Origin of the sequence: Streptomyces sp. NBC_00442 (assembly GCF_036014195.1) — a bacterium.
GTDB lineage: Bacteria > Actinomycetota > Actinomycetes > Streptomycetales > Streptomycetaceae > Streptomyces.
Map to the genome: position 1 here is coordinate 4,277,714 of NZ_CP107918.1, position 54,055 is coordinate 4,331,768.

Annotated in this window: 58 protein-coding genes (1 of these 58 only partly in view); 30 read left to right on the top strand and 28 right to left on the bottom strand. The window is 73.2% G+C overall.

Going from position 1 to position 54,055, the window contains the following annotated elements; translation table 11 throughout:
- The 3 genes in view from OG432_RS19195 to OG432_RS19205 are tightly spaced (each overlapping or abutting the next) and all read left to right on the top strand, a layout consistent with a single transcriptional unit that may run on beyond the window.
- A protein-coding gene (locus tag OG432_RS19195) for an AMP-binding protein (RefSeq protein WP_328312180.1) crosses the window boundary here: on the top strand, positions 1-129 show its 3' portion. It extends 1,653 nt beyond the left edge of the window; only the last 129 of its 1,782 coding nucleotides appear in the window; its start codon lies beyond the left edge, outside the window; its stop codon occupies positions 127-129.
- Complete coding sequence (locus OG432_RS19200) at positions 126-869, top strand: enoyl-CoA hydratase family protein (RefSeq protein ID WP_328312181.1); 744 nt, start codon at positions 126-128, stop codon at positions 867-869. The genes OG432_RS19195 and OG432_RS19200 overlap by 4 nt, the downstream gene beginning before the upstream one ends.
- Positions 857-1,456 (top strand): TetR/AcrR family transcriptional regulator, encoded by a 600-nt coding sequence (locus tag OG432_RS19205; protein WP_328312182.1) that lies wholly within the window; start codon positions 857-859, stop codon positions 1,454-1,456. The genes OG432_RS19200 and OG432_RS19205 overlap by 13 nt, the downstream gene beginning before the upstream one ends.
- Before the next feature lie 9 nt (positions 1,457-1,465).
- Here the strand turns inward: OG432_RS19205 and OG432_RS19210 are convergent, their stop codons facing one another.
- The gene (locus OG432_RS19210; protein WP_328312183.1) at positions 1,466-2,098 is read right to left on the bottom strand and encodes a TetR/AcrR family transcriptional regulator; all 633 of its coding nucleotides are present in this window, start codon (positions 2,096-2,098) and stop codon (positions 1,466-1,468) included.
- Between the two features lie 92 nt (positions 2,099-2,190).
- Between OG432_RS19210 and OG432_RS19215 the strand changes: the two genes are divergently transcribed.
- Positions 2,191-3,414: an alpha/beta hydrolase family protein gene (locus tag OG432_RS19215; protein WP_328312184.1), complete on the top strand. Its 1,224-nt coding sequence runs from the start codon at positions 2,191-2,193 to the stop codon at positions 3,412-3,414.
- Positions 3,415-3,487: 73 nt separating this feature from the next.
- On the opposite strand, the gene OG432_RS19220 is transcribed toward OG432_RS19215, so the two are convergent.
- Positions 3,488-3,898, bottom strand: a complete 411-nt coding sequence (locus OG432_RS19220) for a rodlin (protein WP_328312185.1) — start codon at positions 3,896-3,898, stop codon at positions 3,488-3,490.
- Positions 3,899-4,057: 159 nt separating this feature from the next.
- On the opposite strand from OG432_RS19220, the gene OG432_RS19225 reads away from it, so the two are divergent.
- Positions 4,058-4,252 (top strand): hypothetical protein, encoded by a 195-nt coding sequence (locus OG432_RS19225; protein ID WP_328312186.1) that lies wholly within the window; start codon positions 4,058-4,060, stop codon positions 4,250-4,252.
- A 206-nt stretch (positions 4,253-4,458) separates the two neighbouring features.
- Here OG432_RS19225 and OG432_RS19230 read toward each other — a convergent pair whose 3' ends face one another.
- Positions 4,459-4,872 carry a rodlin gene (locus tag OG432_RS19230; protein ID WP_328312187.1) on the bottom strand — a complete coding sequence of 138 codons (414 nt, stop codon included), beginning with the start codon at positions 4,870-4,872 and terminating at the stop codon, positions 4,459-4,461.
- Between the two features lie 323 nt (positions 4,873-5,195).
- Between OG432_RS19230 and OG432_RS19235 the strand changes: the two genes are divergently transcribed.
- The 4 genes from OG432_RS19235 to OG432_RS19250 all read left to right on the top strand — a co-directional run bounded on the left by OG432_RS19235 (position 5,196) and on the right by OG432_RS19250 (position 9,426).
- Positions 5,196-5,609: a rodlin gene (locus OG432_RS19235; protein ID WP_328312188.1), complete on the top strand. Its 414-nt coding sequence runs from the start codon at positions 5,196-5,198 to the stop codon at positions 5,607-5,609.
- Positions 5,610-5,899: 290 nt separating this feature from the next.
- Positions 5,900-6,124, top strand: coding sequence for a chaplin (locus OG432_RS19240; protein WP_328315156.1), 225 nt, complete (start codon positions 5,900-5,902; stop codon positions 6,122-6,124).
- Between the two features lie 158 nt (positions 6,125-6,282).
- Entirely contained in the window at positions 6,283-7,758 is a 1,476-nt protein-coding gene (locus OG432_RS19245) for a chaplin family protein (protein WP_328312189.1), read from the top strand.
- A 357-nt stretch (positions 7,759-8,115) separates the two neighbouring features.
- A complete protein-coding gene (locus tag OG432_RS19250) occupies positions 8,116-9,426 on the top strand; it encodes a glycoside hydrolase family 26 protein (RefSeq protein WP_328312190.1) in 1,311 nt (436 codons plus the stop codon).
- Here the strand turns inward: OG432_RS19250 and OG432_RS19255 are convergent.
- The 8 genes from OG432_RS19255 to OG432_RS19290 form a co-directional block, all read right to left on the bottom strand.
- Positions 9,412-10,542 (bottom strand): GNAT family N-acetyltransferase, encoded by a 1,131-nt coding sequence (locus OG432_RS19255; RefSeq protein WP_443058412.1) that lies wholly within the window; start codon positions 10,540-10,542, stop codon positions 9,412-9,414. The two genes, OG432_RS19250 and OG432_RS19255, sit on opposite strands and share 15 nt — an antisense overlap.
- Positions 10,542-11,246, bottom strand: a complete 705-nt coding sequence (locus tag OG432_RS19260; protein WP_328312191.1) for a lipopolysaccharide biosynthesis protein — start codon at positions 11,244-11,246, stop codon at positions 10,542-10,544. Before OG432_RS19260 ends, OG432_RS19255 begins: the two co-directional genes overlap by 1 nt.
- Complete coding sequence (locus tag OG432_RS19265; protein ID WP_328312192.1) at positions 11,243-12,529, bottom strand: glycosyltransferase; 1,287 nt, start codon at positions 12,527-12,529, stop codon at positions 11,243-11,245. The genes OG432_RS19260 and OG432_RS19265 overlap by 4 nt, the downstream gene beginning before the upstream one ends.
- Positions 12,526-13,227 carry a polysaccharide deacetylase family protein gene (locus OG432_RS19270; protein WP_328312193.1) on the bottom strand — a complete coding sequence of 234 codons (702 nt, stop codon included), beginning with the start codon at positions 13,225-13,227 and terminating at the stop codon, positions 12,526-12,528. Before OG432_RS19270 ends, OG432_RS19265 begins: the two co-directional genes overlap by 4 nt.
- Positions 13,228-13,300: 73 nt before the next feature.
- Positions 13,301-14,917, bottom strand: a complete 1,617-nt coding sequence (locus OG432_RS19275) for a lipid II flippase MurJ (RefSeq protein WP_328312194.1) — start codon at positions 14,915-14,917, stop codon at positions 13,301-13,303.
- Positions 14,914-16,209, bottom strand: coding sequence for an O-antigen ligase family protein (locus OG432_RS19280; protein ID WP_328315158.1), 1,296 nt, complete (start codon positions 16,207-16,209; stop codon positions 14,914-14,916). The genes OG432_RS19275 and OG432_RS19280 overlap by 4 nt, the downstream gene beginning before the upstream one ends.
- A gap of 29 nt (positions 16,210-16,238) precedes the next feature.
- Positions 16,239-17,672, bottom strand: a complete 1,434-nt coding sequence (locus OG432_RS19285; protein WP_328312195.1) for an exopolysaccharide biosynthesis polyprenyl glycosylphosphotransferase — start codon at positions 17,670-17,672, stop codon at positions 16,239-16,241.
- 50 nt (positions 17,673-17,722) lie between these two features.
- Complete coding sequence (locus tag OG432_RS19290; protein ID WP_328312196.1) at positions 17,723-18,889, bottom strand: glycosyltransferase; 1,167 nt, start codon at positions 18,887-18,889, stop codon at positions 17,723-17,725.
- Positions 18,890-19,466: 577 nt separating this feature from the next.
- Between OG432_RS19290 and OG432_RS19295 the strand changes: the two genes are divergently transcribed.
- The 8 genes from OG432_RS19295 to OG432_RS19330 all read left to right on the top strand — a co-directional run bounded on the left by OG432_RS19295 (position 19,467) and on the right by OG432_RS19330 (position 24,866).
- A complete protein-coding gene (locus tag OG432_RS19295; RefSeq protein WP_267052611.1) occupies positions 19,467-19,706 on the top strand; it encodes a chaplin in 240 nt (79 codons plus the stop codon).
- Positions 19,707-19,930: 224 nt separating this feature from the next.
- Positions 19,931-20,572 (top strand): hypothetical protein, encoded by a 642-nt coding sequence (locus OG432_RS19300; protein WP_328312197.1) that lies wholly within the window; start codon positions 19,931-19,933, stop codon positions 20,570-20,572.
- A gap of 334 nt (positions 20,573-20,906) precedes the next feature.
- Positions 20,907-21,251 carry a hypothetical protein gene (locus OG432_RS19305; protein WP_328312198.1) on the top strand — a complete coding sequence of 115 codons (345 nt, stop codon included), beginning with the start codon at positions 20,907-20,909 and terminating at the stop codon, positions 21,249-21,251.
- 213 nt (positions 21,252-21,464) lie between these two features.
- Positions 21,465-21,707: a chaplin gene (locus OG432_RS19310; protein ID WP_328312199.1), complete on the top strand. Its 243-nt coding sequence runs from the start codon at positions 21,465-21,467 to the stop codon at positions 21,705-21,707.
- Between the two features lie 226 nt (positions 21,708-21,933).
- Positions 21,934-22,434: a DUF5949 family protein gene (locus OG432_RS19315; RefSeq protein ID WP_328312200.1), complete on the top strand. Its 501-nt coding sequence runs from the start codon at positions 21,934-21,936 to the stop codon at positions 22,432-22,434.
- 36 nt (positions 22,435-22,470) lie between these two features.
- Positions 22,471-23,121, top strand: coding sequence for a vitamin K epoxide reductase family protein (locus tag OG432_RS19320; RefSeq protein WP_328312201.1), 651 nt, complete (start codon positions 22,471-22,473; stop codon positions 23,119-23,121).
- 340 nt (positions 23,122-23,461) lie between these two features.
- A complete protein-coding gene (locus tag OG432_RS19325; protein WP_328312202.1) occupies positions 23,462-24,013 on the top strand; it encodes a tyrosinase family oxidase copper chaperone in 552 nt (183 codons plus the stop codon).
- Positions 23,997-24,866 carry a tyrosinase family protein gene (locus OG432_RS19330; protein WP_328312203.1) on the top strand — a complete coding sequence of 290 codons (870 nt, stop codon included), beginning with the start codon at positions 23,997-23,999 and terminating at the stop codon, positions 24,864-24,866. Before OG432_RS19325 ends, OG432_RS19330 begins: the two co-directional genes overlap by 17 nt.
- A gap of 101 nt (positions 24,867-24,967) precedes the next feature.
- Here the strand turns inward: OG432_RS19330 and OG432_RS19335 are convergent, their stop codons facing one another.
- The 6 genes from OG432_RS19335 to OG432_RS19360 form a co-directional block, all read right to left on the bottom strand.
- Positions 24,968-25,240 (bottom strand): chaplin, encoded by a 273-nt coding sequence (locus tag OG432_RS19335; protein WP_328312204.1) that lies wholly within the window; start codon positions 25,238-25,240, stop codon positions 24,968-24,970.
- 140 nt (positions 25,241-25,380) lie between these two features.
- Entirely contained in the window at positions 25,381-25,680 is a 300-nt protein-coding gene (locus OG432_RS19340) for a hypothetical protein (protein ID WP_328312205.1), read from the bottom strand.
- A gap of 154 nt (positions 25,681-25,834) precedes the next feature.
- Complete coding sequence (locus OG432_RS19345; RefSeq protein ID WP_443058414.1) at positions 25,835-26,701, bottom strand: glycoside hydrolase family 26 protein; 867 nt, start codon at positions 26,699-26,701, stop codon at positions 25,835-25,837.
- Between the two features lie 158 nt (positions 26,702-26,859).
- Positions 26,860-27,102 carry a hypothetical protein gene (locus tag OG432_RS19350; RefSeq protein ID WP_328312206.1) on the bottom strand — a complete coding sequence of 81 codons (243 nt, stop codon included), beginning with the start codon at positions 27,100-27,102 and terminating at the stop codon, positions 26,860-26,862.
- Positions 27,103-27,160: 58 nt separating this feature from the next.
- Positions 27,161-28,441 carry a cytochrome P450 gene (locus tag OG432_RS19355; protein WP_328312207.1) on the bottom strand — a complete coding sequence of 427 codons (1,281 nt, stop codon included), beginning with the start codon at positions 28,439-28,441 and terminating at the stop codon, positions 27,161-27,163.
- A 104-nt stretch (positions 28,442-28,545) separates the two neighbouring features.
- Positions 28,546-28,824, bottom strand: coding sequence for a hypothetical protein (locus tag OG432_RS19360; RefSeq protein ID WP_267052623.1), 279 nt, complete (start codon positions 28,822-28,824; stop codon positions 28,546-28,548).
- Between the two features lie 166 nt (positions 28,825-28,990).
- Between OG432_RS19360 and OG432_RS19365 the strand changes: the two genes are divergently transcribed.
- The 3 genes from OG432_RS19365 to OG432_RS19375 all read left to right on the top strand — a co-directional run bounded on the left by OG432_RS19365 (position 28,991) and on the right by OG432_RS19375 (position 30,658).
- Complete coding sequence (locus OG432_RS19365; RefSeq protein ID WP_328312208.1) at positions 28,991-29,491, top strand: hypothetical protein; 501 nt, start codon at positions 28,991-28,993, stop codon at positions 29,489-29,491.
- Between the two features lie 66 nt (positions 29,492-29,557).
- Positions 29,558-30,244 carry a hypothetical protein gene (locus tag OG432_RS19370; protein ID WP_328312209.1) on the top strand — a complete coding sequence of 229 codons (687 nt, stop codon included), beginning with the start codon at positions 29,558-29,560 and terminating at the stop codon, positions 30,242-30,244.
- A gap of 120 nt (positions 30,245-30,364) precedes the next feature.
- Positions 30,365-30,658, top strand: coding sequence for a hypothetical protein (locus OG432_RS19375; RefSeq protein ID WP_328312210.1), 294 nt, complete (start codon positions 30,365-30,367; stop codon positions 30,656-30,658).
- A gap of 89 nt (positions 30,659-30,747) precedes the next feature.
- On the opposite strand, the gene OG432_RS19380 is transcribed toward OG432_RS19375, so the two are convergent.
- Together OG432_RS19380 and OG432_RS19385 are read right to left on the bottom strand one after the other, a co-directional pair.
- Positions 30,748-30,954: a hypothetical protein gene (locus tag OG432_RS19380; RefSeq protein WP_328312211.1), complete on the bottom strand. Its 207-nt coding sequence runs from the start codon at positions 30,952-30,954 to the stop codon at positions 30,748-30,750.
- Positions 30,955-31,144: 190 nt separating this feature from the next.
- A complete protein-coding gene (locus tag OG432_RS19385) occupies positions 31,145-32,272 on the bottom strand; it encodes a citrate synthase 2 (RefSeq protein ID WP_328312212.1) in 1,128 nt (375 codons plus the stop codon).
- 272 nt (positions 32,273-32,544) lie between these two features.
- Here OG432_RS19385 and pdxH point away from each other — a divergent pair, with 272 nt between their 5' ends.
- Positions 32,545-33,201 carry a pyridoxamine 5'-phosphate oxidase gene (pdxH, locus tag OG432_RS19390; RefSeq protein WP_328312213.1) on the top strand — a complete coding sequence of 219 codons (657 nt, stop codon included), beginning with the start codon at positions 32,545-32,547 and terminating at the stop codon, positions 33,199-33,201.
- A 580-nt stretch (positions 33,202-33,781) separates the two neighbouring features.
- Complete coding sequence (locus OG432_RS19395; RefSeq protein WP_328312214.1) at positions 33,782-35,155, top strand: PAS domain-containing protein; 1,374 nt, start codon at positions 33,782-33,784, stop codon at positions 35,153-35,155.
- 328 nt (positions 35,156-35,483) lie between these two features.
- Here OG432_RS19395 and OG432_RS19400 read toward each other — a convergent pair whose 3' ends face one another.
- A complete protein-coding gene (locus OG432_RS19400; RefSeq protein WP_328312215.1) occupies positions 35,484-36,239 on the bottom strand; it encodes an SIS domain-containing protein in 756 nt (251 codons plus the stop codon).
- A 202-nt stretch (positions 36,240-36,441) separates the two neighbouring features.
- Between OG432_RS19400 and OG432_RS19405 the strand changes: the two genes are divergently transcribed.
- Both OG432_RS19405 and OG432_RS19410 read left to right on the top strand, forming a co-directional pair.
- Entirely contained in the window at positions 36,442-37,134 is a 693-nt protein-coding gene (locus tag OG432_RS19405; RefSeq protein ID WP_328312216.1) for a metal-dependent transcriptional regulator, read from the top strand.
- Between the two features lie 701 nt (positions 37,135-37,835).
- The gene (locus OG432_RS19410; protein ID WP_328312217.1) at positions 37,836-38,699 is read left to right on the top strand and encodes an alpha/beta fold hydrolase; all 864 of its coding nucleotides are present in this window, start codon (positions 37,836-37,838) and stop codon (positions 38,697-38,699) included.
- Between the two features lie 64 nt (positions 38,700-38,763).
- On the opposite strand, the gene OG432_RS19415 is transcribed toward OG432_RS19410, so the two are convergent.
- The 3 genes from OG432_RS19415 to OG432_RS19425 form a co-directional block, all read right to left on the bottom strand.
- A complete protein-coding gene (locus tag OG432_RS19415; RefSeq protein ID WP_328312218.1) occupies positions 38,764-40,407 on the bottom strand; it encodes a transporter in 1,644 nt (547 codons plus the stop codon).
- Positions 40,404-41,228, bottom strand: coding sequence for an ABC transporter ATP-binding protein (locus tag OG432_RS19420; protein WP_328315160.1), 825 nt, complete (start codon positions 41,226-41,228; stop codon positions 40,404-40,406). Before OG432_RS19420 ends, OG432_RS19415 begins: the two co-directional genes overlap by 4 nt.
- 66 nt (positions 41,229-41,294) lie before the next feature.
- Entirely contained in the window at positions 41,295-41,984 is a 690-nt protein-coding gene (locus tag OG432_RS19425; protein WP_328312219.1) for a bifunctional DNA primase/polymerase, read from the bottom strand.
- Between the two features lie 259 nt (positions 41,985-42,243).
- Here OG432_RS19425 and OG432_RS19430 point away from each other — a divergent pair, with 259 nt between their 5' ends.
- Both OG432_RS19430 and OG432_RS19435 read left to right on the top strand, forming a co-directional pair.
- Entirely contained in the window at positions 42,244-43,626 is a 1,383-nt protein-coding gene (locus OG432_RS19430) for a transcriptional regulator (protein WP_328312220.1), read from the top strand.
- 112 nt (positions 43,627-43,738) lie between these two features.
- Positions 43,739-45,370, top strand: coding sequence for a hypothetical protein (locus OG432_RS19435; protein WP_328312221.1), 1,632 nt, complete (start codon positions 43,739-43,741; stop codon positions 45,368-45,370).
- A 35-nt stretch (positions 45,371-45,405) separates the two neighbouring features.
- On the opposite strand, the gene OG432_RS19440 is transcribed toward OG432_RS19435, so the two are convergent.
- Positions 45,406-46,752, bottom strand: a complete 1,347-nt coding sequence (locus tag OG432_RS19440) for an ABC transporter substrate-binding protein (protein WP_328312222.1) — start codon at positions 46,750-46,752, stop codon at positions 45,406-45,408.
- A 173-nt stretch (positions 46,753-46,925) separates the two neighbouring features.
- Here OG432_RS19440 and OG432_RS19445 point away from each other — a divergent pair, with 173 nt between their 5' ends.
- Complete coding sequence (locus tag OG432_RS19445) at positions 46,926-47,372, top strand: SCO4402 family protein (RefSeq protein ID WP_443058588.1); 447 nt, start codon at positions 46,926-46,928, stop codon at positions 47,370-47,372.
- A gap of 79 nt (positions 47,373-47,451) precedes the next feature.
- Positions 47,452-48,303 (top strand): formyltetrahydrofolate deformylase, encoded by an 852-nt coding sequence (purU, locus tag OG432_RS19450; protein ID WP_328312224.1) that lies wholly within the window; start codon positions 47,452-47,454, stop codon positions 48,301-48,303.
- A 17-nt stretch (positions 48,304-48,320) separates the two neighbouring features.
- Here purU and OG432_RS19455 read toward each other — a convergent pair whose 3' ends face one another.
- On the bottom strand, positions 48,321-49,649 hold the full coding sequence (locus tag OG432_RS19455) for a zf-HC2 domain-containing protein (protein WP_328312225.1): 1,329 nt from the start codon (positions 49,647-49,649) through the stop codon (positions 48,321-48,323).
- A gap of 26 nt (positions 49,650-49,675) precedes the next feature.
- Positions 49,676-50,260, bottom strand: coding sequence for a sigma-70 family RNA polymerase sigma factor (locus OG432_RS19460; protein WP_328312226.1), 585 nt, complete (start codon positions 50,258-50,260; stop codon positions 49,676-49,678).
- A 210-nt stretch (positions 50,261-50,470) separates the two neighbouring features.
- On the opposite strand from OG432_RS19460, the gene OG432_RS19465 reads away from it, so the two are divergent.
- Together OG432_RS19465 and OG432_RS19470 are read left to right on the top strand one after the other, a co-directional pair.
- On the top strand, positions 50,471-50,845 hold the full coding sequence (locus OG432_RS19465; protein ID WP_328312227.1) for an STAS domain-containing protein: 375 nt from the start codon (positions 50,471-50,473) through the stop codon (positions 50,843-50,845).
- Between the two features lie 79 nt (positions 50,846-50,924).
- Positions 50,925-51,473, top strand: coding sequence for an EF-hand domain-containing protein (locus OG432_RS19470; RefSeq protein WP_328312228.1), 549 nt, complete (start codon positions 50,925-50,927; stop codon positions 51,471-51,473).
- A gap of 34 nt (positions 51,474-51,507) precedes the next feature.
- Here the strand turns inward: OG432_RS19470 and OG432_RS19475 are convergent, their stop codons facing one another.
- Both OG432_RS19475 and OG432_RS19480 read right to left on the bottom strand, forming a co-directional pair.
- Positions 51,508-52,452: a phosphatidylinositol-specific phospholipase C gene (locus OG432_RS19475; RefSeq protein ID WP_328312229.1), complete on the bottom strand. Its 945-nt coding sequence runs from the start codon at positions 52,450-52,452 to the stop codon at positions 51,508-51,510.
- A gap of 38 nt (positions 52,453-52,490) precedes the next feature.
- The gene (locus OG432_RS19480) at positions 52,491-54,026 is read right to left on the bottom strand and encodes a class I adenylate-forming enzyme family protein (RefSeq protein ID WP_328312230.1); all 1,536 of its coding nucleotides are present in this window, start codon (positions 54,024-54,026) and stop codon (positions 52,491-52,493) included.
- Positions 54,027-54,055: the final 29 nt, after the last annotated feature.

The following is a 54,055-nucleotide window of genomic DNA, read 5'->3' on the forward strand; positions in this document are numbered from 1 at the left end:
TACGTCGCCGAACGCGTCGCCCCGTACAAGAAGGTCCGCCGGGTCACGTTCGTGGAGGCCGTGCCCCGGGCCGCGTCGGGCAAGATCCTGCGGCGTGAACTGCGGCAACGAGAGAAGGACGAGACGTGACACTCATCAGGGCCGCCCACGAGCGGGGCATCACCACCCTCGCCCTCGATTCGCCGGCCAACCGCAACGCGCTGTCCGCGGCGCTGGTCACCGAGCTGTCCGCGGCGCTCGCGCGGTGTGCGGGGGACCCGGACGTACGGGCCGTGCTGCTCACCCACACCGGCACGACGTTCTGCGCGGGCGCCGACCTGAAGGCGCCGCCCGATCCCGAGGCCTTCGTCGCCCTGATGCGTGCCGTGGTCGCCCTGCGCAAGCCGGTCGTGGCGCGGGTGACCGGCCACGTCCGCGCGGGCGGCCTCGGGCTGCTCGCGGCCTGCGACATCGCCGTCGCGGGGCCCGATTCGTCGTACGCGTTCACCGAGGCGCGGCTCGGTCTCGCGCCGGCGGTGATCTCCATGCCGGTGCTGCCCCGCATGGACCCGCGCGCCGCGAGCCGCTACTACCTGACGGGGGAGCGGTTCGGCGCGGCGGAGGCGGCCCGCACGGGCCTGGTCACGATCGCCGTCGCCGCCGGTGACGACATCGACGAAGCCCTCGAACCGGTCCTCGACGGGCTGCGCAGGTCCTCGCCCGAGGGCCTGGCCGCGTCGAAGGCTCTGGTCACGGCTACCGTGTCGGAGACCTTCGACCGCTGGTCGAAGGAGCTGACCGCCCGCTCGGCGTCCCTCTTCGCCTCCGCCGAGGCGCGGGAGGGAGTGACGGCCTTCCTCGAACGACGGGACCCCGCATGGGTGTTGTGACCCCACCGAAGACCCCACCGAAGACCCCCAAGCAGGATCGCAGCCGGGCCACCCGGCAGCGCCTCCTGGAGGCGGCCGTGGCGTGCCTGGCCGAGCACGGCTGGGCGGGGTCCACGGTGTCGGTGGTCGCCGAGCGCGCCGGGGTCTCGCGGGGCGCGGCCCAGCACCACTTCCCCACCCGCGAGGACCTCTTCACGGCGGCGGTCGAGTACGTCGCCGAGCAGCGCTCCCACGCACTGCGCGCCCTGGACCGCAGCGACCGCGGCGAGGTCGTGGCGGCCCTCGTCGGGCTCTACACGGGCCCGCTGTTCCGGGCCGCGCTCCACCTGTGGGTCGCCGCGGCCAACGAGCCCCAGCTGCACGCGCGGGTGACGGAGCTGGAGGCGAGGGTGGGCCGCGAGTCGCACCGCATCGCGGTGGAACTGCTCGCCGCCGACGAGTCCGTACCGGGGGTGCGGGAGACGGTGCAGGGCTTCCTCGACATGGCGCGTGGCCTGGGCCTGGCCAATGTGCTCACCGACGACGCGGCGCGCCGGGAGCGGGTCGTGGCGCAGTGGGCGGTGCTCCTGGACGAGGCACTGCGGTAGGGGCGCCCTTCAGGGGGTCCCGGTTGTGTCGGTGGCACCGGTTGTATCGGTTGCACCGGTTGTGCCGCCGGGGCTGCCGAGGAGGCGTTCGACGAGGAGCTCCGGGTAGCCGGCGGCCGGCGGTTCGACGCCGAAGATCGCGCGCAGGTAGAGCGGCGCGATGAGCTGGTCGAGGATCCGGTCGAGCGGCGGCGGGTCCTCGCCGCGGGCCGCGGCCCGCTCCCGGATGGCCTCGATGGCGTCGGTGCGGCGCCGGAAGTGCCGGCCGCGCTCGCCCTGCGCCTCGGCGCTGCCCGGCATGGACAGGGCGACGGCGCGGATGAGGAGCCGGCCCTCGGGCTTGCGGATGCTGGCGACCCCGGCGGCGGCCCACGCGGTGAGGTCGCCGCGCAGGGTGCCGGTGTCGGGCAGCGGCCAGTCCCGTTCGAGGCGGGTGACGACGACGTCGGCGAGGAGCGCCTCCTGGCTGCCCCAACGGCGGTAGAGGCTCGTGTGGTTGACGCCGGCGCGCTGGGCGATCGCGGGGATGGTGAGGTCGCCGCCGCCCGGGTCGGACAGCAGGTCGACGACGGCCTGGTGGACGGCGGCGCGGACTTGTTCGGGGCTCTTACGGATGCGGGGTGTCGGCTGGTTCGGGCTCACCCCACCATCGTAAGCACATTTATTTGCTTCTCGGCGCCGGAGGGGTCTACAGTCGGCGACGTACGCACAGATCTGTGCTTAAGGAGAGAGCCATGCAGCAGCTTCTGTTCCCCGGCAACATCCAGTTCTGGTACGAGACCCTGCGGTCGATGAGCCACATCGCGTACGGCGGCGCCGACTTCGGCGAGGTCGTCTCCACCGCCGAGCGCATCACCGAGGGCGACTACGACAGCTGGTACACCGAGTGGCTCGCCACCGCCGACCGGGTGGACGCCGAGGCCCGGAAGGCGCTCGACGCCGGTCACCGGATCAGCGCGCGGGACGGCTTCCTGCGGGCGTCCAACTACTACCGGTCGGCGGAGTTCTTCCTCCACGGCAACCCGTGCGACGCCCGCCACGACCACGCCTACGACCGCAGCGTGGCCTGCTTCCGCGCGGCGGCGCAGCTCTTCACCCCGCGCATCGAGCCGGTCGCCATCCCGTACGAGGGCACCACGCTGCCGGGCTACCTCTACCGGGCCGGCGCCCCCGGCGAGCCGCGCCCGACCCTGATCATGCACAGCGGGTTCGACGGCACCGCCGAGGAGCTCCACTTCAGCGGCGCGCTCGCGGCCGTCGAGCGCGGCTACACCGTGCTCACCTTCGACGGGCCCGGGATGCCGGGGCCGCGCCACCACCAGGGCCTGGTCTTCCGGCCGGACTGGGAGAACGTCATCACCCCCGTGATCGACTTCGCCGAGGGGCTGCCCGAGGTCGACAACAGCCGTATAGCGCTGTTCGGTTCGAGCATGGGCGGCCTGCTCGCGCCGCGGGCCGCCGCCTTCGAGCACCGCCTGGCCGCGGTGATCGCCGTCGACGGCGTCTTCGACCTGGGCGAGGTGTCCGTACGGCACATCCCCGGCGGCCGGGAGGAGGCCGAGCGGCTGCTGCGCGCGGACAGCGCCCCCGAACTCGACGTCGCGCTGGAGGAGTTGATGGAGCGGGACCCCATCTCGCGCTGGGCGATGAACCACGGCATGTACGTGATGGGCGTGGACACCCCGCGCGCCTTCAACGCCGCCTACCTCGACTACACCCTGCGGGACGGCACGGCCGAGCTGATCCAGTGCCCGACCCTGGTGTGCGACGCCGCGGAGGACGAGTTCTTCCGGGGCCAGCCCGAGGAGCTGTACGCCCGTCTGACCTGCCCCAAGGAGCTGATGGTCTTCACCGCCGAGGAAGGGGCCGGCGCCCACTGCCACCCCGGCGCCATGCGGCTCGTTCTGGCCCGCGTCCACGACTGGCTGGACGGCGTCCTCGCGCGGCCCGCCGCCTGACGCCGTGGGTACGGTGTCCGGACATGCGAAGGCCGGCCCCGGGTGACCCGGGGCCGGCCGTCGTTCAGGCTGGTCAGCCGTTGCTGACGCCGTTGCCCGAGAGGACCGGGATCTGGTCCAGGATGTGCGACAGCGGCTCGTCGCCCTTGGCCTGGGTGGAGTTCTCGGTGCACTGCTGGTTCTGCGGCGCGGAGAGGATCGGCACGTCCTGGAGGACGGTGACCGGGACGAGACCGACGAGGGACGCCAGGTTGGCCTTGACCGGAACGCCGGCGCAGACCTTGTTCAGCGAGCCCTGGACCAGGGTCATCTGGGGGCTCATGTCGCCGTCGGTCTTCGAGTTGCCGAAGGCCTGCTCGGCACCGTTGCCGCTGAGCGACGTCGTACCGCCGTCGTTGCCGATCGCCATCGCCTGCGGCGCGGCCATCATCGCGACACCGGAAACGGCTGCGGCGACGGCTGCGGCCGACCACAACTTCTGCATGTCTACTCCTGTTGGTCTGATTCCACTGACGGGGATCTGTGAAGAGAAACGGTAAGAATCTCTTTTGGTTGCGCCCTGTCCCCCGGACAGAGCATTGCGGAATCGACTCCGCCCGATTCGTGGTAATAGGCAGTGACCACGAACCGATGGTGAGGAAACATGACTGAGACGCAGGGTGCATGGCGCCGGCAGACTTTCATCCCGATCACCCGTCGACGATTCGAGAGCGAGGCCGCGGCCGAGCCCGTCTATGCGGACCTGGTGCGTTCCTGGGCCGCCGAGGGGCGTACCGTCCCGGGCCTGCCGGACTGGGAATGGAACCAGCTCGTCAACGGTTCCTGCTGGCCCTCATGAAAACGTCCCTCGTGAAGACGTCCCTCGTGAAAGCGGCCTGAAGGAGGCCGGCCCGCGTGAAACCGGCCTCGCGATGTCGGCCGCCCGGCCCCGAACATCGCGAAGGACCGGGCCGCCCCTGTGCACCGGCGGCCCGGCCGTGAACATCAGGGTGCCGGACCGCCGAAGGGATTGACAGCGGTCCGGCCGTCCTGCGGAACCCCGGCTCAGTGGTTGGCGGCACCGTTGCCGGAGAGGACCGGGATCTGGTCCAGGATGTGCGACAGCGGCTCGTCGCCCTTGGCCTGGGTGGAGTTCTCGGTGCACTGCTGGGTCTGCGGCGCGGAGAGGATCGGCACGTCCTGCAGCACGGTGACCGGCACGAGACCCACGAGGGACGCCAGGTTCGCCTTGGCCGGCAGGGCGATGCAGGGCTTGTTGAACGAACCCTGGATCAGGCCGATCTGCGGGCTCATGTTGCCGTACGTGGAGGAGTTCCCGTACGCCTGCATCGCGTTGTTGCCGCTGACCGAGGTGGTGCCGTGGTCGTTGCCGATCGCCATCGCCTGCGGCGCCATCGCCGCGGACGCGCCGACGACGGACACGCCGACGGCTGCTGCCGCCATAGCCTTCTTGATCACGTCTGGTCCCTTTCTGGTGGATGCCCCGTACGGAGCCATCTGACCAACTGGCCGATCGGTGGATTGGTTTCTGCCCTTCACTCTTTCGGCCGTACGAAAATGGGGCCGAACGGGTTCTGTCCGGCTTTGCGGGCTGGGATTATATGGAGATCCGATACGACGGGTCCCGGGCGTTGTGTTCGGTATCCCTCGCGCCTCTTGCGGAACCGTTCGGGTGAAGCGCCGGAACCAAACCAGGGCGGCGAAGTTGACCAGGCAGTAGTACGGCGCAGTGGATATGAGCGCGGTACTGCACGTGCTCTCCACCAAGAAAAGGGAAGACCATGCTCAAGAAGGTTATGGCCGCGTCCGCTGCCACCGTTTCGCTCGTCGGCGCGTCCGCCATGCTGGCCCCCCAGGCCATGGCCATCGGTGACAACCACGGCACGACCTCGCTCAGCGGCAACGGTGCGAAGAGCGCCTTCGGCAACTCGAAGACCGACGGTGACATGAGCCCCCAGCTGTCGCTGGTCCAGGGCACGCTGAACAAGCCCTGCCTCGGCGTTCCGGTCAAGGCCAACCTGGCGTCCCTCGTCGGTCTCGTCCCGGTCACCGTCCTCCAGGACGTGCCGATCCTCTCCGCGCCGCAGAACCAGCAGTGCACCGAGAACTCCACCCAGGCCAAGGGCGACGAGCCGCTGTCGCACATCCTGGACCAGATCCCGGTCCTCTCGGGCAACGGCGCCGGCAACAACTAAGTCGTCTGCACGGCCGCTCGGGCTGCCGCGGCCCCCTTCGGGGCCGCGGCAGCCCGAGTTCTTTATCCATCCCAATTGCCGTGCGGTTAAAGGGCAGAGGCGCGGTGGGCTGCCGCCTCCTGCCATTTGGGTGAGGAAATCGGTGGCGCAGTTCTCCTCGGTTTCCTTTGCCTGGATCGATCGTTATCAGGTCGTCAACGGCACCTTGGGCGAAAGCTCTGGCAACGCGCCGTGAGCAACGACTGGTTGCGCGACTTTTTGACTGAGGGAAGGAAATCCACGTGAAGTACATGAAGGCTGCGACGGTTCTGACCGGTCTCGTCCTCGCCGCGGGCGGTGCCGCTCCGGCGTTCGCCGACGCGGGTGCCGAGGGTGCCGCTGTCGGCAGCCCCGGTGTCCTGTCGGGCAACCTGCTCCAGGTTCCGGTTCACATCCCGGTCAACATCTGCGGCAACACCGTCAACGTCATCGGTCTCCTGAACCCGGCGTTCGGCAACACCTGCATCAACAAGTGATGTAGCGCCAGGACTCTCCACTCCGATTTTGGGGCGTGCTCACCGCACGCCCCAAAGTCGGTTTCCCCCAACTTTTCCCCGCGACGGAAGACAGCCCATTGCGCCAGGTCATCAGTAAGACCCTGTTCACTGCCGTGGCAGCCACGAGCGTCCTTTCGATGAGCGCGAATTACGCTCAGGCCGCCGGCACCGATGCCGAGAACGCGGGCTCGCCGGGCCTGTTGTCGGGGAACACGATCTCTGCGCCGGTGGACGTGCCGATCCAGGCGTGCGGAAACTCCGTGAACCCGGTCGGAGGTCTCAACCCGTCCTTCGGAAACAACTGCGCTACGGGCTCCTCGTCCGCGGAGGAAGCGGCCGACGACGCGGCCGACCGCGCGGGCGCGGAGGGCGACGGGGACGCCGGCGCGGGCGATGGCGCGGGCCGCGACGGGGCGCCGTCGCCGGACGAGTACGGCGCTTCGTACGAGCGGGAGTACGCCGCCGCGTACGGCCTCGATCACTACGAGGCGGCCAGTCGGGCCAGCAGCGTCACCAGTGGGTCCCCGGGTGTTCTGGCGGGCAACTCCGTGGCGGCGCCGGCCGATGTGCCGGTGCAGGCGTGCGGGAACACGGTGAGCGCGGTGGGTCTGCTCAACCCGGCGATGGGCAGCCACTGCACGACGGGCCCGACGACGCCCCCGCACCCCTCGCGCCCCCACCACACCCAGCACCCCCACCACACCCAGCACTACGCGCACGAGGCTCCGCCGGTTCACCACGTGCCGCCGGTGCACGAGGCTCCGCCCGCTCACCACGCTCCGCCCGCTCACCACGCCCCGCCGGTTCACCAGGCTCCGCCGGTGCACCACGCGCCGCCGATGCATGAGGCTCCTCCGGTGCACCACGCGCCGCCCGTTCACCAGGCCCCTCCGGTGCACGAGGCTCCGCCCGTCCACCACGCCCCGCCGGTGCACCACGCACCTCCCGCGCACGAGGTCCCGCCCGCTCACCACGTGCCTCCGCACCACTGCCCGCCCGGCCACGAGGTGCACCACGCCCCGCCCGCGCACCACGCGCCTCCGGTGCACGAGGTCCCGCCCGTCCACCACGCGCCGCCGGTGCACCAGGCTCCGCCCGCGCACCACGCGCCTCCCGTGCACGAGGCCCCGCCCGTCCACCACGCCCCGCCCGCCCATCAGGCACCCCCGGTGCACCACGCACCCCCGGTGCACCACGCACCCCCGGTGCACCACGCACCTCCCGCGCACGAGGTCCCGCCCGCTCACCACGTGCCTCCGCACCACTGCCCGCCCGGCCACGAGGCGCACCACGCCCCGCCGGAGCGGCACGTACCTCCGGTGCACCACGCCCCGCCCGTCCACCACGCCCCGCCCGTGCACCACGCACCCCCCGTGCACCACGCCCCGCCCGTGCACCACGCACCCCCCGTGCACCACGCCCCGCACGGGCGGCATGCCGCGCCCGTGCTTGCGTACCCGGGTGCTCGAGTCGTCGCGCCCGTGGCCGCCGCGCACCTGGCCGACACCGGGGCCGACCCGGCGCTCCTGGCTGCTGCGGCCGCCGGGGCTGCCGGGCTCGTGCTCGGTGGGGGTGTTCTCTACCGGCGCGGCAGGGCGATGGCCAAGGTCTGATCCGGGGTGCCCGCCGGCCCCCACCCGCGGCAAGTGACGGCCGAGGGTTCGGAGTGGGGGACGGGCGGCACACGTAACACCCGGACGCGGCAGGTCAGTTGACGAGCGCCCAGGCGCTCACGGTTCGGGATGTGCTCGCTGCGGCGAAGGGTCCGGCTCCTGAAAGGGAGCCGGACCCTTCGGCGTTTTCCGTGGCCGGGCGGCGCGGCTCTGAGGGCCCATCAGGCGGCCGTCCCGCGGCGTGCGTCCGTTCGGGGGGCTTCCGGCGTGGGCTGCTTAGGTTCCCTATCGGCGCAATAAGAATATTTTCAACCGGGAACCCGGGAGGTCCTCCGAACCAAGGGCAAGGGAGCGCACATGCGTCTACGACGTCATCGAGCGGCCACCTTCACGACGAGCGCACTGGTGGCGGGTGCTCTCTTCAGCCTCGCTCTGGCCCCCGGTGCCGAGGTCACGCCGCCGGGGAGCGGCGCCGATCCGCCGCCCGCCGGGCACCCCGCCGTCGCGAACTTCGGTGCCTTCCTGGACTCCGGGCTCCTCGGCGTCAAACGGATCCCGGCCCTGGAGAAGTGGCTCGGCGGCGCGGACATCCGGGTCGGGCACACCTATCTGGCCGGGAACACCTGGTCCGACATCGAGGGCAGGGCCGGGTTCCTCGACGACTGGGCCTCCTGGCGCACGGCGCGCGCCGACCGCACCCTCGTCCTGAACGTGCCGATGCAGGCGCTCAACGAGGCCGAGATCCCCGACGGTCGGGTGCGCCAGCTGCTCGCCAAGGGCGCCGCGGGGGAGTTCGACGAGCACTTCACACGGCTCGCCGAGCGGCTGGTCGACCTCAAGATCCCGGACACGGTGATCGTGCTCGGCTGGGAGATGAACGGCACCACGTACACCCATCGCTGCGGCCCGGACCCGGCGGCGTGGAAGACGTACTGGAAGCGGGTCGTGACCGCCATGCGGGCGGTCCCGGGGCAGAAGTTCCGCTTCGACTTCACGCCGAGCCGCGGCCGGGACGCGGTGCCGTGGACCGAGTGCTATCCCGGTGACGACGTGGTCGACATCGTCGGCATGGACTCCTACGACCAGCCGCGCGGCCAGGACTTCGACAAGCAGGTCAAGGAGCCGTACGGGCTCCAGCAGCACGTGGACTTCGCGGCCGCGCACCACAAGCCCGTCTCCTACCCGGAGTGGGGGCTCTTCCGCAACGGCGACAACCCCGAGTACATGCGCCGCATGCTGGCGTGGATGGACGCGCACAAGCCCGTCTACAACACCATCACCGACTACTGCCCGCACGGGGTGTGGGGATGCGCGGACAACCCCCGCTCCTCCGAGGTCTACCGCACGCTCCTGTACGGCCGCACCGAACCGACCCCCAAGCCGTCGGCCCCGGTGAGCCCCCTGCCGTCGGCGCCCGTGAGCCCGCAGCCGTCGGCCCCGGTGAGCCCCCTGCCGTCGGCGCCCGTCAGCCCCCTGCCGTCGGCCCCGGTGGGCCCGCTCCCCTCGGTCCCGGCGAATCCCGCCCCGCAGCCGGCGGCGCCCGCCGCCGTCACCCCGGCGCCGAAGCCGCCGGAGAAGTGCGCGCCGGTCGAGCTCGGCCCGTGGGTGGAGTACTGGATCGGGGGCAAGCTCTGCCTCCGCTTCGACTGGTACTCACGCCGGTCCTGACGGCTGCGCGGCGGGGCGGCTGCGGTCGTCCCGCCGCCGGCGCAGTTCGCGCAGCGCGGCGCCCGCGCCGCGGCGCAGCCGGGCGTGCAGGGCGCCGGCCCACAACAGCGGCAGGGTCCGCCGCCGGGCCAGCAGGAAGCGCTGGTTGACCCGGACCTCGGGACGCCAGTGCTGTTTGTACGGTTCGTTGCCGCGCAGCATGCTCAGGGCGGCGCGGCCGCTGCCGTCGATCCGCTGGGCGCAGGCCCGCAGCAGCATCGTGGCCACATCCACCTTGCGCCCGCGCAGGCCGGGGTGGGCCCCGTACAGGTAGCCGCCGGCGAGGGCGGGCGAGAGCAGGGTCAGATCGGCCGCCACGACCTCCCCGTCGAGACGGAACTCGGTGACCACCGCGTCGCCGTGCCGGGTCATCTCGCCCACCGCGCGCGCGAGATGCTCCTCGAAGCGCGGGCGCGTGTGCTCGCGGGTCACGCCGCGGCCCTGCCACTGGAGGCCGTGCAGTTCGAGCAGCGTGCGCATGGCCCGGGGCACTTCGTCGGGCGGTACGTCACGCTGCTCGATGCCCAGTGCGTCGATCTTCCGGAGTTTGGCGCGGGCCCGCTGGGCACGGTTGGCCGGCAGGCGCCCGAGGAGGGTGTCCATCCCGGCGGCGGGCAGTTCCAGACAGCCCGAGTCGGTCAACCGATGCCGCTTTCCGGGCCAGTTGGCGTAGACCCGTTCGGCTCCGGCGCCCGGCCTGACCTCGCCCAGGTCGATCAGGGCGCCGCGCGCCGAGCGCATCAGGGAGCCGGTGAGGGCGGCCGCGGCCTCCTCGGCGCAGGCGTCGTCCAGGAGGACGTCCGTGAAGTCGGAGATGGGGCCGCCCAGCGGTACCAGGGCCGGCAGCGGGCGCAGCACCCGCATCAGCGGCGCCGCGCCGATCAACTCCTCCCCCCGGTACACCAGATGGATCCGCAGTCGGCCGCGCGTCCCGTACGAGAGCCACCACGAATGCAGCCACGCGTGACTCTGGAACGGGGTCGCCGTCGAGCAACGGCCGTGCAGGCGACGCCAGTTCGGTGCGAGATCGGCGAAGGGGAGCTCCTCGGCGCACACCTCCACGCGGAGCCGGGACACTATCCGACCTCCTGCGGCACGGAGGCCGCGCCGGCCGGTCCCGGTACCGCCGCCGCGAACCCTGGCTCGGAGCCGGACCGGGATCCTTGCCCGGCGTCGGGTTCGGCGTCGGGGCGGCGGCGCGGCCGGGCCAGGAGCGCGAGCCCGCCGAGCAGCCCGCCCGCGCAGCCGCCCACGAGGGCGGTGAGCGAGGCCGAGGGGGAGGAGGGGGCCAGCGGCTTGGCGGCGCGCGAGAACTGCACGACGCGGACCCCGGTGTCCTTCTGGTTGTGCTCGCCGTTGACGGTGAGGGCGCGGGCCACCGCGTTGGCCATGCCCGCGGCGTCCGCGGCCCGCGACGAGCCGGCGGTGATGGCGATCATCGGGGCGTCGGGGGACGTCGCCGTCTGCACGCTGGAGCGCAGTGTGGCCGCGCTGACCCCCGCCCACACCTGGGCGTCCCCGATGACGGCGACCTCGGTCGCGACCCGGCCGTAGGCCTGCGCGAAGCCGAGTGCGACCGACGGATCGGCCTTCTCGGCGGGGGTGACCACGACATAGCTGGTCGCGCTGTACTCGGGCGTCTTCACCGCGCCGTACACGCCGCCCGCCGCCGCGCCGAGCAGCGCGCACACGGGCAGCGGCCACCAGCGCGGCAGCGACCGGGCACGCAGCGGACCGCGAACGCCGTGACGCTGGGGGCGCGGGCCGGACACTTGGCTCATCTGGACTCTTCTTTCTCCGAGGTGTTCGTCGTGAGGTGCGCGCCGCCGGGCGTGGACCCGGCGTCGGGCCCGCCGGTGGGTGCGGGCGCCGCGTCGTACGCCGGGCGGGGCAGCGGCACGCGGGCGGCCGCCGCCTCGTACACCCGGACCAGCTGGGCGGAGGTCGCGGTCACGCCGTAGCGGCGCACCGCGTCGGGCACGGGAAGCCGGGTGCGGCCGGTCCGCATGAGGGCGCGCAGGGTGCCGGTGAAGGCGGCGGCGGTGCGGCCGGTGCGCAGGGCGCCGGGTACGGAGCCGGGCGGCAGGTCGTCGATGGCCGGGCAGGTCACGTACGCCACGGGGAGCCCCGCCGCGAGCCCTTCCACCACGGCGAGGCCGAAGGCCTCCTCGCCCGAGGGTGAGGCCAGGCAGTCCACGGCGGAGAGCAGGGCGGGCAAGGAGGGCCGCCCCGCGCCTTCGGGGTCCGCACCCGCCGGGACCCCGCCTTCGGGGTCCGAACCCGCGGCGGCCCCGTCGTCCTGGGGGCATTCGCCGGCGAAGATCACCCGGCCGGTCACGCCGAGCCGTTCGGCGCGGGCCCGCAGCGGCTGTTCCTGTTCGCCGGCGCCCGCGAACACCAGCCGTGCGTGGGGCAGTTCGGCGAGCGCGTCGAGCAGGACGTGGAACCGCTTGCCCGCCGCGAGCCTGCCGACGGCGCCGATCACGAACGCGTCGGCGGGGAGGCCGAGTTGACGGCGTACGGTGTCGCGCGCGTCGGCGCTGAACGCGAACCGCGCCGCGTCGATGCCGTTCGGCACCACGTGGATGCGGCGCTGCGGCACGCCCCAGCGGGCGAGGCGCCGGGCGATGGTGGGGGAGACCGCGACGGTCGCCGTGCCGAGCCGTTCGCTCGCCAGGTAGAGGCCGCGCACGCCGGGGCCGAGCGGCCGCCCCTCCATGCGGGCCTCGCCGAGGGAGTGTTCGGTGGCGACGACGGTGCGCACCCCGGCGAGCCTGGCCGCGAGGCGTCCGTACAGGCAGGCCCGGTACAGGTGGGTGTGGACGACGTCGTAGTGGCCGGCCGCGACGAGCTTGGTGAGGCGGGGCAGCGCGGCGAGGTCGCGGTTGCCCGCCATGGCGAGATCGCGCACCCGGCCGCCGTCGCGGACGATGCCGCGGGCCACGGCGCCGGGGTTGGTGAGGGTCACCACGTCGGCGTCGTACGGCAAGTGCCGTAGCAGGAGCCGAAGTTGCTGTTCGGCGCCGCCGACGCCGAGGCCGGTGATGACGTGCAGGACCTTCACGAGCCCTCCGGCAGGTCGGCGGGGTCTTCGCGGCGCCAGCGGTGCAGGCTGCGCTTGAGCTGGAGCCGCCAGGCGGTGTCGCGTTCGCCGACGTGGACGCGCGGCAGGGCGTAGCGGCCGGTGAGCGGGCCGGGGTCGATGGCGCAGGCGTACTGGTAGCCGGCCGCGCGGACCGCGTCGACGGCACGCACGTCGACGGCGCCGTACGGATAGCAGAAGCCCGTCACGTCGTGGCCGGTGAGCTCCTTGAGCAGCTCCCTGCTGGTGCGTACCTCGCGGTGCAGGGCGTCCTCGTCGACGGCGGTCAGGTCGAGGTGGCGCAGGCCGTGCGAGGCGACCTCCATGCCCCAGGTGGCGGCCTGCTGGATGCCCCGCTCGTCGAGCAGCGGGCGGCGCGGGCCGAGCGGGTCCCACTCGTTGGTGGCGCCGAGCAGCCCCGGCAGTACGAACACCGTGGCCGTGCACTCGTAGCGGCGCAGCAGCGCGAGGGCCTCGCCCGTGAAGTCGGCGTACCCGTCGTCGAAGGTGAGGCCGACCAGGCCGCGGGAGGTGCCGGCCGCGCGGGCCCGCAGCAGTTCGGCCATGCCCACCCCCTTGAGGCCGTGCCGGCGCAGCCAGCGCAGCTGGCGCTCGAAGCGGGGCGGCGAGACGGTGATGCGGTAGGGATCGTCCGTGGTGTGGCACACCGAGTGGTACATGGCCACCCACAGCGGTGCGGCGGGGCGCGGTCTCGAACCAGTCAGTGGACCCCGTGGGTCGCCGACTGCCGTGTCAACGGGCATGCCAGAGCTTTCGTGTGACGGGACGGAACAGCAGACAGAACTCCCTGACCCGCAGCAGACGGGCCACGACGACGAAGGTGATGGCCGCGGCGAGAGCGCCGACGGCGGTGGCGAGCAAGGGACTTGACGGCGCCGACGCCCCCCACCAGGCGGCGGCGGTGGCGCCGCACGCGGCGGCCACGAGACGGGCGAGCTGACCGCCCACCCACCGCACGGACAGCGCCGTGCGGCGGCGCCCGCTGCCCCACAGGAGCAGCAGCGCGGTCAGGGTGATGCCGAGCGCGTTGGCGGCGGCGATGCCGGGCGCGCCCCACGCCGGGACGGCGAGCGCGCCGGCCACGGCGGTCGCGGTGAGCCCGGCGAGCATGGCGCAGGCCGGGAACCACAGGGGGCGGGCCTCGGAGAAGTAGGAGCGGGCGAGGACCCCGACGAGGGTCTGGCCGAGCAGGCCGAGCGCGTACACGCGCATCACGCCGGCGGTCGCCGCGGTGTCGTGGGCGGTGAACGCGCCGCGCTGGAACAGGAGGTGGATGATCTGCGGCGCGCAGGCCACCACCACCGACGCGCCGAGCAGCACGATGGTGCCCGCCACGATGAGGTCGCTCTCCACCCGCCGCCTGGCCCGCTCGGTGTCGCCCGCGGCCAGAGCGCGCGCGATGACGGGGAAGGTGACCGTGCACAGCATCAGGGAGAGCACCATCGGCATCTGCGCCACCTTCTGGGCGTAGTTCAGGTGCGAGATGGCGCCGGCGGGCAGCGGCGCGGCGAGGAAACGCTCGATGAGGACCTGCGTCTGGCGGCTCAGGGCGAACACCACGACGGGGGCGACCAGCGCGAGCCGCAGCGCCCGCGCCGTGCCGTCGCCCGTCGCGCGCCGTGCGGCGGGCACGGCGGGCGGGCGCTCCCGCCGGTGCCAGCTGCGCCACAGCGCGGGAAGCTGCACGAGCACCATGAGGACGCCGCCGAGCGCGACCCCGGCCGCGGCCGCCCGCACCCCCCATGCCCCGCCGAGCAGCAGGAGCAGGGCGATGATGCCCACGTTGTACGCGACGTAGATGGAGGCGGGCGCCAGGAAGCGGCCGTGTCCGCGCAGGGCGGCGCTGCAGTAGCCGGTGAGCCCGAAGGTGAAGACGCAGGTGGCGGTCAGCCGGGTGCAGTCGACGGCCAGGTCGGCGCGCGGCAGCCCGGGGGCGAGGACCGCGACCACGGCGGGCGCGGCGGCGACGAGGGCGGCGGCGCCCGCGGTCAGCGCGAGCGTGAGCCGGGGCAGGGTCGCCGCGACCAGGGCGCGGACCGGGTCGGGTCCGGGGCGGCCGCGTTCGACGAGGGCCAGGCTGAACGCCGGTACGAGGACGAAGGCGAGCCCGTCCTCGATCAGCAGGGTCGCGGCGACCTCGGGCACCGTCCAGGCGACGAGGAAGGCGTCGGTGTCGGTGTCGGCGCCGAAGACGTGCGCGAAGGCCTGGTCGCGCAGCAGGCCGAGGACGGCCCCTGCGACGGTCAGGACGGCGGTCAGGAGCGCGGCCCGCGCCAGCAGCCGCCCCGACGGGCCGGGTTCGGGGGGCGCGGCGGGCGCGGGCAGCAGCGGGGGAGCGGTCTCCGTCACGTCGTGGCCGCCCCTCGTGCGGCCAGGGCCCACCAGGCGGCGAGGCCGATGACGAGCGCGGTCAGGGCGGTGGAGGGGCCGCCGATGTCACCGTAGAAGAAGTCCACGAGCAGCCAGGTCAGCAGCCCGGCGGCGACCAGCGCGCAGTCCAGGGGGGCGCCGCGGCGGCGCGCCCGGTGGAGCCTGCGCACCCCGGCGACCAGGAGCGCCGCCCAGCCGCCGGCGAGGGTGACCACGCCGATGAGGCCCTGCTCGCTCAGGACGAGGAGGTACATGTTGTGCGGGGAGAGCAGGGGCTGGCGCTTGAAGGCGGCGCCGGCGCCGGCGGTGTCGCTGCCGGAGGACAGGGCGAGCGAGGAGTTCGCGTCGCGGTGGTCGGGGAAGCCCTTCAGCCCGACGCCGCTGAGCGGGGATCGACGCCACATCTGTTCCGCGGCCGCCCACATCGTGTACCGGTCGGTGACGGACTGGTCGGGGGCGCTCTCGACCTGGGTGATGCTGGAGAGCCGTTCCTGGAGCATCCGGCTGCCGGAGCCGCTGGCGCCGACGAGGACGACGCTCGCGGCCGTGAGGGCCGCGAGGACGACGAGGGCGCGCCGCACGCCGGAGAGCAGCAGCACGGTGCAGGCCGCGACGGCCGTGGCGATCCACGCGCCCCGGCTGAACGACACGGCGAGCGGCAGGAGCAGCAGCGCGGCGCAGCCGAGCGCGGCCCGGCGCCGGGTGCGGCTCGCGCCGGGCGCCGGGTCGAGGGCGAGGCCGATCGAGCAGAGCAGGCCGCACGAGACGACGGTGGACATGCCCATGATGTCGGAGGCGCCGAAGGTGCCGACCGCGCGGATGTCCTCGCCCATGTAGGAGGCGCCGGTCGCGGTGAGGTACTGCTCGACGCCGACGGCGCCCTCGAACAGGGCGAGCGCCACCACGGCGCCCGCCGCGACCCGGAAGTCGTCGCGGTCGCGCAGCAGGAGCAGCACGGCGAGCGGTACGAGCACGAAGATCTGGAGGTAGCGGCCGAGCCCGGCGATCGCCGTCGAGGGGTCGGCGGCGCCCATCGCGGCCACGCAGATCCCCGTCACCGGGAGTCCCATGACGATCGCGGCGCGGCGGCTCAGCGGCCGCTCGCCCGAGCGCAGCACCCGAAGCAGCGCCCACAGCACGAGCACCCCGCACGCGGCGTCGGCGGCGGTCGCCGAGCCGTCGCCGCCCAGCGGGGGAGTGGCGAGCAGGGCGATGACGGCGAGCAGGGGCAGCAGGTGCAGGGCCCGGCGTGCGGGGGCGGGCAGCGGCATCGGCGGCGCGGCCAGGGCGGCGTGCACGGTCAGCTCCCCGTCGGCCGGACGAGGCAGGACGCGGTGCGCAGCAGGATGCACAGGTCCTGCCACAGCGACCAGTGGTCGATGTAGTAGTTGTCGTAGCGCGCCCGGTCCTCGATCGAGGTGTCGCCGCGCAGCCCCTGCACCTGGGCGAGCCCGGTGAGGCCGACCGGCATCCGGTGCCGGGCCGCGTAGCCGGGGTGGGCGCTGCTGAACTGGGCGACGAAATAAGGGCGTTCGGGCCGCGGCCCGACGAGGCTCATGTCGCCGCGGATCACGTTCCACAGCTGGGGCAGCTCGTCCAGGGACGTGCGCCGCATGAAGTGCCCGGCGCGGCTCATGCGGTGGTCGGCGGCGATGTTCCAGCGGGTGGCGGCCTCGTGCACGGTGTCGGGGCGCAGCGTACGGAACTTCAGGAGGGTGAACGGCGTGCCCCGCACCCCGATGCGTTCCTGCCGGAACAGCACCCCGGGCCCGTCGCTGCGGCGCAGTACCAGGGCGCACACCAGCAGGACGGGCGAGGCGGCGATCAGCGCGGGCACGGTGAGGGCCAGGTCGAGGAGGCGCTTGGCGAAGAGGCCGAAGGCGCCGGCGGGGGTGCTGGTCAGCGGCCGGCAGGGGAAGGCGGCCACTTCGTCGGCCTGCCCGCCGGGCGCGGTGTGGCCGGGCGCGCGCGTGTCGAGCTGCCACAGCGCACACCCCATGGCTTCGAGGAGCGCCGGGGGCACGGGTGTCGGGCCGCCCGCTTCGACGGCGTACGTGAACAGGCAGTCCCGCACCCCGTTCTGGATGACGGCGCGCTGGACCTCCTCCAGGCTGCGCAGCACCGGCACCGGGCCGGCCTCGACGGTGGCCTCGGACGGCGGCACGACGACCCCGACCGGACGGACCCCGCCGCCCGACTGTCGCACCAGCGCGGCGGTGACGCGTACGGCGGTGGCCGCGGGCCCCACCACCAGGGCCGGGCGCGGCCTGCGGGCGGCCTTGCGGCGGCGCAGCCACAGCGCGGCGCCGCGCCCGGCGCAGCTCGCCGCCGTCTGCGCAGCGCATCCCGCGGCGGCCGCCGACACCGCGAGCGGCACATCGCCGGGGTCGCGGACCAGGACGTTCTGGTGGGCCAGTACGGCGGCCAGGACGCACCAGCCGGTCAGGGCGCGGACGAACAGGGCGGGCACGTCGCCGAGGACGCCGCCCGCCATCGTCGGCCGGTAGAGCCCGGCCTGGGCGTTGAGGAGGAGCACGGTGGCCACGAGCAGCCCCGCGGGGCCGGGCGGCAGCCCGGAGTACGGCAGGACGAGCATGCCGAGCAGGCCCGCCGCGCAGTCGACGGCGAGCAGGACGGACACGAACGTGCCGCCCGTGCGCGGCCGTACCGCCGTGGGGACGAAGTGGTCCGGCGCCTCGCGGGGCGTGACCACCGAGACGGTTCCCGTTGACATCCCGCCGCCGTGGGGCGGTCCCCCGGCGGACGGGACGATGCTTTCCGCGGTCACTGGCTGATGGGTTCCCTGTGCTCGGAGCGCTGCAGGGCGGCCACGTCGCGGTAGACCCGCGCGATGCTCCGGGCCGTCTGCCGCACGTCGTGGGTGGTGGTCACGTGTTCGTGGCCCTGGCGGGCGAGGGAGGTACGCAGCGGGGCGTCGGTGAGGAGGCGGGTCATGGCGCGGGCCAACGCGCCCGGGTCCTGCGGCGGTACGAGGCAGAGCGGCGCGTGGCCTGGCGCGAGGCTCTCGGCGGAGCCCCCGACGTCGGTGACCACGACCGGCGTGCCGCACGCCATCGCCTCCAGCGGGGCGAGCGCCATCCCCTCCCAGCGCGAGGGCAGCACGACCAGGTCGGCCGCGCGGTACCAGGCGGCGGTGTCGCTGACCGCGCCGACGAGGGAGACCGACGCGGGGGCCGCCGTGCGCAGTGCCGCGAGGTCGGGGCCGTCGCCGACCAGGACCAGGTGGGCGCCGGGCACCGCGCGGCGCACGTCCTGCCAGGCGCGGAGCAGCACGTCCTGGCCCTTCTGCCGGCAGAGCCGTCCGACGCACACCACCAGCGGCGCGTCCGTCGCGGCCGGGGCCTCGTCGGGCGCGCGGTACTGGTCGAGGTCGACGCCGTTGGGGATCACCGCGAACGACGCGAGGACTCCCGCGCGTTCCCCGGTGGCCCGCTCGCCCTCGCTGACGCACACGACGCGCGAGGTCCAGCGCACCGCGGCCCGCTCCCAGCTCCGCGAGAGCCGCGCGGTGATCCCGCCGACCGCCTCGAACGACCAGGCGTGCGGCTGGAAGACGGTGGGGACGGAGCCGCGTGCGGCGAGCCGTGCGGCGACCCCGGCCTTGGCGCTGTGCGCGTGGATCACATCGGGCCGCACCCGGCGGATCAGCCGGGCCGCGCGCAGTGTTTCGCCGAGCAGCGCGGGACCGGGGGAGCGGGTGGCGGGCCAGGGGCGCACCCGGGCGCCCAGGCGCGACAGTTCGGTGCTCAACGGGCCTCCCTCGGGGCATGCCACGGTGACGCGGAATCCGCTGCGCAGCTGGTCCCGTACCAAGTCCGTGACGACTCGGGCTACGCCCCCCTCAACGGGCTGAACCAGGTGCAGGACACTCAAGTCGTCCCCGGCACTGGGCCCATCGGGTCCGCCGGGGGCGTTGGCTCTCGTGGGCATGCGCGGTCACTCCGGTCCTGGCGCTCGAAAAAGAAAGCTGGACAAAGGTGCTGCGGGGCGGGCCCGATGGGCGGCCCGCTCTCGAATTCCGCTTTACCGGTCGTGCGGTTGCCGGGGTTCCCCACGCGATGAACGGCCCCGGGGCGAGGAGCACTGTAACCGTATTTACGACCCGGTCCCGTCATGAATGCGCGGGCCGGAGTGTCCCTTCGGGCGATTCGGCGTATCCCGTTGACGGTTGGCTCGTTATTGAGCCGGGCTTGCTCTCCGTGCGCGGAGAAAAACGATGCATCGCGAGGTCAGGTCGGCCGTGACGGTGTGCGCGGACGGCGCGGACCTCGACAACACCGGCGACGAAAATTAACTCCTCGGGGTGATGTTCTCCGATGGCGACGGCCGCTGGTGGCCATGGTCCGGACATGTCCCCTGGCCACCTTTTCGACTCCGGAAACCCGGGTTCACCCGTTAGGGGCAAAACCGGGCGGCCGGGTCCGCGTTGAGGTGTAGGTCGAGTGACACCACCCGGTCACTGCCTTTCCCAAGGTCAATGACTTTCCCAATCTAGGAGTGCTTCTCCATGTCGCGTACCGCGAAGGCCCTGGTCCTGTCCACCGCTGCCGTTGCCGCCATTGCCGGTGGGGCCGGCGTCGCCGCCGCCGACGCCGACGCGCACGGCGCGGCCACCCACTCCCCCGGCGTCCTGTCCGGCAACATGGCGCAGGTTCCGGTCCACGTGCCGGTCAACGTCTGTGGCAACACGGTCAACGTGATCGCCCTGCTGAACCCCGCCTTCGGCAACACCTGCGTCAACAAGTAGTTCCCCGCGCGAGCCCCGGCCGCCCCCATCCAGGGGGTTGCCGGGGCTCTGTGCTGCCCGGATGGCGCAAGCCCGACGCGGGTGTCCGCTCCCGGGGTTGTGCCAGCTCGCCCCGGCGCGTCGCGCACGGGGCGGTCGGCGGCGGCGAGGACGCGGTTGCGGGGGTTCGGGGGTCCGCGCACGGTGAGGGAAATTCGCACGTCCCAGCGAGGGAGAACCGTTTCATGCGTGCACGAACACCGCGTCGACTGGCCGCCGTGGCCCTCTCGACCGCGCTCGTCGTCGGATCGGCCGGAACCGCGTGGGCCGCCGCAGACGTGCAGCCGCCGCGCCCGGCCGGCGCCGAGGCTCCCGTGCCGGGCGCCGACGCCGTGCTCAAGCAGGTCAAGACGCTGGCCGACCTGGGGGGTGCGCTCAAGCCCGTCACCGATCTGCTGACCGGGGCGCTGGGCGGGGCGTCCCCGGCCGACGTCACCGCGCCGGCCGCCAAGGCGACGTCCGCCCTCGACGCCGTGAAGGCGGCGGCCCCGGCCGCCCCGGCCGTGCCCGCCACCCCGTCGGCCCCGGCCGCCGTGCCGGCGCTGCCGCTGGGCGGCTCCCAGCTCGCCGCCGGGCCGACCGACATCAAGGCCGACGCCGTCGCGGCCCTCAAGAAGTCGATCGACAGCCTCGTCAAGGCGGTCACCAGCGCCAACGTCGCGGGCATCGTGCCGGCGGCGACCGAGGTGGTCACCGGGCTCGTCGGCCTCGTCGTCGCCACGCTCCTCGGCGGCGGCCTGCCGGTGCCCAGCCTGCCGGGCCTGCCCGCGCTGCCCAAGCTCCCCACGGACGCGCTGCCCGTGGCACCGCCGAAGCTGCCCGTCTGACCCGTCCCCCCTCCGGGTCCCGTACGCCCATGTCCCCGCGTGCGCTCTGCACCCCGCACACCCGACACCCCGTACGCCCGCGAGCGCCGGCCCGGAAACGGAACCGGCGCTTTCGGCTGTCCGGGGCCGGGCAGCCCGCTATTGCCTCCCCAACTAGCGCCTGCATAGCCGGAATTAATGAAATCGCATACGAATATCTGCGGTCCTCCGCAATTGGGTGGGGTGTCCCATGAATCCGCGCCCGAAGGGTTTCCCAACCGCCCGCGAGTCGTTACCCAGGGCGAAGTGGCGCACATCATTCAGGGATACGCGCGGCGCTGCCGTTGCGCGGCGCGTGCAGTTGATTTCGGCGATCGAACTCGCCGCGGAAGGATTGATGATGAAGTCGATGAAGGTGGCCGCGGCGGTCGCCGGTTCGCTCGCGGTCATGGGTGCGGCGGCTCCGGCCTTCGCGACCGGGGCCATGCCTCCCATGAGCCTCAACGGCGGGCTCGACGCGCTCACCCAGCAGATGGCCTCGGCCCCCATGGTCGACGCGGCGCCCGTCCACACCACCCTGCTCGACCCCAAGTCGGACGACTCGCTGCTCCACACCGCGGCCGCCACCGCCAAGGACCTCAACAAGACCAACGGGGCCCCGAATCAGAGCCCGCTGATCGGCGGTCTTCCGATCGGCTGATTCTCGGCCCGGAAGGGGCCGGTCGTCCGGTCCGAAAATGAGCTGATCGTTCCGGCTCACGCATGAACAGATCCTCCGCGACGGCGAATTGACGCCCGCCAGGGCCGTCGTGCGCTGTACGAGGGAAAGACAATAAACCCGGCGTGTTCGCTTCCGGCGACTCCCGGACCCTTGCCTACGCTGAGGCAACCCCCGAATGGAAGGTTTTTCACCATGAACACTGCCAAGAAGACCGCGCTCGTCGTCGCCGCCGCCGGGCTCGCCGCCGGCGCCGCCGCCGGTTCCGCCTTCGCCGACGCGGGCGCGCAGGGCGTCGCCGCCAACTCGCCCGGCGTCCTGTCCGGCAACCTGGCGCAGGTCCCCGTGCACGTGCCGGTCAACCTCTGCGGCAACACGGTCAACGTCATCGGCCTGCTGAACCCGGCCTTCGGCAACACCTGCGTCAACGACGACTGACGCGAAGCCGGTTCGTCCCCGGTACGCGTGCGGTATGTCATGAGCGGCTCCGTGGAGTTGGGGATCCCGGGGCCGCTCCGCCATGTCCCCACGGACACGCCGCGGCACGCGGACACGCCGCCCGCACGCGGACGCCGGGACGCCCGGTGCGCCCCCGCGAAGGGCGGTTCATCCGGATGGGTGACGACTGCGAGGGGCTCGGCCCGGAATGTCCTAGAGTCCCGGCATGACTTCAGCCACCAGCGCCGTACAGCCGTCCAGGGCAGCCCTGTTGGGCTCGCTCATCGTCATCGCGTGGAGCGGCGAACACCCCGACGCATCCGGCGACGTGCCCTTCCTCATGGCGTACTCCCTCGGTGACGGCACCGAGGGCCCCGAGGGCGCGGAGGCCGCGGCGCGGGCGCTCCTCGACGAGATCGGCATGCCGGCCGGCAGCGTGACCGACCAGACCCAGGGCGGCTCGTTCCCGGTGACCCTCATCGTGCAGGGCGGCCAGGCCGTCCTGACCATGCCGACGCTGACCGCCCAGTGCCCGGTGCCGCCCGAGTGGCTCGCGGCCGCCGAGGAGCGCGGCGCCGTCCAGTTCATGTTCGCCACCCGCTCCTGGCCCGATGCGGTGCCCGGAGTCGCCGTCGACGACGAGCAGTTGAAGGCGTTCGCGGGCCACGAGGACACCATCTCCACCGCCGGCCACTGCGTGCTCCCCGTCCGCCGCCTGCGCGGCTGAACCCCGCCGGACGAGAACGGAACGGAGACGACAGCCATGGCCCTGAACGGGACGCTCAAGCAGCGGGCGCCGGTCACCGACTCGTCCGGACCCCCACCCCGGGCCGGCGCCGCCTTCGGCGCCGGCCGCGGCTTCGCCTGGCTGGTCGTCCTGACCGGCGCGGCCGGCCTGCTCGCCTCCTGGGTCATCACCCTCGACGAGTTCGAACTCCTGCGGAACCCCGACTTCGTCCCCGGGTGCAGCCTCAACCCGGTGATCTCCTGCGGCAACATCATGAAGAGCGCGCAGGCGTCCGTCTTCGGGTTCCCCAATCCGATGCTGGGTCTGGTCGCGTACGGGATCGTCTGCTGCGCGGGCATGAGCCTGCTCGCGGGCGGCCGGTTCGGGCGCTGGTACTGGCTGGCGCTGAACACGGGGGCGCTGCTCGGCGTCGTCTTCGTCAGCTGGCTCCAGTTCGAGTCCCTGTACCGCATCGACGCGCTGTGCCTGTGGTGCTGTCTGGCGTGGGTCGCCACCATCGTGCTGTTCTGGCGCGTCACCACGCTGAACCTCGTCAAGGGAGCGCTGCCCGGCCCGGGTTGGGCGCGCGGGCTGTTCTGCGAGTTCGGCTGGGCGGTGCCGGTGCTGCACATCGGGGTCGTCGCGATGCTGATCCTGACCCGCTGGTGGGACTTCTGGACCGGATGAGCCGCCGACGACGTACGGGGCCGGCCGCCGCCCAGCAGGAACGTTGGGCCAACCGCGTGAATCGCCTCCGCGGCCCGACACGGCGGCCCTCCCCGGGCGTTGACCCCATTGACCAGTCGCATGGTTGAAGCCTCCCCGGGCCGTGCAACCAGTACCGGCCCGGGGAGCGCCGGCGGCGGTGGCGGGAGCCCCGCGGCCGTTTCCTGCGCCTGGGGACGTCGTTGAACCCGGCATCGGACGAGAAGAGCGGACGCTTGGAGGGGCCCCGGAACCAGGACGGTTTCCGGGGCCCACGCATGTGCCGGACCGGTCCGCACGAGCGAGCACGAGGGAGACGCCGATGAACCACGCGACACACTTCTGGCACGCACGACGGACGGGCCGCACCCGCCCCCGGGGCCGCACCCCCGAGCCCACGCGGCCCGGGGCGCCCCCGCCCCGTACCGCCTGGCACATCGCGCGCCGCGGCCTGCTGCGGGTCCTGTTCGCCTCGGCGACCGCCGCCTTCACGGGGGCGGCGCTCTCCCGCATCCCGTCCGCCGCGCCCCGGGGCGAACCGGCGGGCGCGGCCGGGCCGGGGCCCGGATCCGTGTCCGCACTCGGCCTCGCCGAAGGATCCGCCTTCGACGAGATGCACGCAGGGCACCGCATCCAGGGCCGCGCCCAGCGGACGGACGCCGCCGAGGCCGTCGTGTTCGTGGACGGGCGGCAGTTGATGCTGATGCGCCGGGCCGACGGCAGCTATCTGAGCTCCGTCGACCACTACGAGTCCTACGCCACCGCCCGCGACGCCGCTCGCGCCGCCGCCGCGGAGCTGGGCCCGGCCCGGCTCGCCGCGGTGCCCGTGCACGCCGGTCACGAAGGGGGAGCCGCCCGTGGTGTACACGCGTAAGAACCAGCGGAACCTGACGAGCGCCGAGCGCAGGGCCTTCGTCAACGCCGTACTCGAACTCAAACGGCGCGGAGAGTACGACGAGTTCGTGCGCACGCACATCGACTTCTACGTGACGGACGGCGACCGGGGGCTGCGGGTCGCGCACATGGCGCCGTCGTTCCTGCCCTGGCACCGCCGGTTCCTGCTGGAGTTCGAGCGGGCCCTGCAGAAGGTCAACCCCCGTGTGACCGTGCCCTATTGGGACTGGACGCGCGACAACTCGCCGGCCTCCTCGGTGTGGGCGGACGACTTCATGGGCGGCAACGGGCGCCGCGGCGACCTCCAGGTCATGACCGGGCCCTTCGCGTACGCGCACGGCAACTGGGAGGTGACGGTCAACGTGACCGAGGAACGCTTCCTGACCCGGGACATGGGCCGCCCCAGGGACCCCATCAAGCTGCCCACCGCCGCCGACGTCAGCCGCGCGCTCGCCGACCCGGTGTACGACGTCTCGCCCTGGAACTCGACCAGCGGATCCGGGTTCCGCAACAAGATCGAGGGCTGGACCACGGCCCCGGGCAACGCCCGCTTCCGTACGCACAACCAGGTGCACCGCTGGATCAGCGGGCTGATGCTCGGCGGCGCCGCCGTCAACGATCCCGTGTTCTGGCTCCACCACGCCTACGTGGACAGCCTCTGGTCGCGCTGGCAGGCCGCCCACACGGGGTCCAAGCAGTATCTGCCGGACGTGCCGCCGCCGTTGGGCGACCCGCAGCACGGCCGGGTGGCCGCGCTCGCCGACCCGATGCCGCCGTGGGACGTGGCACCCTCGGCGCTCCTGGACCACAGCGGGATCTACCGGTACGCCTGACACGGCAACGGCCTCCCGGGGGGAGAAGTCCGGGAGGCCGCAGGCACGGATCAAGCGTCCGGCCGGGCGGTCACGAGGACCGTCCGGCCGGAGTGGGGGCGTCAGCCCCCGTAGCCGCCACCGTCGTGGTGGGAGTCGGCGTTGACGCAGGTGGTGCCGAACACCGGGTTCAGCAGACCGGCGACGTTGACCGAGTTGCCGCAGAGGTTGACCGGGACGTGCACCGGCACCTGCAGCAGGTTGCCGGAGAGGACTCCGGGGGAGTTGGTCGCGACGGCCTCGGCGCCAGCGTCGGCAGCGGCAATACCCGCACCGGCCAGCGCCACGGCGCCCGCTCCGGCGACGACGGCGGCCGTCTTCGCGATACGAGACATCAGAGTTCTCCTTGAATGGACACGCGACCGCAGACTCGCAGTCGTCATTTCACTTCAACGTGTCGAACGGCCATAAGTAACGGACACCTGCGCCCAAATCGGTTCCGCGGTTCGCCGCGCGGGCGTGGCCGCACGCGCGGCTACTCGCCGTCCGTCCCGCGCGACGCGCGCCGGGACAGGGCGACCGCCGCGGCCCCCGTGACGAGCGCGCTCACGCTCAGCGCGCCGAGCAGAGAGGCGTTGGCGTCGGCGCCGGTGTCGGCCAGGACCGGCGCCGCCGACGGGACCGCGCCCGGCGCGGACGAGCACGGGGCGCACGTGCCGTGCGGAGCGGCCGCGGCGGGGCCGCCCGCGGCGTGCGCCGCGGACCCCGTGCCCAGCGCGGCGACCAGCCCCGCGACGAGAGCGGCCCGCGCCGCGGGACCCGAGAATTTGTCCATGCCGCGACCCTTCAACAAGAATTCCGGAGGGAGATCGGATGCTGATACGCATAATTGGGACCCGGGCCGCGACGGCCCCCCGGCCACGCGCGCCGCGGCGGCCCAACCACCCGTCCGGCGCACCGGGCGCCCCCGCGCGGCGCAGCGGCGCCACTCAGTGCGCGCGATAGGCCCGCGCCGCGTCGGGATGGCCCGCGCACTCCCACAGGCCGTGCGGGCAGTAGTCGGTCAGCGTCTGGTAGACGGGCCGGTACCTGCTGAACCACGCGGTCATCCCGCGCACGTACCGCGCGTCGTCCCCGTTGCGGAAGAGTCCCCACTCCGGGTACGACACCGGCTTTCCGTGCCGGGCCGCGAAGTCGACCTGGGCCCGCAGCCCGTACGGTTCCTCGACCTGGTCGGGGAAGGACATGCCGGCGGGCTGGTCATAGGAGTCCATGCCGAGGATGTCGACGAAGGCGTCGCCGGGATAGCACGCGGTCCACGGCACCGCGTCCCGGCCGCGGTTCGGCGCGAAGTCGAAGCGGAACCGCTGCCCCGCGACCGAACGCATCGCGGTGACCGCGCGACGCCAGTACGCCCGCCACGCGGCCGGGTCGGGGCCGCAGCGGTGCGTGTAGGTGGTGCCGTTCATCTCCCACCCCAACACGACGATGGAGTCGGCCAGTTGGAGGGACACGAGGCGTTCGGCCAGCGTCCTGAAGTGGCCGTCGAAGGCGCCCCGCGCGCCCTGCCCGAGCAGGCCGCGCACCTCGTCGTCGGGCAGGCCGGCCTCGTTGCGGGCGAGCATCGGCACGTTGAGCACGAAGATCCGGTCCGCGCGGTGACGGCGCCAGCGGGACCAGGGCGCGAGCAGCGCGGGCGGCCCCTCGATGCCGCTCCAGGTGTCGCCCGGCAGATAGGTGTGGCCCGCGCGCAGCAGCCCGCGGCCGCGCCACTTCTCGACCGCCGCGAGTTTGCCGATGCCCTCCGTGCCGGAACCCGTGAAGACGCCCGCCGCGGTCCGCGACGCGGTCGGCATCGGGCCGCGCGGGACGTCGCCGGGCAGCTGGACCAGCGCACAGACCAGCAGGACCAGCGCGCACAGCGCGGTCTGCCACGACGGCGGAGCGTTCCGGGACGCCGAGGAGGTGCCGCGCGGCCGGCCACGGGCCGCGCGCTCCCGGCGGGGCCGGGCCGTCAGTTGCCCCCGGTCGCGCCGCCGCGCTGGAGGGTCCCGCCGAGCGAGGCGACGCCGGCGGTGAGCGTCTCGGCGATCTTGCCCTGCCCGCCGAGGACCTTGGGCTGCCCGTACTCGCTGACGCTGCCGTGGCCCGCGCCGGGGCTCGAGTCGGCGGCCGCGACACCGGGCGCGGCGAGGAGCAGGAGCGAGGCGGCGGCGGTGGCGGCCCTCAGGCGGCGCTGTGGGTTCATGGCGTTCATGTCCGGTACAACGCCGTCGGCGCGGGGAGGGTGCGCGCGCCGCGGGGCGGGCCGGGGTTCAGGGCTTGGTCACATCAAATGCGAAGTGCTGCCTGCGCACGCGGTGGTCGAAGTTGGACGTGCCGAGTTCGGGTTCGCCGAGCGCGCGCACGGCCAGCGGGCGGGTCAGGAGTTCCCGGAGCACGGCCTTGATCTCCAGGCGTGCCAGATGGGCGCCGAGGCAGAAGTGCGGGCCGCCGCCGCCGTATCCGAGATGCGGGTTGGGGTCGCGCGTGATGTCGAAGGCGTCCGGGTCGTCGAACACCGAGGCGTCGCGGTTGGCGGACGCGTACAGGAGCATCACCTTGTCGCCCGGCAGGAAGGTGTGGCCCGCCATCGTGTAGCGCGCGACGACCGTCCTGCGGAACTGGATGATCGGCGTGGAGTGCCGCACGATCTCGTCGACCGCGCCGTCCGCGTAGCGCTCGAAGTCGGCTACGAGCAGGTCCAGTTGAGCGGGATGGCGGGTCAGGAGCGCCAGGGCGTGGGCGATGGCGTTGCGGGTCGTCTCGACGCCGGCCACCAGCAACAGGGAGAAGAACGAACCCAGTTGACGATACGTCAGATGGTTGCCGTCCTGGTCGGCGCGGACCAGGGCCGAGATGAGGTCGTCCGCCGGGTGCCTGCGCCGCTCGCGGCCGATCCGGGCCACGGTCAACTCCATCCGGGCCAGGGCCCGCAGACCCTTGCCTGGGCTCCTCAGGCGGGCGCCGAGGCCGCGTCGTACGCCGGCGTGCTCGGAGGCCCGGTCGATCTGACGGGCGATGCGGTGACGGTCGGCGTCGGGCACGCCCAGCATCGCGCAGATGACCTCGAACGACATCCGGGAGGCGACCGCCGAGACGAACTCGTCGGGCCGCTCGGCGACCATGTCGTCGACGATGCGTACGGCCAGCTCCTGGATGCTCGCCTCGGTCGTGGCGAGCAGGCGCGGGGTGAAGGCCTGCTGCACGATGCGGCGCAGCCGGGTGTGGTCGGCCCCGTCGAGGTTGACCATCGAGTCGCCGAACAGGGCTCGCACCCAGCGCGCCGGTTCGGGCGATGTGACCCCCGGCGCGCTGGCGAACACCCGGGGGAGCCGGCTCGCCTTGAGGACGTCGGCGTGCCGGACCAGGGCGTAGAAGCCCTGCTCGGGGCGGCGCCGGGTGGCCCGGCGTTCGGTGAAGAACACCGGGCGCGGCTCGTCCCTCAACTCCCCGAAACGCGCGAGGCGTTGGGCCGCGGGGAGTTTCCAGAACGCCGGGTCGGCCAGATCGGCGGCGGGGCCGCGGCCGGCGGGGGCCGTCCGGTAGTGGGTCACGTTCGCACCGTCCTGGCCGCCGTGCGGCTGTCGGAAACACATTGGACCAGCTCGGACTGACATGCAGGGGCGCGGAGTTGTCCGGGCCGGCCCCAGGGGCGGGCTCAGCCCACCAGGTCGTGCCCGGCCTTGACCGCGTCGTTGGCGGCCTTGACCGCTTCGGCCCCGGCCTTCACTCCGCCCTTCACGGCGCCGACCTTCTGGCCCAGCTTGTCCCCGACGACGCTCTCCGCCGCGGGCTTGATCTGGGCGCCCGCGGCGCTCGTCGTGGTGGCCGCGCCGCTCAGGGTGGAGCCGAGGTCGAGGGCGTGCGCGGACGGGGAAAGGGCGGCGGCGAGCGCGGTTCCGGCTGCGGCGGCGGCGAGGTATCGGCGTACGTTCATGTCGGCTACAACGCACGAGCCGCACGGAGGGCACGCCCCGGCGCGGCGCGCCCCGCGGATGCCCTGCGCATTGCTGCAAGCAGGCGAACTTTGCAGTGATACCGCCGCCGGGATCGTTCTTGCAGAACGACACGGCCGAAGAGGCCAGGGAAGGAAGAGAACACCCATGGGAATCACTTCACGCGCGGGCCTGGCGAGCGTCCTGACATGCATCGCGACGGCGGCGGCGGTGGCGCCGGCCGCGGCCGCCCCGGCCGTTCCGGTCGATCTGCCCCTCGGCGGGCTGAACACGGTCCTGCCGTTCGACGCCCCCACCGTGCACACGGGCATGCCGCTGCCCGTACCCGGCGCCCCGGACGGCCCGCGCTACGTGAAGGGCAACCTGCTGCCCCACAACATGGTCCCCGCGATCCCGATCGAGTCCGCGCTGCCCGACACCCACATCGGTACGCCGCTGCCCGACCCGATGAGCTCCCGCAACCTCGGCACCCCCGACCTGGTGAGCCCCGGCACCGCGCTCCACACCGTCACCCCGGGCGCGGACCTCGGTGCCCCGCTGAGCGAGCCGCGCGCCGCGCTGTTCGGGCTGCCCGCCGTCACCCTGCCCGAGGCCGGTCTCACCGCGCCCGCGGTCCAGGGCGACCCCGCGGCCACCGCGACCTTCTGAGCATCCCCCACCCCGGACGCCGGGGCCGCTCCCGTCCGTCCCCCCCCCAAGCCCAGGAGTTGAACCGTGCCCCGTCCGCCGAGGAACGTCCCCGCCGAGGCGCCGTCCCCGCATGTCCCGGCCCGGACGCGTCCCCGCGACGTCCTCGCCGAGGCCCCACTCGGCAGGGCGGTCGCGGCGCTGCTCGCCGTCGCCGCCGTCACCGCCCTCGCGGCCGGGGGCGCTTCGGCGGCGCCCGGCCGTCCCGACCCGCACGGGGTGGGTTCGGGGCAGGGCGCGCCCCCGTGGCCCGCGCCCGCGGACCCCGCGGCGGCCGCCCGTGCGGCGGGTCTGGAGATGATGTCCGCCGAGGGCATGGTGCAGCACACCCACACCCATCTGGACGTCCTCGTCGACGGCCGGCCGGTCACCGTCCCCGCCGCGATCGGCATCGACCTGCCGCACCGGCTCATCAGTCCCCTGCACACCCACGACACCAGCGGCGTGATCCACGTCGAGTCGCCGCGCAGGGCGGACTTCACCCTCGGGCAGTTCATGGCCGAATGGCGCGTGCCGCTCACCGCCGACCGCATCGGCGGCCTCCACGCGAGCGCCGGGCGCTCTGTGCGGGCGTACGTCAACGGGCGCGCGGTGGCCGGGAATCCCGCGACGATCGTGCTGCGCGAGCACGACGAGATCGCCCTCGTCCTGGCCCGGGACACCGACACCCGCCCGGTGCCGGCGAGCTACGCCTGGTCGCAGCACGGGCACTAGCGCGGCCACCTTGGCTCCCACGGGCCCCGACGCCCGGCGCGGCACCGCCCGTCAGGTACGCCTGTCGGGTGAGTGCGGGGGGCGGCCGTGTCCGGGACTGCCGCTCCCCGTTGTGCAGGCGTGATCTCAACACGACGAATCGCCACTGTCCTCGCTGTCGCCGCCGGTGTCTCGGGCCTTGCCGTCACGGCCGCGAACGCCGCGGGCCCCCTCGACACCCTCGTCAAGCCGATCAACCCGATCAGCGAGCTCGACACCATCGCCACCACCAACATCCCGGCCTCGAACGCGGCCCAGCTGCCCAAGGTCAAGGACCAGCTGGCCGGGCTCAACCACCTGAACGACCTGGGCCAGCTCTCCCAGCTCACCGACCCGGTCGCCCCGCTGATGGGCCTCGTGCCCTCGGTGGAATGACCGTACGCCGCCGCACCGTGACACGGGTGCGCGCCCGGAACGTGGTGTTCCGGGCGCGCGTCCGTGCCGCGGTGCGGCGGGTTCCTCGGTCAGAGGAGGACGTAGAGCAGGCCGCTCAGCAGGCCGTAGTGCTGGCGGTGGCGGTTGCCGTAGTCGTGGTTGTCGTACGTGCCGTGGTTGTCGTGGGCCGCGACGCGGGGCGCGGTCAGCGGGGCGGCCTGGGCGGCCGCGGCGGCGGGAACGGTCACGGCGACGGAGAGTACGACCGCAACGGCGGCGCGTCGGACGAGGCTCACAATGAACTCCACAAGGGGGGTGGACGAACGGTACAAATGCGACGCTAGACCGCTCCTGACGGACTGTCGCGTTCTGTTACGTATCGGCTACTCCATGTGAGACCGTCGAATCGTACGACGCTCGCTCGCCCGTTCCCCTTCTCTTCTCGTTCCCGTCCGCGTCCCGTCCGCGTCCCGTCCGCGCCCGCCCTCAGCCCGCGAGGCCGGCGCCGCCCGGCGCGTCCGAGATGTCGGCGTACCCCTCGATCGACTGCGGGTCGCGCGAGCCCGGACCGACGTAGCGGGCGGAAGGGCGCACCAGGCGGCCCGTGCGCTTCTGCTCCAGGATGTGCGCCGACCAGCCCGCCGTCCGCGCGCAGGTGAACATCGACGTGAACATGTGCGCCGGAACCTCCGCGAAGTCCAGGACGATCGCCGCCCAGAACTCCACGTTCGTCGCGAGCACCCGGTCGGGCCGCCGTGCGTGCAGCTCCTCCAGGGCGGCCTTCTCCAGCGCCTCGGCGACCTCGAAGCGCGGCGCGGCCAGCTCCTTGGCGGTGCGGCGCAGCACCCGGGCTCGCGGATCCTCGGCGCGGTAGACGCGGTGGCCGAAGCCCATCAGGCGCTCGCCCTTGTCGAGGGCCTGCTTCACGTACGCCGTCGCGTCCCCGGTCCGCTCGATCTCCTCGATCATGCCGAGTACGCGCGAGGGGGCGCCGCCGTGCAGCGGCCCCGACATCGCGCCGACCGCGCCGGACAGCGCGGCCGCGACGTCCGCGCCGGTGGAGGCGATCACCCGGGCGGTGAACGTCGAGGCGTTCATGCCGTGTTCGGCGGCGCTCGTCCAGTACGCGTCGACCGCCTTGACGTGCTTGGGGTCCGGCTCGCCGCGCCAGCGGATCATGAATCGCTCGACGACGGACTCCGCCTTGTCGATCTCGCGCTGCGGCACCATGGGCAGGCCCTGCCCGCGCGCCGACTGGGCGACGTAGGAGAGCGCCATGACGGCGGCGCGGGCCAGGTTGTCGCGGGCGGTCCGCTCGTCGATGTCGAGCAGGGGCTTGAGCCCCCACACCGGCGCCAGCATGGCGAGCGCGGACTGCACGTCCACCCGGATGTCCCCGGAGTGGACGGGAATGGGGAACGGCTCGGCCGGCGGCAGGCCGGGGTTGAACGCCCCGTCCACCAGCAGGCCCCACACGTTCCCGAAGGAGACGTGTCCGACCAGGTCCTCGATGTCGACGCCCCGGTAGCGAAGGGCACCGCCCTCCTTGTCCGGCTCGGCGATCTCCGTCTCGAACGCGACGACTCCCTCAAGTCCGGGTACGAAGTCGGACATCAGGCGGCTCCTCAGGGTGTGTGCGACGGGCTGCGGGCGGGCCGTGCCGCCCCGGGTCCCTCGGTCATGCCCCGTACGGCGGTCAGGAATCCCGCCGCGGGCTGAACGTGTGTATGGAGGCCACAGTGGCCCAGCCGAGAGTTTGGCGGGTCCCGACGACGCGGGGAAGCGTGACATCCGGCACACTGCCCCAATTCGGCGGTGGGGGATTAACGCCCCGCCGCCGCGGGCAGACTGGGCCCCCGCCGGGGGTGGCGCGAGGGTGCGGCAGGATGGGCCGGGTGACCGACCTGGACCCCGCAGCGATGCGCGAGCAGTACCGCACCACCCTCCTCGCCGAGGAGGACCTCGCCCCCACGCCCATGGGGCAGTTCGCCCGCTGGTTCAAGGAGGCCGTCGCCGGCGGCCTGCACGAGCCCAACGCGATGGTCGTCGCCACCGCCACTCCCGACGGGCGCCCCTCGACCCGCACGGTGCTCCTGAAGTCCTACGACGAGCACGGCTTCGTCTTCTTCACCAACTACGCCTCGCGCAAGGCGGCCGAACTCACCGCGAACCCGTACGTCTCGCTGCTCTTCCCCTGGCACCAGCTGGCCCGGCAGGTCATCGTGACCGGCACCGCGTCCCGCGTCCCGCGCGCCGAGACCGAGCGCTACTTCCGCAGCCGCCCGCACGGCTCCCGGCTCGGCGCCTGGGCCAGCGACCAGTCCACGGTGATCGCCTCGCGCTCCGAACTGACCGAACGCTACGAGGAGTTGACGGCCCGATACCCCGAGGGGAGCGAGGTTCCGGCGCCCGAGCACTGGGGCGGCTTCCGGGTCGCACCGGGGAGCGTCGAGTTCTGGCAGGGCCACGAGAACCGGCTGCACGACCGGCTGCGGTATGCCGCCGAGGGCGACACCTGGCACGTGGAGCGCCTGGCGCCCTGAGCCGGGCGGGTCCGGCCCCCGTCACCGGTCCCGGCCACCCGCATCGAGTCGTCCGGATCGGGCCACCCGCATCGGTCGTCCGGATCGGGCCACCCGGGCCGCGTGTTCGGTGCGGACACGCAGAGACCCGCGGGCTCGGGTCCTCCGGAGAGGAGCCGGCCGGACGTACCGGCGAGCCCGCGGGTCGGTGACTGCTGGGAATTTCGGCCGGCGTCATGCCGGCACCGCACAAAGAGTGCGACTGGCAGGCGTCAGCCCGCAGTCACCTCACGCGTCCGGTTTGCATACATCTGTCAAACCACCTCCCTTCTCGTGTGCACCACACATTAGGCAGCGCTCCCGCACCCCTCAACCCATTTGTTTCAGGGCACGCCGGAGCTCCGGTTCAGCCCGCGCGAAGCCGTGCGACGCCGCGCGGGACCGGGCGAGACCGGGGGAGTGGCCGGTAGCCGCCGTTGGCCGAAAAGATTTCCACGAAGTCGGTGTGGGCTGCGTCACGTTCGAGTTGAATGATCCCGCGCGGGTGACTCCGCGCGTCGGCCGTGCGACGCGGCGACCACGTCCTGCAGGGGGTGCCAGGATGAGTGCTTCCCGGAGCGAGGCCACCCGGGTCACGGGCCCGGAGGGATCCGGTACGGAACCCGCGGGCCCGCCCGCCCAGGAACCCGGCGGGGACCTCCTCGCCGCGCTGCTCGACGGGATGGACGCCGCGCTCTGTGCCTTCGACGCGGACGGCGTCGTCACGCACTGGAACCGCGAGGCCGAGCGGATCCTCGGCTGGGCGGCCGACGAGGCCGTCGGGCGCCGCGGATTCGCGGGCTGGGCGGTGCGGGCCGCCGACGCCGAGGAGATCCACGAGCGCCTGATGGCGGTGATGGACGCACCGGGCCGCCAGGTCCACGAGTTCGCCCTGCTGCGCAAGGACGGCAGCCGCGTCCTGGTCCGTACGCAGTCGGCGGGCGTGCGGGGCGCGGACGGCGCCGCGGCCGGGGTGTACTGCGCGTTCAGCGAGGTGCACGCGCAGATCGACCTGGAGCGGTCCATCGCCCTGAGCGAGGCCCTGTTCGAGGACGGGTCCTGGGGCGTCGCCCTGGTCGACGTCGACCTGCGGCCCACCGTCGTCAACGCCTACGCCGCGCGGGCGCTCGGCACCGCCCGCGCGACCCTGCTCGGCCGCCCGCTGGGCGAGCTGATCGTCCAGGGCGTCGAGAACCTGGAGGGCGCGCTCCAGCACGTTCTGGCCGAGGGCTCACCGGCCAGTCCCGCCGAGGTGTGGGTGGTGCTGCGCACCGCGGAGGGCGAGCGGCGGCGCTGCCTGCGCAGCGGCTTCCTGCGGCTGTCGTCCCCGCTCGCGGAGGAACCGGTGCCGCTGGGGGTCGGCTGGCTCTTCCAGGACGTCACCGACCAGAAGCTCGCGGAACAGGAGGCGGACCGGCTCCGTTTCCGCTCCAACCAGCTCCACCGGGCCGCGCGGAACGCCGCCGAGTGCGAGGACCCGATGGAGGCGGTCACCACGCACCTGGACTTCGCCGTGGCCGGGTTCGCCGACCACGCCCTCGTCGACCTGGTCGTGGGGGAGCGGCTGGTGCGGGCCGTGGCCACGCCGGCCGGCGCCCCGGGCCCCGCGGCCCCGGTCGCGGGCGGCGGCATCCCGGTCCGCTACGCGCCGGGCCACCCGGCCCTCCAGGCGGTGGACCGTACGGGGTCGGTACGGGCCTGCGCGGGCGGCGATACCTGGGCGGCCGAGCGCCAGTGGCCGCCGGACGCGGCCCACGCCCTGTGCGTGGTGCTCCGCAGCCGCGGCCGCACCCTGGGCGTCCTGACCTTCCTGCGCGGCCCGGCCCGGCCGGCCTTCGAACGGCCCGACGCGGCGTACGCGGAAAGCGTGGCATCCCGGGTGGCCGCCTCGGCCGACCTCGCCCTGACCTCGCCCACCCCGAGCCGCCCTGCCTGACGGCCCGCGCCCAACCCCTTACGTCTTCGGGTGCGGCCCGGTGGGGGCCGCACGCGCAGTTCCCCGCGCCCCTATCGGGGTGCATCTTGGCAGGGTGGCCAGCACAGGCCACCTCAGCCCGTCATGGGGGTCCCCCCCTGGCCCTTGAGGCCTTGGGGGAGATCGAGGACGAGCGCCCTTAAGGCGCGATACGGGGTCCGGGGCGGAGCCTCAGGAGCTCTTCACCCCCGGAGGGGTGCGGGAAGGGGCGGGGCGGGGCGACTCCCGGGGTCCGGGGCGGAGCCCCAGGGGGCCGGGCTCCACCCAGCCATCGTCGGCCCGGCGGAGCCTAGTGGCGGAAGAAGATGCGGTCGCCGTACTCCGCCATCACACGCCCATTCCACTCGTGGCCCCCGTCGACGTTCCCCGAACGAAGAAGCGGAGGCTCGATCCCCCGGGCGACCAGCGCCTCCGCCGCCGCCGCCATCGTCGCCTGCATCAGCGCGCTGGTCACCACCGTGGACGCCGGCGCGAAGGGCGCCTCGATGCCGTCGTGGGTCAGCTCCGCGTCCCCCACCGCGATCTTGCTGTCGAGCACCACGTCGCAGTGGTCGCGCAGGAACGTCCCCGAGACGTGCCGCGACCGCGTGCTCTCGGCGTACGCCACCGACGTCACCCCGATGACCTTGAGCCCGAGCGCCCGCGCGTTCATCGCCATCTCCACGGGCAGCGCGTTGCGCCCGGACAGCGAGATGATCACGAGGACGTCCCCCGGCTTGGCGGGGCTGGAGTCGAGCACCGCGCCGGCCAGGCCGTCGACCCGTTCGAGGGCGGAGCCGAGCGTCGCGGGCATGACGTCGACGCCGACCACGCCCGGCACCGCGAGCAGGTTCATCAGGGCGAATCCGCCGGCGCGGTAGACCACGTCCTGGGCGGCGAGCGAGGAGTGCCCGGCGCCGAAGGCGAACAGCCGGCCGCCCGCCTCCACCGTGTCCGCGATCACCGCGCCCGCGGCCGCGACGTTCAGCGACTCCTCGTCCCGCACCCGCCCCAGGAGCCCGATCGCGGCGTCGAAGAACTGACCGGCCAGCTTGCTCTCGCTCATCGCCGAGGACCCTTTCCGGGGTGGGTGTACGACCGTGCGCCGATCACGGTGCGGTCTGGACCTTTCCCCTGTCAATACGGTGTCCACGGGCAGTGGGTCAAGATGGGGAACGGTCGTCATGGCACGGTTGTCAGTGCGATGCGTCAGAATTGGTCCAGGGCCAGCGGCACGACGTTTTTTGTCACAGCATCGAGGGGCACGTATGTCCGGACTGATCGACACCACGGAGATGTATCTCCGCACCATCCTCGAACTGGAGGAGGAGGGTGTGGTCCCCATGCGCGCCCGCATCGCCGAGCGCCTGGACCAGAGCGGCCCGACCGTGAGCCAGACGGTGGCGCGCATGGAGCGCGACGGTCTGGTGCAGGTCGCGGGCGACCGCCATCTGGAGCTGACCGACGAAGGCCGCCGCCTGGCGACGCGCGTCATGCGCAAGCACCGGCTCGCCGAGTGCCTGCTCGTCGACGTGATCGGCCTGGAGTGGGAGCAGGTGCACGCGGAGGCCTGCCGCTGGGAGCACGTCATGAGCGAGGCGGTGGAGCGCCGCGTCCTTGAGCTGCTGCGGCACCCCACCGAGTCGCCGTACGGCAACCCGATCCCCGGCCTCGAAGAGCTGGGCGAGAAGGCCGAGGCCGACGCCTTCCTGGACGACGGCATCATCAGCCTGGGCGAGCTCGACCCGGGAGCCGAGGGCAAGACGGTGGTCGTACGCCGGATCGGCGAGCCGATCCAGACCGACGCCCAGCTGATGTACACGCTGCGACGGGCGGGCGTGCAGCCCGGGTCCGTGGTGAGCGTGACGCAGTCGCCGGGCGGGCTCCTGATCGGCAGCAGCGGCGAGGCCGCGGAGCTGACGCCGGATGTCGCCTCGCACGTCTTCGTCGCCAAGCGCTGACCGAGCGCACCGGGCTGGCCGGGCACGCCGGCCGCACCGGGCTAGCCGGGCGACCCGGCCGCACCGGGCGACCCGGGCGACCCGGCCGCACCCGGTGAGCCGGGTGCACCGGGTGCGGCCGGTGAGCCGGGTGCACCGGGGCGGGCGCCGCCGTCGCCCCGTCGCGTAACGGAACGTCACCGGCCGTTCCCCGTACGGAAGTTGACCGCACCGCGTGAAGGGTGCGGGAAGCTTGCGGGGAAGGCCGGTTTCCGGGTGGAATGGCAGCGGCCGGGCGGATCGCGTGCGAGGCTGTGGCTTGAGGCATATGGCCGCGGAGCCGCGCGGCAGGGGAGGGGGCGGCAGCCATGAGGCCCTGCGAGCCACGCGCACCGTCGTCGGCACTGCGGCCCGCTCGTCCGTTTCCGCTCCGGGAAGACCAGGGCCCCGGCGCCTCGCGGCGCCGGGGCCTGTCCTCCCCGGTGTCGACCCGGAGCCCCGAGCTCCCAGGGTCGACCCCCGCGGACCGTCTTCCCCGAGCGGCCCGCCTCCCGGAGAAGATCTCCCCTCGGCACGTGGCGTCAATCCTTGAGCGTGGTCACTCGAACGAGGGGTGTTGCGCGAGATGCGCGCGTTTTCGAATAGGGGTTCGATACTCTGCCGTGAACTCGTGAACTGACCACGCGGGAGCTGTTCGGGGACTGAAGGGGGTGCCAGGGCACATGGTGCGGCGCATCGACGTGACAGGGGCCGGCGGGGTTCGCCTCGCCGCCTGGGAGTTCGCGGAGCAGCCGAAGGGCCGCCCGGAGGCGGACGGCGCCCCCGGGGTCCTCCTGCTCCACGGCCTGATGGGCCGGGCCTCGCACTGGGCGTCCACGGCCCGCTGGCTGGCCGAGAAGCACCGGGCGGTCGCCATCGACCAGCGGGGCCACGGCCGCAGCGACAAGCCGGCGGAGGGCCCCTTCACGCGCGAGGTCTACGTGGCCGACGCGGAGGCAGCCGTCGAACAGCTGGGCCTCGGTCCGGTGACCCTCATCGGGCACTCCATGGGCGCCCTCACCGCGTGGCAGCTCGCCGCCAAGCGGCCCGACCTGGTGCGCGCCCTGGTCATCTGCGACATGCGGGCCTCGGCGCTCGGAGCGGCCTCGCAGCGCGAGTGGGAGGACTGGTTCAAGGCCTGGCCGGTGCCGTTCGCGACGCTCGCCGACGTACGCAAGTGGTTCGGCGAGGACGACCCGTGGGTGGAGCGGCCGAGCCCCTCGCGGGGGGAGTTCTTCGCGGAGGTGATGGCGGAGCGGGCGGACGGCTGGCGCCCGGTCTTCTCCCGCCGACAGATGCTGACCTCACGCGCGACCTGGGTGCACGACGCCCACTGGGAGGAGCTGGCCCAGGTCGAGTGCCCCGCACTGGTGGTGCGGGGCCTGGACGGCGAGCTGGGGCGCGCGGAGTCCCAGGAGATGGTGCGGGTGCTGCCGCGCGGGCAGTACGCGGAGGTGGCCGATGCGGGGCACCTCGTCCACTACGACCAGCCGGAGGGGTGGCGCGACGCGGTGGAGCCCTTCCTGGCCGGCGCCCTCACCCCCTGACCCGGCCCGCGCAGTCCCCGCGCCCCCTGCGGGACTCGGCAGAGGCGACCTCGGCGGGTCGGGGTCAGCCGGTGCTGACGGCCGAGAGGATTTCCGGCAGGCGATCCGCCGTCCGCCGAGCCGCCACCCGCAACCCCGCCCAGCACACCAGACCCCCGTAAACCGCCCCCAGCGGCAACAGCACCCACAGCCCGGCATGGTGGCCGGAGACGTGCAGCCAGATCGCGAGGGCGATCATCGGCGCGCACAGCACCGCGCTCACGACCATCCCGCCGAAGATCGACAGCGCCGCGATGCCACCCTGCCCCGGCGCCACGTTCTTGCGGCTGTCCTGCGGGATCGAGTACGCCAGCGTCGCCGACGCCACCGACCCCGTCGCCAGCATCGCGCCGAGCAGGGACAGGGCGAGCCCGACGACCTCGGGCAGCTTCGCCCAGTCGCCGAGCATCCCCGCGGTCACCGCGGCCACGAGAACCGTGTACGGAAGCGTCACGAGCAGCAGCGCCAACGCCCGCGCCCGCAGCTCCAGATACGCGTCCCGGGTCGAGGAGATGCTCAGGAGCACCATCCAGAACGCCGAGGTGTCCTGACCGAACTGGTTGTACATCTGCATGCCGAGCATGCCCGTCGCGAAGCACGCGAAGTAGACGGTGCCGGCGCCCTGGAGCGCGTTGAAGACCGGCACGATCAGACCGATCGCGAGCGAGGTGATCCACGACGCCTTCGTCTTGGGATCCCGCCAGGCGTAGCGCAGCGTACGCAGCATCGCGGTGCCGGTGCGTCCGTCGGGGAGCAGCGAGGTGAGGCCGCGGCCGGTGGACTCCTTGCGGGAGGCGTCGGACGCGGCGAGCGTCGAACCGTCCGGCGTGGTCATCAGCTTCACGAGGGAGCGCTTCCAGGCGTACAGGAGAAGCCCCAACGCGCCGACCGAGAGTAGGAGTTGGACGGCCGCGCGGGCGTACGCGCCCTCGCTCACCGAGTCGACCGCGCCGATCGCCGAGGCCGGCGGCAGCCAGCGCACCACGTCCGCGGCCGGGTCGAGCGCGGTGACCCCGCCGGACCTGCCGAGCCGCTGCATGCCGAAGTTCACGAACTGGATGCCGACCGCGATGACCAGGCCGCTCAGCACCGCGAGGTCGCGGCCCTTGCGGGAGGTGAGCAGCCGGGTGTTGGCGGCCGCCACGGCGCGGGCCAGCGCCAGACACACGAGCAGCGCGAGCGGCACGGCAAGCACGTCGAGCAGGGCCGCGCCGGCGCCGTGCGTGACCGCGATCGCCGCACCGAGCACCAGGCAGAGCGTGAACAGCGGCCCGATCCCCACCAGGGAGGCCACGAGCAGCGCGCCGACGAGCGGGCCCGGCCGCAGCGGCAGCATGACGAGCCGGGTCGGGTCCAGGGTCTCGTCGCCGCTCGGGAAGAACAGCGGCACGACGGTCCAGCCCACCGCCACCACGGCCACACAGAGCACCGCGACGGTGGCGGCGTGCTCGTTGCCGTGCAGCGCGATCAGGCCGAGCAGTTGCAGGGCCGCGAAGAGCAGGGCGAGGACCGCGGAGGTGACGTAGGCGGCCCGGCGTCCGCCGGACCGTCGCAGCCCGTTCTTCAGGAGCGACAGTTTGAGGCGTACGAAGACGGGTGCCAGCGCGGTGGCGCCCTGCGGCGGCACGGTCGGCGGCGCGGCGGACGTCGCGGTCGAGGACACGGTCATCGGGTACCGCCGCCGAGCCAGTCCAGCGAGTCCCCGGCGGTGCGGCCGCCGGCGCCGACGAGTTCGAGGAAGGCGTTCTGCAGCGAGGGGGCGTCGCCGCGCACCTCGGCGAGGGTGCCCTGGGCGCGGATGCGGCCCGCGGCCATCACGGCCACCCAGTCGCACAGCGACTCGACGAGCTCCATGACATGGCTGGAGAAGACGACGGTGGCGCCGGAGCCGGTGTAGCGCTCCAGAACGCCGCGGATGGTCTGCGCGGAGACCGGGTCGACGCCCTCGAACGGCTCGTCCAGGAACAGGACTTCGGGGTTGTGGAGCAGGGCGGCGGCGAGCCCGATCTTCTTGCGCATGCCCGTCGAGTAGTCGACGACCAGCTTGTGCTGGGAGCCGGCGAGGTCGAGGACGTCGAGCAGCTGCGCGGCCCGCTTGTCGACCTCGGCGCCGGGCAGCCCGCGCAGCCGGCCCGAGTAGCCGAGGAGTTCGCGTCCCGAAAGGCGCTCGAACAGGCGCAGCCCCTCCGGCAGGACGCCGATGCGGGACTTCACCGCGACCGGGTCGCCCCACACGTCGTGCCCGGCGACCTCGACCCTGCCCTGGTCCGGCCTGAGCAGCCCGGTCACCATGGACAGGGTGGTGGTCTTGCCGGCGCCGTTCGGGCCGACGAGGCCGATGAACTTGCCCGCGGGCAGCTCCAGATCGATCCCCGCCACCGCGATCTGCTCGCCGAAGCGCTTCCACAGCCCCTGTACGCGGACGGCGGGCGGCGCCGTACGCGCTCCGCCCGCCGTGTCCGACGATCCTTCGAATGCCTGGTCCGGCATGGTGGTGCCTCTCATCCCCGTGATGATGCCTACCCGGACACCATAGGAGTTGAAGGCGCCGAGACCCTAGGGGCGGCGGGCCCTCGCATCCGCGGCCTCGCGTCCGCAGGCGTAGGCGAGGGGGCTGATGAGTTCCTCCGCGTCGGGCAGCCAGCGGTTGGCGGGGGTGGGCCGGCGTGCCCACTGCACCGCGCCCGAACCGCCGATGCGGGTGGGCGGCGCCGCCACGTAGTCGCCCTCGCCGCGGGTGATCAGGTCGACCGCCGCAGGTGACCACCCCAACTTCCTTACCAGATCGGGAACTTTCGCGCCCGCGCCGGGCAGCACGAAGAACAGCATCCGGCGGTCGGGGGTACAGGTGACCGGGCCGAGCGTGAGCTCCATCCGCTCCATGCGGGCCAGGGCCAGGAACCCGGCCGACTCCGGTACATCGATGGCGTCGAAGGTCCGCCCGGTGGGAAGCAGGATCGAGGACCGGGGGTTCTTGGACCACAGGCGGCGGGCCGCGACGGCGCTCCCGGTGGCCTGGGTCGCCCAGTCGGGCCTGGCCGGGTGCGCACCCGGCTTCGGGCACGCCGTGTCACCGCACGAGCAGCGCTCGACCCCCTCGTCGGCCTCCAGGGAGGTGCCGGGGAAGACGTCCCAGTGCCGCTCCTCCGCGTACCGAACGGCGCTGTCCAGGAGCTGTTCGCCGCGCTGCTTGGGGATCTGTGCGGATTCCGTATCCGTGCCCGTGCCTGTGATGGTTTCTTCCACGACGGACTCAACGGGGGCCACCACCCAGGGTTACGGGCGCGGTCACGGCGGGATCAGGGGTATCGGTCCTGCATATGGGGCGCATGGGTGCATGGGCGGGGGCGCGCGTGCGGCTGTGCGTCGGCGGCAGGGTAGCCCTATGCGGGGGAAGCACCCGGGAATTCGGTCAATGACGCCATATTTCCGATTCCCCTCGTTTCTCTGCATATTCGCAGGGCAGTGATCAGGGTGCTGATCACTGCCGCTCCAGGGGGTTTTCATGGCAGCCAGGCCTCTCGTCGCCCGCCAGCCCAACGAACGCTTGCAGGCGCTCATCCAGGAAGCCGGATGTTCCAACGCCGGTCTCGCCCGCCGGGTGAACATGGTGGGCGCCGAGCGGGGCCTCGACCTCCGCTACGACAAGACGTCCGTGGCGCGGTGGTTGCGCGGACAGCAGCCGAGGGGAAGGGCGCCCGGCATCATCGCGGAGGCCCTCGGCCGAAAACTGGGCCGCACGGTCACGATCGACGAGATCGGCATGGCCAACGGCAAGAACCTCGCGTCGGGGGTGGGCCTCCAGTTCTCCCCCACCGTGCTCGGCGCGATCGAGCAGGTCTGCGAGCTGTGGCGCAGCGACGTGGGCCGCCGCGACTTCCTGTCGGGCTCCACCGTGGCGGCCTCCGCGCTCGTCGAGCCGAGCCGGGACTGGCTGATCACCGGCGCGGACACCCAGGTCGCGCGCAGTGCGGGGCAGCGGGTCGGCGCCGCCGACGTCGAGGCGGTCAAGGCGATGACCGACGCCCTGATCCAGCTCGACCACCGCTTCGGAGCCGGCCATGTGCGGCCGGTCGTCGTGCACTACCTCAACAGCGTCGTGTCCGGGCTGCTCGCCGGGTCCTACCGGGAGTCCGTGGGACGGCAGTTGTTCGCGGCCGTGGCCCGGCTCACCGAGCTCGCCGGATACATGGCCGTCGACACCGGCCAGCCGGGCCTGGCCCAGCGCTACTACATCCAGGCGCTGCGCCTGGCCCAGGCCGCCGACGACCGGGGCTACGGCGGCTATGTGCTGGCCGCGTCCATGAGCCACCTCGCGGCCCAGCTCGGCAATCCGCGCGAGATCGCCCAACTGGCGCGCGCCGCGCAGGAAGGCGCCCGCGGCCGGGTCACCCCGCGCGCCGAGGCGATGTTCCATGCCGCGGAGGCGCGCGGGCACGCCCTGCTCGGCGACGCGCGCACCTGCCAGCTCGTGTCGGGCCGCGCGCTCACCGCCCTCGACGCCGCGGATCCCGGATCGGGCGACGACCCGCCGTGGATCGCCCACTTCGACCACGCCTACCTCGCCGACGAACTCGCCCACTGCCACCGGGACCTGGGCCAGTCGGAGGCCGCGGCCCGGTGCGCCGAGGAGGCGCTTGCCGGGCACCCCGAGTCGCGCGCGAGGCGCCGCGCCATCGGGCTCGTCCTGCTGGCCACCGCCCAGGTCCAGCAGCGCGAGGTCGAGCAGGCGTGCGCGACGGGCACCCGGGCCGTGGAGCTCCTGTCCACCCTGCGCTCCAACCGGGGCGCGGACTATCTGGAGGACCTCCAGCAACGCCTCGAGCCGTACCGGGACGAGCCCGCGGTGCGGGAGTTCGGGGAGCGCGTGGAGGTGCAGGCAGCCTGAGCGCGTCACGTCAAGGGCGCCTGAGCAGGGGGTTGTGGGAGGGCTTGGCAAGGGCGTGGGGGTACCCGGTAGCGTGAACCGACGATTCCTAGGTCCACGTACAGGAGTTCCGGTGACGCAGCAGAGCCGACAGGGTGACGAGCCGCAGCTTCCGGCTGTGCGGCCCGCGCACGAGGGCGTCGTGCTGCCCGCCGACGGGAGCGGCCCCCGGGCCGGGGAGCCGCGGCCCGCGCCCGGCGGAGCCCAGCCCTGGGGACAGCCCTGGGGTCCGCAGGTCCAGACGCGGGGGGCGGGCGAGACGCAGGGTCAGGGTCAGGGCCAGCCGCAGGGTCAGGGCCGGGCCTCGCAGCCGTCGCCCGCCGCGCCCGGCCACGGTCCTGCCACCTTCGGGCAGCCGCTGCCGCCCGAGAACAGCGGCCGCGACGCGGAGGCGACCCCGTACATCGCGCCCATGCCCGGCGGCTCCGCAACGTTCGGGGGCGAGGCCACGCAGTACCTCGCGCCGATACCGTCCGCAGGCGGGGACTTCGAGGCGACCCAGTACCTCGCGCCGGTTCCGGGGGGCGCCGGAACGTTCGGGGGCGAGGCCACGCAGTACCTGGCCCCGGTGCCGGGCGGCGCGGGCTCCCCGGGAAACTCCGGGAGCGAGGCCACGCAGTACCTCGCGCCCGTGCCGGGGGGCCAGGGCGCGCCCGGTGCGCTGCCGCCCGAGGGCGCGGGCCGGCAGGCCTCCTTCGGCGGCGACCGGGGTCAGGCCCGGCAGCCGGGTTCGGACGCCGACCCGACCCAGTTCCTGCCGCCGGTGCCGCCGGCCCCGCAGGACGCCCCGTACGGGATACGGCCGGGCGCGCCGGGCGACCGGCAGCCCCCCGCCGAGTTCGACAGTCTCTTCCGGGCGAACGGGGCGGACGGTTCGCCCCAACAGGCCACCGAGGGCGGGCAGTTGCCGCGCTTCCAGCCGTCCGTCCCCCTCAACCGGCAGCAGCAGGGGCCCCCGCAGGCGACCGTGGGCGGCCAGTTCCGGCCGCAGCAGCAGTTCGCCGCGCAGCCGCCGCACCAGGATCCCCCGGGGCAGCAGTCGGCGTACGAGCCGGAGCGGCCGCGGCGCAGGTCGCCGGTCGTGCTCATCGCCGGCGTCGTCGTCGGGTGCGCGGTCATCGGGCTCTGCGCGGGCGCCTTCCTGAGCGGCGGTGACGACGGCGCGTCGAAGGACGACAAGCAGCCCGCGGGCGTCAGCTCGCCCGTCGCCAAGGGCTCCGGCGACGCCAAGGGCGACGCCGACCCCGCCAAGGCGCAGGCGCAGGCCCTCGACAAGGTGCTCGCCGACAGCGGCAACAGCCGCGACGCGGTGATCGGCGCGGTCGCCGAGATCCGCCGGTGCGACAAGCTCGACCAGGCGGCCTCCGCGCTGCGCGACGCCGCCAAGCAGCGCGGCGACCTGGTGACCAGGCTCGGCGCGCTCTCCCTCGACAAGCTGCCCGACCACGACAAGCTGTCCGCCGCGCTCACCAAGGCCTGGCAGTCGTCGGCCTCCGCCGACAACCACTACGCGGCATGGTCCGACGCGGTCGCCAGCGACAAGGGCAAGAACTGCAAGGGCGGCCACGCCAAGCGCACCAAGGACGCGGGCGAGGGCGACAAGGCGAGCGGCGAGGCGACGAAGTCCAAGCAGGAGGCTTCGGGGCTGTGGAACACGATCGCCGCGAAGTACGACCTGACCAAGCGCGGCGCCACCCAGCTCTAGCGCAAGGCCCTGGGGCCGCGCCCGCCCGGGGTGGGTCAGCCGTTGGCGGCCGACGCCTCCAGGGTCGAACTCACGTCGGTGAAGCCCTTCTTGAGGGCGACGAGCCGCCCTTCGCGCACGACCTGGAAGGTGACCCGGCGGTTGACGATGCGCGGGAAGTCCGCCGCGGCGAGCATGTCCTCGAAGCGCCAGCGCAGCACCGGCGTGAGGCCGCCGGTGTCCACGGTGACGCCCTTGTTGAGCGCGCGCACCAGATCGAGGGCGCGGACCGAATCCTGGTGCAGGGCCTCGACGAGCCGCTTCAGTGCGGTGTAGGCGATCCATGTGGTCTGCACCCCGGAGTCGGCGGCGTCGATCGCGTCGTCCCCGAAGGCGTGTTCGCGGATGACCCGCTTCATCGGCTCCCACCGCGGGTCGTCGGACTCCGGGTACCAGCCGGTGACGTACGCGCCCTCGAAGGGGCCGTCCTTGCCGCCGGTGCGGTCGAGGAGCGGCTGGTTGACGGAGCCGACGACGGACGCGACCCGCACCGTGCCCGAATCGCTCGCCACGCGCCGGAACGAGTCGAAGAACGTCTCCGTGCGGTCGCCGAGCACGGCCGTCACACACCCCTTGCCGCCCTTGGCCCCGGCCCCCTTGCGGCCGGCCCCGGCCCCGCTGGACGCGGGCGCCGCCCCCGCCCGCTCCAGGGCGCGCACGGCCTCGTCGGTGTAGTCGCCGGCGTCCTCGGCGGTACGGATGTCGGCGGCCGGCCCGTGCCGCGCGGCGAGCAGTCCGGCGTCGAGCAGCATCGGCAGCACGTCACCGGCGAGGGTGTCGGGGCGCACCAGGGAGACCTGGTCGCACGCGGTGGCGAGCTGCTGCCCGCTGCCCGCGATGAGGGCGGCCTGGCCGCCGTTGACGGGGTAGGACAGCGCGCTCGTGAACTCCCGGTCGGATATGCCGTACCCGCCGAGATAGGGGATGCCGGCCACTTCGAGCGGCGGGGTGAACGCGTTGTCGTACTGGCTGTACGAGCCGACGACCGCGGCCGCCTTCTCCTTCACCGCGCGCCGCGCGCAGTCCGACGCGCCGGTCGCGGTGTTGTGCTCGTTGCAGGTGAGGACCTTCAGCTCGTGACCGTCGATGCCGCCGTCCGCGTTCACCCAGCGCGCGAACGCCTTGGCCATGGCGGGCATGCCGGGGGCGTTGGTGGCGGAGCTGCCCTCGGGCGCCCAGGTCATGACGGTGATGGGCTCCCTGGAACCCCCCGTGACTCCAGGGAGCACACCGCAGCCGGCCAGCAGAGTGGCGCCGACCGCCGACCACACGGCGATCGTGGTGGCCGTGGCGCCGAACGAGCTCGACGGGCCCTGGGGACGCCGCCATCCGTAACCGGTCATGGACCCGCACACTTCCGCCCCATGGGTAACGGAAGAGCGAACACACCTCAACACAGGGTGAGATGCGGGTGAATTGCAGGGTCCGGCCGGGCGGCGTGGGCGGGGAACGTACGATCGCAAACGTGCAGCAAGGTTCAGCAGGCTCTTCCCGTCGCGGCCGTCGCTCCTCCACCATGGGCGGCATGCCGTTGAATGACATGCCGTGGTGGCGCTGGCGTACGAACGTACGGTCCGCGCTGCACATGCTCTCCGACCCCGTCTTCCACGAGGAGACCTGGCTGGCCGGACGCGAGGGGTTCGGGGACGTCACCGACGCCGTGTACCGGCTCGTCGAGGACACCTGGCTGGACAACTGGTCGGCCGAGAAGTACGTCGGGACGATCTTCCGCGACTCGGGCGAGGCGGCCGCCGTCGACCTCGCCGTGCTGCGCCTGCTGCGGATCATGCACCAGGTCGGCGCGGACGCCCCGGTCTCCGCCTACCTCGCCCACGAGGCGTGGCCCGAGGCCGTGCTGGCGGCGCGCGAGGCGCACGTGCGGCTCGCGCAGAGCGACGGAGAGGACCCGGACGCGCCGCCGCGCTCGCTCGAAGTGCTGAGCATCCTGACCCGCTCCGCCTGACCGTGCCGGCCCCCCGACCGCCGGGTCCGGATCATGGGCGGCCCGCTGGCGGGGCGCTCGTCTGTGGCATCCTTCCTGGATGACTGACCAGTACGTCCTCACGCTCTCCTGTCCGGACAAACAGGGCATCGTGCATGCCGTGTCGAGCTATCTGTTCATCACGGGCTGCAACATCGAGGACAGTCAGCAGTTCGGGGACCGCGACACGGGTCTCTTCTTCATGCGGGTCCACTTCTCGGCCGAGTCGCCGGTGACCGTCGACAAGCTGCGCGCCAGTTTCGCCGCGGTCGGCGACTCCTTCCAGATGGACTGGCAGATCCACCGCCCCGAGGAGCGGATGCGGATCGTCCTGCTGGTGTCGAAGTTCGGCCACTGCCTGAACGACCTGCTGTTCCGGGCGAGGTCGGGCGCGCTGCCGGTGGAGATCGCGGCGGTCGTCTCCAACCACACCGACTTCGCCGAGCTCGTCGCCTCCTACGACGTGCCCTTCCACCACATCCCGGTCACCAAGGACACCAAGGCCGCCGCCGAGGCGCGCCTGGTGGAGCTGGTGCGCGAGGAGCGCGTCGAGCTCGTGGTGCTCGCCCGGTACATGCAGGTGCTCTCCGACGACCTGTGCAAACAGCTCAGCGGCCGGATCATCAACATCCACCACTCGTTCCTGCCGAGCTTCAAGGGCGCCAAGCCCTACCACCAGGCGCACGCGCGCGGGGTGAAGCTGATCGGCGCGACCGCGCACTACGTGACGGCCGACCTCGACGAGGGGCCGATCATCGAGCAGGAGGTGGAGCGCGTCGGGCACGACGTCACTCCGGCCCAGCTCGTCGCGATCGGCCGGGACGTCGAGTGCCAGGCGCTGGCGCGGGCCGTGAAGTGGCACGCCGAGCACCGCATTCTGCTCAACGGGCGGCGCACGGTGGTGTTCGCGTAGGTCTTCGGCCGGTCTCCCTACAGCCGGCTCAGTGACGCGGCCGCGAACAGGACGTCGCTGATGGCCTCGCGGTCGCCGACCTGACCGGCCGCCGCCTCCTGCGGCGACACGTGACCGGCGGCCAGCTTGCAGAACTCCACGCCGTCCAGGGCCACATGGGCCACCGCGCGGGCGGGCGAGGCGAGGGCGGCGGGGGAGTCGAGCGCGATGTACCAGTCGCCGCCGCCCACGCCCTCGATCTCCAGGCGCAGCGAACGGCCGGGGGAGCCCGCCGTGACGAGCCCGCGCGGCGGCGAGGCGAGTCCCGCCCGGCGCCGGCCGGCCAGGGTGGCGGGCAGGATCCGCGCCGCCAGGTCGATCATGCCGTGCAGATGTGTGCCGGACGGCGGATCGTAGGGGTAGTCCACGGCGTCCGCGATGTCGCCCGCGTGGATCCAGCACTCGAAGGCCCGGTCGAGCATCGCGTCCTGGAGCGGCAGCGCGAACTCCCCGTAGGGCACGTCGAGTTCGGCCGCGCCGCCGCCGGCGAAGGACACCGTGCGGATCAGGGTGTGGGACTGCTCGCGCCAGGGCTCGCGGACCGTACGGGTCAGCGGATACCGCGCGGCGCGCCACAGGGCCTCGGTGCGTGCGGTGGGCCCGGCCGCCGTGGCCTCGGGGTCCAGCGGCACCGGCTCGTCGAGACCGAGGGCGGTCGCGACCATCGCGTCCACGGTCATCAGATGCCCGATGACGCCGGCGACCGTCGTCCTGCGCCCGGCCCGCCGGTCGTCCTCGAACCACTTCAGGCGGACCGGGGCATGCCACTCGGCGTCCCCGAAGTCGTTGAGCAGCGCGTCGAGCCGGGCGGCCTCGGCGTCGTAGGGCGCCGCCCAGGCGGGCACCGGGATCCTGGCGGGGCGCCGGCCGAGGCAGTTCTCCAGGACGCGGGCGCGCAGCAGCGGGTCCAGGTCGAGGCTGCGCTCGGCCTGGAGCAGCCCCACCGCGTCGCGCAGCCGCAGTGCCTCGTCGGCGCAGGGAGCGCACTCGGTGAGGTGCGCCTCCACGGCGTCGGTCTCCTCCGTGGAACACGCCGCCAGTGCCCAGGCGCCGAGCAGCGACTTGAGGACGGTGTGGGAGGGCGCCCCGGTGACGGGGCCGGGGCCTGGCGCGGCGTCCGTGCGAGCGGGTTCCGCCACGGCCGGTTCGGGCCGCCGCGCCGCGGGCGGGCCGGCGCCCGGGGCGTCACGGCCGCCCTCGCGGGGGCCGGGCACGAGCGTGCCGGAACCGCCGCGCGCGTCGTCCGGCAGGTCGTCGCCCGCGGCGCGCTGGGCCGGTATGCGCGGGGTGTTCTCGTCGTCGGGCATGGGCTCGCCCCGCTCCACGGGCCCCGTCACAGCGCCCGTCCGTATCCGGGCGGCGCCGCGCCGTCGGGGGGCCGGGTGGTGGCGGAGGAGAGCAGTTGCAGACCGAGCCGCAGGCGCCGGCGCGCCTCGTCCTCGGTGATGCTGAGGTCGGCCGCGGCCTGGCGGTAGTCGCGGCGCTGGAAGTAGGCGAGCTCCAGGGCGGCGCGCAGCGGGGCGGGCATCGACGTCACGATGTAGTCGGCGCGGGCGGCCGCCGAGGCGCGCCGCACCATCAGTTCGAGCTCCTCCGTCGTGCACCCGCCGTTCTCCGCGCGCGAGGCCGCCTCGGAGGACTGGCGCAGCCGCTGCACGGCCTGGCGCTGGGTGAGCTTGGCGACCCAGGAGCGCATGGAGCCCTGCTTGGGGTCGTAGGCATCCGGGTTCTCCCACACGTATCCGAAGACGTCGCGGGTGATCCGGTCCGCCTCGCCCTCGTCGCTGAGCACCCGGTGGGCCAGGCTGTGCACGAGGGAGGCGAACCGGTCGTACAGCTCGCCGAGGGCGGCGGCCTCGCCGCGCGCGAGGCGCTGCTGCATCCGGCGGTCCCACCGAGGTGGTGCGTCCTTCGGCATAGGCTCCCCAACCCTGTCGTTCCCCGCGTGTGCCCCTGTGCGCCCGTCTCTGCGTACCTACGAATGTAATGCGACGGGCTGACAATGCACGCAGGTTTGCCTCAACTGCGCCCCCTGGGGGCCGACCGGTGGTAATGGCGGTGTTTCGCGTGGGCCGGCATGGGCAGCCGCGCCCCAGGGGGCAGGGCAGCACAGAGAGGGACCGGTGGCGTGACGCTGAGAGTGGACGAGTCCGAGCAGGGCACGTGGACGGTGCTGCGGGTCAGCGGCGAGCTGGATCTGGTCACCTCGCCGAGACTGCGCCGCCAAGTGCACGAGGTGGTGGCCGAGGGGCGCAAGGATCTGGTCCTGGACCTGTCAGGGGTGCAGTTCTGCGATTCGAGCGGCGTGGGCGTGCTGATCGCGGCCCGCCGCCTGATGCGTTCCTGCCAGGGCCGGCTGCGGCTGATCCTGCCGGCCCGCGGTGCCCTGGACGGCAGCCATGTGAACAAGGTGCTCGCCGCGCTCGGCGTGCGCCGCCTCTTCGAGGTGTACGGGGATGTGGGTTCGGCCTCCGACGACTTGGCCGAACCGCTGTCCGCGTAGCCGGGGCCCGTCCGCCCCGCCCGGGGCACGCCCCCGCGTTCCCCCCGCGCGCGGGCCCCATCGGTCGTACGCTCGGGCCATGGCCAGTATGGACAGCATGGACAGTTCCGACAGTTCCGACAGCGGCGCGTACGAGCGGAGGGTCGCGGCCCGGTTCGCCTCCTTCGACCAGGACGGCAACGGCTGGATCGACCGCGAGGACTTCTCGACCGCCGCGGCGGCCCTGCTCGCCGCGTTCGGCACGACCGCCCGCTGCGACAAGGGGCAGGCCCTGTACGGCGGCGCGGAGGCGCTGTGGCAGGGCCTCGCCGGGATCGCCGACGTGGACGGCGACCAGCGGGTGACGCGCAAGGAGTTCGTGGGCGGCGCGCTGAAGCGGCTGCGGGACCGCACCAGCGGCTTCACCGAGATCGCCCGGCCGTTCCTGCACGCCGCGTTCGCGGTGGCCGACACGGCCGGCGCCGGAACGGTCTCGGTGCGCGACGCCGAACGCGCGCTGTGCGCGTTCGGCGTCGCGCCCGCCGTAGCGGCCGATGTGGCCGTGACCCTGGACAAGGACGCGGACGGCCGCATCACGGAGCCGGACGCGGTGGCCGCCTTCGCCGCCTACTTCACGACGATGCCGTGAGCGCGGGCCCCGGCCCCGGGGCCCGGCGCGGCGCTCAGTGCCAGTTCCAGTCGATCAGGGTGCGCAGCGTGTCCGCGTGGAAATCGGGGAAGTCCATCGGGACGACGCCCAGGTGGGTCCGCTCGCCCAGGCGCGCGTTCAGGTAGCTCTGCACGCCCGGCATGATCGCGTCCGCGTTGACCTTGGGCCAGCCGCCTCCCGCGTAGCTGGTGAAGTTGATGTAGAGCTGCGCGGAGTCCTGGTCGTAGAAGGCGTTGTCGAACTGCTGGGTGACCTTGGCGGTCTTCTTCGACGGCCAGGACAGCCCCTGGTAGACGTCCTGGAGCTTGATGTACTGGTTGGAGAGGAAGTCGTTGTCGCCGCCGGGCCATTGGAGGACCGGCCAGTCGTTGTCGAACTGCGCGATGAGGACGATCTTCCCTCGGGCCTCGCCGAGCGTGGGCACCCGGTCGGTGAGCAGGAAGCGCGAGCGCCAGCCCTTCTGGTCGAGGTAGACGTTGAGCACGTTCTTGAAGTTGGCGCCGACGTCGTTCTTGGTCCCGCCCTCCTGCTTGAGCCGCATCAGGAGGACTTCGCCGGGGTGGCTGTCGAGGAAGGCCGCGCTCTGGGTGAGGACGTCGCCGAACGTCATGCCCTGGTAGAAGGCGGCGTGGTAGATCCCGAACGCGTCGTTCAGATGGTCCTGGAGCCCGTTGGCGCGGATGTCGAAGAAGCGGATGCCTTCCTGCAACTGCTGGGTCAGGCCCCAGTTCTGGGTGTGCGACCACTCGGTGCCGTTGTTCGGGTTGGTGCAGCAGGAGTCGTGGGTGCCGGGGATCGTCATGCGCAGCAGGGACAGGCCGTCGGGGAGCTGGGCCATCCAGTTGGCGGGGTCTGCGCTCGCGCGGGGACGCGCGGCGGCGCGGGCGGTGCCCGGCAGGAGCGCGGTAGTGGAGATCGCGGCGGCGCCGAGTATGAGGTGTCTGCGGGTGAGTTCCATCGGTCACGTCCTCGTGGGGGAGTGGCGGGGCCCAGGGGTCATGCCCCGCCGAACCGCTCCCGCAACTTGAATTTCAGGACCTTCCGCAGCGCCTCGTTCCTCGGCAGCGCCTCCACCACTTCGAGCCGCTCGGGCAACTTGTGCACCGAGAGCCCCTGTTCGCGCAGGTAGGAAGTGAGGGCGGGCAGGGTCAACACGTCGGCGCCCGGCGGCTGTTCGACGACCGCACACACCAATTCCCCGCGCTCGGGATCGGGCAGGCCCACCACGGCGGCGTCCCCCACCGCGGGGTGGGTGTGCAGCAGGTCCTCGATCTCCTTCGCGGAGATGTTCTCGCCCTTGCGGATGATGATGTCCTTGATCCGCCCGGTGAGGACGAGGTGCCCGGACTCCCGCAGGTGCCCCACGTCGCCGGTGATCAGGAACCCGTCGGCGTCGAAGACCGCCTTGGACTGGACGGGGTCGAGATAGCCCCGGCACACCGCCTCGCCGCGCAGCCGTACCTCGCCGTCGACGCCGTACGGGAGCGGCGCGCCCGCGGGGTCGGTGACCCGGATCTCCATGCCGGGAGGCGGACAGCCCTCGGTGGTGGCGAGGTTCTCGGCGGTGTCGTCCGGGGCTCCCATGGTGATCATCGGGACTTCCGTCATGCCGTACCCGTGGGTGAGCTGGACGCCCATCTCGCGCACGACCGCGTGGTAGACCTCGGGCGGCTTCGGCGCCCCGCCGCCGGCGAGCAGCCGCAGGCTGGGGACGACCTTCTCGCCGGGCCGTTTGCGCTGCTCGGCCAGGAACATCGAGTAGAACGCGGTGGAGCCGCCGGCCACCGTCACGCCGTGGCGCCGGTACTCCGCGAGCGCGTCCGGCAGCGCGAAGTGCTCGAACATCACGGCGGGGAAGCCGTACAGGAGCAGCATCACCGTGTAGTCGGGCCCGGCTATGTGGGCGAAGGGGAAGGCCATGGAACCCACGTCGGCCTCCGACAGGTGCAGCGCGTGGGCCAGGCACGAGCCCCCCGCGATCAGCGAACGGTCGGTGTGGAGCACGCCCTTGGGGTCGGAGGTGGTGCCGGAGGTCCAGTAGATCCAGCGTACGGAGGTGCCGTCGCGCGGTGCGGGCGGCAGCAACGCCGGGTCGCCGTCGGGAAGTTCGTCGTACGCCTCGAAGACGCCGCGCGCGCCGAGCCGCTCGGCCATCGCGGTGTGGTCGAAGCCGCGCCACACGCCGGGCACCGCGAAGAACTCCGCCTTGGACTCGCGCAGCGCGAAGCCGACCTCGCGGTCCCGGTAGAACGGGATCACCGGGGACTGGACCGCGCCGAGCCGGGCGAGCGCGAACGAGAGGATCGCCGTCTCGATGCGGGTCGGCAGCTGCCAGGCGACCACGCTGCCGGGCCGCACCCCCTTGCCGTACAGGCCCGCCGCCACCCGCTCGCAGCGCTCGCGCAGGGCGCCGAAGGTGAGGGCGCGGTCGCCCTGGAGGAGGACCGGGCGGTCCGGGGTGAGGGCGGCGCGGCGCTCGATCAGTTCCCACAGCGTGCCCGAGGAGTCCAGTACGTGTGCGGTGTCGTTCATGCCGAGCCCCCAATGGTCATGCCGAGCCC

Excerpts from the sequence above, each read along its gene's own strand:
- OG432_RS19280 (WP_328315158.1), bottom strand. The coding sequence starts at position 16,209 with ATGCCGCTGCCCGCCCCCGCACGCCGGGCCCTGCACCTGCTGCCCCTG.
- OG432_RS19395 (WP_328312214.1), top strand. The coding sequence starts at position 33,782 with ATGAGTGCTTCCCGGAGCGAGGCCACCCGGGTCACGGGCCCGGAGGGA.
- OG432_RS19365 (WP_328312208.1), top strand. The coding sequence starts at position 28,991 with ATGGGAATCACTTCACGCGCGGGCCTGGCGAGCGTCCTGACATGCATC.
- OG432_RS19240 (WP_328315156.1), top strand. The coding sequence starts at position 5,900 with ATGAAGGCTGCGACGGTTCTGACCGGTCTCGTCCTCGCCGCGGGCGGT.
- OG432_RS19420 (WP_328315160.1), bottom strand. The coding sequence starts at position 41,228 with ATGCCGGACCAGGCATTCGAAGGATCGTCGGACACGGCGGGCGGAGCG.
- OG432_RS19245 (WP_328312189.1), top strand. The coding sequence starts at position 6,283 with ATGAGCGCGAATTACGCTCAGGCCGCCGGCACCGATGCCGAGAACGCG.
- OG432_RS19405 (WP_328312216.1), top strand. The coding sequence starts at position 36,442 with ATGTCCGGACTGATCGACACCACGGAGATGTATCTCCGCACCATCCTC.
- OG432_RS19415 (WP_328312218.1), bottom strand. The coding sequence starts at position 40,407 with ATGACCGTGTCCTCGACCGCGACGTCCGCCGCGCCGCCGACCGTGCCG.
- OG432_RS19235 (WP_328312188.1), top strand. The coding sequence starts at position 5,196 with ATGCTCAAGAAGGTTATGGCCGCGTCCGCTGCCACCGTTTCGCTCGTC.
- OG432_RS19225 (WP_328312186.1), top strand. The coding sequence starts at position 4,058 with ATGACTGAGACGCAGGGTGCATGGCGCCGGCAGACTTTCATCCCGATC.
- OG432_RS19410 (WP_328312217.1), top strand. The coding sequence starts at position 37,836 with ATGGTGCGGCGCATCGACGTGACAGGGGCCGGCGGGGTTCGCCTCGCC.
- OG432_RS19350 (WP_328312206.1), bottom strand. The coding sequence starts at position 27,102 with ATGAACGCCATGAACCCACAGCGCCGCCTGAGGGCCGCCACCGCCGCC.
- OG432_RS19250 (WP_328312190.1), top strand. The coding sequence starts at position 8,116 with ATGCGTCTACGACGTCATCGAGCGGCCACCTTCACGACGAGCGCACTG.
- OG432_RS19455 (WP_328312225.1), bottom strand. The coding sequence starts at position 49,649 with ATGCCCGACGACGAGAACACCCCGCGCATACCGGCCCAGCGCGCCGCG.
- OG432_RS19320 (WP_328312201.1), top strand. The coding sequence starts at position 22,471 with ATGGCCCTGAACGGGACGCTCAAGCAGCGGGCGCCGGTCACCGACTCG.
- purU (WP_328312224.1), top strand. The coding sequence starts at position 47,452 with ATGACTGACCAGTACGTCCTCACGCTCTCCTGTCCGGACAAACAGGGC.
- OG432_RS19445 (WP_443058588.1), top strand. The coding sequence starts at position 46,926 with ATGGGCGGCATGCCGTTGAATGACATGCCGTGGTGGCGCTGGCGTACG.
- OG432_RS19470 (WP_328312228.1), top strand. The coding sequence starts at position 50,925 with ATGGCCAGTATGGACAGCATGGACAGTTCCGACAGTTCCGACAGCGGC.
- OG432_RS19340 (WP_328312205.1), bottom strand. The coding sequence starts at position 25,680 with ATGGACAAATTCTCGGGTCCCGCGGCGCGGGCCGCTCTCGTCGCGGGG.
- OG432_RS19430 (WP_328312220.1), top strand. The coding sequence starts at position 42,244 with ATGGCAGCCAGGCCTCTCGTCGCCCGCCAGCCCAACGAACGCTTGCAG.
- OG432_RS19475 (WP_328312229.1), bottom strand. The coding sequence starts at position 52,452 with ATGGAACTCACCCGCAGACACCTCATACTCGGCGCCGCCGCGATCTCC.
- OG432_RS19385 (WP_328312212.1), bottom strand. The coding sequence starts at position 32,272 with ATGTCCGACTTCGTACCCGGACTTGAGGGAGTCGTCGCGTTCGAGACG.
- OG432_RS19220 (WP_328312185.1), bottom strand. The coding sequence starts at position 3,898 with ATGCAGAAGTTGTGGTCGGCCGCAGCCGTCGCCGCAGCCGTTTCCGGT.
- OG432_RS19205 (WP_328312182.1), top strand. The coding sequence starts at position 857 with ATGGGTGTTGTGACCCCACCGAAGACCCCACCGAAGACCCCCAAGCAG.
- OG432_RS19310 (WP_328312199.1), top strand. The coding sequence starts at position 21,465 with ATGAACACTGCCAAGAAGACCGCGCTCGTCGTCGCCGCCGCCGGGCTC.
- OG432_RS19315 (WP_328312200.1), top strand. The coding sequence starts at position 21,934 with ATGACTTCAGCCACCAGCGCCGTACAGCCGTCCAGGGCAGCCCTGTTG.
- OG432_RS19290 (WP_328312196.1), bottom strand. The coding sequence starts at position 18,889 with ATGCCCACGAGAGCCAACGCCCCCGGCGGACCCGATGGGCCCAGTGCC.
- OG432_RS19400 (WP_328312215.1), bottom strand. The coding sequence starts at position 36,239 with ATGAGCGAGAGCAAGCTGGCCGGTCAGTTCTTCGACGCCGCGATCGGG.
- OG432_RS19270 (WP_328312193.1), bottom strand. The coding sequence starts at position 13,227 with ATGTACCACTCGGTGTGCCACACCACGGACGATCCCTACCGCATCACC.
- OG432_RS19460 (WP_328312226.1), bottom strand. The coding sequence starts at position 50,260 with ATGCCGAAGGACGCACCACCTCGGTGGGACCGCCGGATGCAGCAGCGC.
- OG432_RS19300 (WP_328312197.1), top strand. The coding sequence starts at position 19,931 with ATGCGTGCACGAACACCGCGTCGACTGGCCGCCGTGGCCCTCTCGACC.
- OG432_RS19335 (WP_328312204.1), bottom strand. The coding sequence starts at position 25,240 with ATGTCTCGTATCGCGAAGACGGCCGCCGTCGTCGCCGGAGCGGGCGCC.
- pdxH (WP_328312213.1), top strand. The coding sequence starts at position 32,545 with ATGGGCCGGGTGACCGACCTGGACCCCGCAGCGATGCGCGAGCAGTAC.
- OG432_RS19285 (WP_328312195.1), bottom strand. The coding sequence starts at position 17,672 with ATGTCAACGGGAACCGTCTCGGTGGTCACGCCCCGCGAGGCGCCGGAC.
- OG432_RS19440 (WP_328312222.1), bottom strand. The coding sequence starts at position 46,752 with ATGACCGGTTACGGATGGCGGCGTCCCCAGGGCCCGTCGAGCTCGTTC.
- OG432_RS19260 (WP_328312191.1), bottom strand. The coding sequence starts at position 11,246 with ATGAGCCAAGTGTCCGGCCCGCGCCCCCAGCGTCACGGCGTTCGCGGT.
- OG432_RS19295 (WP_267052611.1), top strand. The coding sequence starts at position 19,467 with ATGTCGCGTACCGCGAAGGCCCTGGTCCTGTCCACCGCTGCCGTTGCC.
- OG432_RS19215 (WP_328312184.1), top strand. The coding sequence starts at position 2,191 with ATGCAGCAGCTTCTGTTCCCCGGCAACATCCAGTTCTGGTACGAGACC.
- OG432_RS19360 (WP_267052623.1), bottom strand. The coding sequence starts at position 28,824 with ATGAACGTACGCCGATACCTCGCCGCCGCCGCAGCCGGAACCGCGCTC.
- OG432_RS19325 (WP_328312202.1), top strand. The coding sequence starts at position 23,462 with ATGAACCACGCGACACACTTCTGGCACGCACGACGGACGGGCCGCACC.
- OG432_RS19480 (WP_328312230.1), bottom strand. The coding sequence starts at position 54,026 with ATGAACGACACCGCACACGTACTGGACTCCTCGGGCACGCTGTGGGAA.
- OG432_RS19345 (WP_443058414.1), bottom strand. The coding sequence starts at position 26,701 with ATGCCGACCGCGTCGCGGACCGCGGCGGGCGTCTTCACGGGTTCCGGC.